This is a genomic window from Psychrosphaera sp., assembly GCF_982872775.1.
Map to the genome: position 1 here is coordinate 1 of NZ_CEYNSH010000015.1, position 57671 is coordinate 57671.

The 57671-nt window shown below is 42.3% G+C and carries 47 protein-coding genes (1 of these 47 running past the window's edge); 33 read left to right on the plus strand and 14 right to left on the minus strand.

Annotation, left to right across the window (positions count from 1 at the left end; genetic code table 11):
* Window positions 1-299 (minus strand): MFS transporter (locus AC4E96_RS06225; protein ID WP_490255222.1); only part of this gene is annotated, 299 nt, incomplete at its 3' end.
* Window positions 300-426: 127 nt separating this feature from the next.
* Between AC4E96_RS06225 and AC4E96_RS06230 the strand changes: the two genes are divergently transcribed.
* Complete coding sequence (locus AC4E96_RS06230; protein WP_490255223.1) at window positions 427-1314, plus strand: LysR family transcriptional regulator; 888 nt, start codon at window positions 427-429, stop codon at window positions 1312-1314.
* A gap of 26 nt (window positions 1315-1340) precedes the next feature.
* Here AC4E96_RS06230 and AC4E96_RS06235 read toward each other — a convergent pair whose 3' ends face one another.
* Both AC4E96_RS06235 and AC4E96_RS06240 read right to left on the minus strand, forming a co-directional pair.
* Complete coding sequence (locus AC4E96_RS06235) at window positions 1341-4391, minus strand: ATP-binding protein (RefSeq protein WP_490255224.1); 3051 nt, start codon at window positions 4389-4391, stop codon at window positions 1341-1343.
* The gene (locus AC4E96_RS06240; RefSeq protein ID WP_490255225.1) at window positions 4384-5580 is read right to left on the minus strand and encodes an ABC transporter substrate-binding protein; all 1197 of its coding nucleotides are present in this window, start codon (window positions 5578-5580) and stop codon (window positions 4384-4386) included. Before AC4E96_RS06240 ends, AC4E96_RS06235 begins: the two co-directional genes overlap by 8 nt.
* 170 nt (window positions 5581-5750) lie before the next feature.
* Here AC4E96_RS06240 and AC4E96_RS06245 point away from each other — a divergent pair, with 170 nt between their 5' ends.
* The 4 genes from AC4E96_RS06245 (at window position 5751) to AC4E96_RS06260 (ending at window position 9226) form a co-directional block, all read left to right on the plus strand.
* Complete coding sequence (locus AC4E96_RS06245; RefSeq protein WP_490255226.1) at window positions 5751-7064, plus strand: ABC1 kinase family protein; 1314 nt, start codon at window positions 5751-5753, stop codon at window positions 7062-7064.
* A 48-nt stretch (window positions 7065-7112) separates the two neighbouring features.
* Window positions 7113-7385 (plus strand): TIGR03643 family protein, encoded by a 273-nt coding sequence (locus tag AC4E96_RS06250; RefSeq protein WP_490255227.1) that lies wholly within the window; start codon window positions 7113-7115, stop codon window positions 7383-7385.
* 189 nt (window positions 7386-7574) lie between these two features.
* Window positions 7575-8501 (plus strand): diguanylate cyclase, encoded by a 927-nt coding sequence (locus AC4E96_RS06255; RefSeq protein WP_490255228.1) that lies wholly within the window; start codon window positions 7575-7577, stop codon window positions 8499-8501.
* Between the two features lie 128 nt (window positions 8502-8629).
* A complete protein-coding gene (locus tag AC4E96_RS06260; RefSeq protein ID WP_488033279.1) occupies window positions 8630-9226 on the plus strand; it encodes an Hpt domain-containing protein in 597 nt (198 codons plus the stop codon).
* Here the strand turns inward: AC4E96_RS06260 and AC4E96_RS06265 are convergent.
* Entirely contained in the window at window positions 9223-9831 is a 609-nt protein-coding gene (locus AC4E96_RS06265) for a hypothetical protein (protein ID WP_490255229.1), read from the minus strand. The two genes, AC4E96_RS06260 and AC4E96_RS06265, sit on opposite strands and share 4 nt — an antisense overlap.
* 285 nt (window positions 9832-10116) lie before the next feature.
* On the opposite strand from AC4E96_RS06265, the gene AC4E96_RS06270 reads away from it, so the two are divergent.
* Complete coding sequence (locus AC4E96_RS06270; protein ID WP_488033277.1) at window positions 10117-11712, plus strand: ABC-F family ATPase; 1596 nt, start codon at window positions 10117-10119, stop codon at window positions 11710-11712.
* Between the two features lie 70 nt (window positions 11713-11782).
* On the opposite strand, the gene AC4E96_RS06275 is transcribed toward AC4E96_RS06270, so the two are convergent.
* The gene (locus AC4E96_RS06275; RefSeq protein WP_490255230.1) at window positions 11783-12223 is read right to left on the minus strand and encodes a hypothetical protein; all 441 of its coding nucleotides are present in this window, start codon (window positions 12221-12223) and stop codon (window positions 11783-11785) included.
* 108 nt (window positions 12224-12331) lie between these two features.
* A complete protein-coding gene (locus AC4E96_RS06280) occupies window positions 12332-14323 on the minus strand; it encodes a DEAD/DEAH box helicase family protein (RefSeq protein WP_490255231.1) in 1992 nt (663 codons plus the stop codon).
* A gap of 225 nt (window positions 14324-14548) precedes the next feature.
* Here AC4E96_RS06280 and AC4E96_RS06285 point away from each other — a divergent pair, with 225 nt between their 5' ends.
* The 3 genes from AC4E96_RS06285 (at window position 14549) to AC4E96_RS06295 (ending at window position 19694) form a co-directional block, all read left to right on the plus strand.
* Complete coding sequence (locus AC4E96_RS06285; protein WP_488033274.1) at window positions 14549-15739, plus strand: efflux RND transporter periplasmic adaptor subunit; 1191 nt, start codon at window positions 14549-14551, stop codon at window positions 15737-15739.
* Window positions 15740-15749: 10 nt separating this feature from the next.
* Complete coding sequence (locus tag AC4E96_RS06290) at window positions 15750-18920, plus strand: efflux RND transporter permease subunit (protein ID WP_490255232.1); 3171 nt, start codon at window positions 15750-15752, stop codon at window positions 18918-18920.
* A 150-nt stretch (window positions 18921-19070) separates the two neighbouring features.
* Window positions 19071-19694 carry a LysE family translocator gene (locus AC4E96_RS06295; protein ID WP_490255233.1) on the plus strand — a complete coding sequence of 208 codons (624 nt, stop codon included), beginning with the start codon at window positions 19071-19073 and terminating at the stop codon, window positions 19692-19694.
* Between the two features lie 137 nt (window positions 19695-19831).
* On the opposite strand, the gene AC4E96_RS06300 is transcribed toward AC4E96_RS06295, so the two are convergent.
* Window positions 19832-20737 carry an alpha/beta fold hydrolase gene (locus tag AC4E96_RS06300; RefSeq protein WP_490255234.1) on the minus strand — a complete coding sequence of 302 codons (906 nt, stop codon included), beginning with the start codon at window positions 20735-20737 and terminating at the stop codon, window positions 19832-19834.
* Between the two features lie 138 nt (window positions 20738-20875).
* On the opposite strand from AC4E96_RS06300, the gene AC4E96_RS06305 reads away from it, so the two are divergent.
* From AC4E96_RS06305 to AC4E96_RS06375, 15 genes are all read left to right on the plus strand, one after another.
* On the plus strand, window positions 20876-21835 hold the full coding sequence (locus AC4E96_RS06305; RefSeq protein WP_488033270.1) for an AAA family ATPase: 960 nt from the start codon (window positions 20876-20878) through the stop codon (window positions 21833-21835).
* Between the two features lie 145 nt (window positions 21836-21980).
* On the plus strand, window positions 21981-22979 hold the full coding sequence (locus AC4E96_RS06310; RefSeq protein ID WP_490255235.1) for a DUF58 domain-containing protein: 999 nt from the start codon (window positions 21981-21983) through the stop codon (window positions 22977-22979).
* Entirely contained in the window at window positions 22969-25371 is a 2403-nt protein-coding gene (locus AC4E96_RS06315; protein ID WP_490255236.1) for a transglutaminase TgpA family protein, read from the plus strand. The genes AC4E96_RS06310 and AC4E96_RS06315 overlap by 11 nt, the downstream gene beginning before the upstream one ends.
* 263 nt (window positions 25372-25634) lie before the next feature.
* On the plus strand, window positions 25635-27221 hold the full coding sequence (locus AC4E96_RS06320; protein WP_490255237.1) for a hypothetical protein: 1587 nt from the start codon (window positions 25635-25637) through the stop codon (window positions 27219-27221).
* Window positions 27222-27309: 88 nt separating this feature from the next.
* A complete protein-coding gene (locus tag AC4E96_RS06325) occupies window positions 27310-29979 on the plus strand; it encodes a TonB-dependent receptor plug domain-containing protein (RefSeq protein WP_490255238.1) in 2670 nt (889 codons plus the stop codon).
* A gap of 286 nt (window positions 29980-30265) precedes the next feature.
* On the plus strand, window positions 30266-31642 hold the full coding sequence (gene dapE, locus AC4E96_RS06330) for a succinyl-diaminopimelate desuccinylase (protein ID WP_490255239.1): 1377 nt from the start codon (window positions 30266-30268) through the stop codon (window positions 31640-31642).
* Between the two features lie 96 nt (window positions 31643-31738).
* Window positions 31739-32560 carry a mechanosensitive ion channel family protein gene (locus tag AC4E96_RS06335; RefSeq protein WP_490255240.1) on the plus strand — a complete coding sequence of 274 codons (822 nt, stop codon included), beginning with the start codon at window positions 31739-31741 and terminating at the stop codon, window positions 32558-32560.
* Window positions 32561-32813: 253 nt separating this feature from the next.
* Window positions 32814-33572, plus strand: coding sequence for a DUF3450 domain-containing protein (locus AC4E96_RS06340; protein ID WP_488033263.1), 759 nt, complete (start codon window positions 32814-32816; stop codon window positions 33570-33572).
* Between the two features lie 46 nt (window positions 33573-33618).
* Window positions 33619-35004: a MotA/TolQ/ExbB proton channel family protein gene (locus AC4E96_RS06345; RefSeq protein ID WP_490255241.1), complete on the plus strand. Its 1386-nt coding sequence runs from the start codon at window positions 33619-33621 to the stop codon at window positions 35002-35004.
* A gap of 47 nt (window positions 35005-35051) precedes the next feature.
* On the plus strand, window positions 35052-35579 hold the full coding sequence (locus AC4E96_RS06350; protein WP_488033261.1) for a MotA/TolQ/ExbB proton channel family protein: 528 nt from the start codon (window positions 35052-35054) through the stop codon (window positions 35577-35579).
* A 21-nt stretch (window positions 35580-35600) separates the two neighbouring features.
* On the plus strand, window positions 35601-36011 hold the full coding sequence (locus AC4E96_RS06355; RefSeq protein ID WP_488033260.1) for an ExbD/TolR family protein: 411 nt from the start codon (window positions 35601-35603) through the stop codon (window positions 36009-36011).
* Between the two features lie 12 nt (window positions 36012-36023).
* A complete protein-coding gene (locus tag AC4E96_RS06360) occupies window positions 36024-36635 on the plus strand; it encodes an energy transducer TonB (RefSeq protein WP_488033259.1) in 612 nt (203 codons plus the stop codon).
* A 23-nt stretch (window positions 36636-36658) separates the two neighbouring features.
* The gene (locus tag AC4E96_RS06365) at window positions 36659-38071 is read left to right on the plus strand and encodes a tetratricopeptide repeat protein (RefSeq protein ID WP_490255242.1); all 1413 of its coding nucleotides are present in this window, start codon (window positions 36659-36661) and stop codon (window positions 38069-38071) included.
* A 92-nt stretch (window positions 38072-38163) separates the two neighbouring features.
* Window positions 38164-38589 carry a BLUF domain-containing protein gene (locus tag AC4E96_RS06370; protein WP_490255243.1) on the plus strand — a complete coding sequence of 142 codons (426 nt, stop codon included), beginning with the start codon at window positions 38164-38166 and terminating at the stop codon, window positions 38587-38589.
* Between the two features lie 12 nt (window positions 38590-38601).
* On the plus strand, window positions 38602-39021 hold the full coding sequence (locus AC4E96_RS06375) for a BLUF domain-containing protein (RefSeq protein ID WP_488033256.1): 420 nt from the start codon (window positions 38602-38604) through the stop codon (window positions 39019-39021).
* A 123-nt stretch (window positions 39022-39144) separates the two neighbouring features.
* Here the strand turns inward: AC4E96_RS06375 and lexA are convergent, their stop codons facing one another.
* Complete coding sequence (gene lexA / locus AC4E96_RS06380; protein WP_490255255.1) at window positions 39145-39762, minus strand: transcriptional repressor LexA; 618 nt, start codon at window positions 39760-39762, stop codon at window positions 39145-39147.
* Window positions 39763-39903: 141 nt separating this feature from the next.
* Between lexA and plsB the strand changes: the two genes are divergently transcribed.
* Complete coding sequence (plsB, locus tag AC4E96_RS06385; protein WP_488033255.1) at window positions 39904-42336, plus strand: glycerol-3-phosphate 1-O-acyltransferase PlsB; 2433 nt, start codon at window positions 39904-39906, stop codon at window positions 42334-42336.
* A gap of 164 nt (window positions 42337-42500) precedes the next feature.
* Here plsB and tesB read toward each other — a convergent pair whose 3' ends face one another.
* Genes tesB through AC4E96_RS06400 form a run of 3 tightly spaced genes read right to left on the minus strand, consistent with a single transcriptional unit; the run spans window position 42501 to window position 46315 of the window.
* Complete coding sequence (gene tesB, locus AC4E96_RS06390) at window positions 42501-43373, minus strand: acyl-CoA thioesterase II (protein WP_490255244.1); 873 nt, start codon at window positions 43371-43373, stop codon at window positions 42501-42503.
* Window positions 43374-43381: 8 nt separating this feature from the next.
* Window positions 43382-44461 carry a potassium channel family protein gene (locus AC4E96_RS06395; RefSeq protein WP_488033292.1) on the minus strand — a complete coding sequence of 360 codons (1080 nt, stop codon included), beginning with the start codon at window positions 44459-44461 and terminating at the stop codon, window positions 43382-43384.
* Window positions 44462-44470: 9 nt separating this feature from the next.
* Window positions 44471-46315 (minus strand): DUF885 domain-containing protein, encoded by a 1845-nt coding sequence (locus AC4E96_RS06400; protein WP_490255245.1) that lies wholly within the window; start codon window positions 46313-46315, stop codon window positions 44471-44473.
* 636 nt (window positions 46316-46951) lie between these two features.
* Between AC4E96_RS06400 and AC4E96_RS06405 the strand changes: the two genes are divergently transcribed.
* A complete protein-coding gene (locus AC4E96_RS06405) occupies window positions 46952-47956 on the plus strand; it encodes a diguanylate cyclase (protein ID WP_490255246.1) in 1005 nt (334 codons plus the stop codon).
* 20 nt (window positions 47957-47976) lie between these two features.
* Here the strand turns inward: AC4E96_RS06405 and AC4E96_RS06410 are convergent, their stop codons facing one another.
* Window positions 47977-49917, minus strand: coding sequence for a bifunctional diguanylate cyclase/phosphodiesterase (locus AC4E96_RS06410; RefSeq protein ID WP_488033251.1), 1941 nt, complete (start codon window positions 49915-49917; stop codon window positions 47977-47979).
* Between the two features lie 16 nt (window positions 49918-49933).
* Complete coding sequence (locus AC4E96_RS06415; protein WP_488033250.1) at window positions 49934-50476, minus strand: hypothetical protein; 543 nt, start codon at window positions 50474-50476, stop codon at window positions 49934-49936.
* Between the two features lie 200 nt (window positions 50477-50676).
* On the opposite strand from AC4E96_RS06415, the gene ubiE reads away from it, so the two are divergent.
* From ubiE to ubiB, 3 genes are read left to right on the plus strand one after another with little or no spacing between them, the layout of a single operon-like run.
* Window positions 50677-51438: a bifunctional demethylmenaquinone methyltransferase/2-methoxy-6-polyprenyl-1,4-benzoquinol methylase UbiE gene (gene ubiE, locus AC4E96_RS06420; RefSeq protein WP_488033249.1), complete on the plus strand. Its 762-nt coding sequence runs from the start codon at window positions 50677-50679 to the stop codon at window positions 51436-51438.
* A 9-nt stretch (window positions 51439-51447) separates the two neighbouring features.
* Window positions 51448-52056, plus strand: coding sequence for a ubiquinone biosynthesis accessory factor UbiJ (locus AC4E96_RS06425; protein ID WP_490255247.1), 609 nt, complete (start codon window positions 51448-51450; stop codon window positions 52054-52056).
* Window positions 52053-53708: a ubiquinone biosynthesis regulatory protein kinase UbiB gene (gene ubiB / locus AC4E96_RS06430; RefSeq protein WP_490255248.1), complete on the plus strand. Its 1656-nt coding sequence runs from the start codon at window positions 52053-52055 to the stop codon at window positions 53706-53708. The genes AC4E96_RS06425 and ubiB overlap by 4 nt, the downstream gene beginning before the upstream one ends.
* 81 nt (window positions 53709-53789) lie before the next feature.
* Here the strand turns inward: ubiB and AC4E96_RS06435 are convergent, their stop codons facing one another.
* The gene (locus tag AC4E96_RS06435) at window positions 53790-54902 is read right to left on the minus strand and encodes a hypothetical protein (RefSeq protein WP_490255249.1); all 1113 of its coding nucleotides are present in this window, start codon (window positions 54900-54902) and stop codon (window positions 53790-53792) included.
* 162 nt (window positions 54903-55064) lie between these two features.
* Between AC4E96_RS06435 and tatA the strand changes: the two genes are divergently transcribed.
* The 4 genes in view from tatA to AC4E96_RS06455 are tightly spaced (at most 7 nt apart) and all read left to right on the plus strand, a layout consistent with a single transcriptional unit that may run on beyond the window.
* Window positions 55065-55310, plus strand: a complete 246-nt coding sequence (tatA, locus tag AC4E96_RS06440) for a Sec-independent protein translocase subunit TatA (RefSeq protein WP_488033245.1) — start codon at window positions 55065-55067, stop codon at window positions 55308-55310.
* A gap of 6 nt (window positions 55311-55316) precedes the next feature.
* Entirely contained in the window at window positions 55317-55688 is a 372-nt protein-coding gene (gene tatB / locus AC4E96_RS06445; protein WP_488033244.1) for a Sec-independent protein translocase protein TatB, read from the plus strand.
* Entirely contained in the window at window positions 55675-56421 is a 747-nt protein-coding gene (tatC, locus tag AC4E96_RS06450) for a twin-arginine translocase subunit TatC (RefSeq protein ID WP_488033243.1), read from the plus strand. The genes tatB and tatC overlap by 14 nt, the downstream gene beginning before the upstream one ends.
* A gap of 7 nt (window positions 56422-56428) precedes the next feature.
* Window positions 56429-57671: the 5' portion of a sensor domain-containing diguanylate cyclase gene (locus tag AC4E96_RS06455; RefSeq protein WP_490255250.1), read on the plus strand. It continues 695 nt past the right edge of the window; only the first 1243 of its 1938 coding nucleotides appear in the window; it begins with the start codon at window positions 56429-56431; its stop codon lies beyond the right edge, outside the window.

Here is a 57671-nt window from a genome sequence, read left to right on the forward strand (position 1 = left end):
AAAATTCGTGCTGCTATCAGCGATTCATAGGTAGGTGCTTGCCATGCAAGCAGGTTCCCTACTACAAATAACAACATTAAACTGAGTAAAACGTATTTTCGATTCCAGCGCCCTGTCATAGCCGTCAACACAGGAGCCCCTATTGCTACACCTACAGCATAGAGGCTAACCAATAGCCCCGCTGATGGTAATGTCACACCCAGATCAACCGCAATGGTTGGTATCAACCCGACAATAACGAACTCAGTAGTTCCTATCGCAAAGGCACTAAGTGTCAATGCTAATAAAGCTAACGGCATTTTTATCCTCTCTCGTTTAATAATTTAATTGAGAGCGGAGTTTGCCCACTTTTATTAATTACAAAAACAGCAAAAGAATTAAAACTATTTTGTCATTATCGATATAATCACTATAAATGGAGGGCACATGAACATAAAATCTAAAACTGAAGATTTATCCATATTTATCGCTGTCATAGAGTGTGGCAGTTTTACGAAAGCCGCCGAGGTTTTGGATTTACAAGTTGCACGAGTGTCGCGTTCAATAGCGAGGCTTGAGAATGAGCTCAACGTCACCCTTGTTAATAGAACAACCAGAAACCTTAAACTCACCGAAGAAGGTCAAGTTTTTTTAAATTACGCCAAGTCGGCGCTTGAAACATTGAGCCTTGGTGAAGAGCAATTAATGGCACTACAGAACAAGCCTTCTGGACGACTTCGAATCGACGCAGCCAGTCCTTTTATCCAACATCAAATAGTGCCTCACATGCAGGAGTTTCACAAAGCTTACCCAGAAATAACGATTGAGTTAATTTCCCATGAAAACATAATCGACTTAATAGAGCACAAAACAGATATCGCTATTAGGGTGGGTTCATTGCAAGATTCCAATTTACACGCAAGACGTTTAGGAAAAAGCCGTCTTCATATGGTGGCAAGCCCAGACTATATCGATGAAAATGGTAATCCTTCTACCATCAGTGACCTAATATCTCATCAATTGTTAGGGTTTACTGATGCGCCAAAGCTCAATAATTGGTATTTACGCCAACCTTTTAAAGTTAGCCCTTTTATGACAGCAAGTAATGGCGAAACCATTAGGGAGCTTGCAGTAAACGGCAACGGCATTGCACTTTTGTCGTATTTTATGATTGGTGAAGATTTGCAAAGTGGGCGGCTTATTGAGGTTTTACCAGATCAAATCGTCAGCCCAAACCCACGAGAGGATATTCACGCGGTCTATTATAAAAACAGTGGATTATCGGCTCGTATTGTTCGCTTTTTAGACTTCTTTGAACCACGCTGGCGGTTATAGAATATAATGTCATTCAGCCTAAGATTTTAATTTTTTAGCTTTTGATGCCAATTATCCAGTAGCGCTTTAAGTACTGCCATGTCAATCGGCTTAGATGTGTAATCATCCATACCGGCTTCAAAACATTTTTCTTTATCGCCCTTCATAGCATTAGCCGTCATGGCGACGATTGGAATGTCAGCCCAGGACTCACCCGCTTCTTTGTTGCGAATGGCTTTGGTCGCGTCATAACCATCCATCACCGGCATGTGGCAATCCATAAAGATAATATCGAACTTGTCTCTAGACTCAGACTGAAGCTTTTCAATAGCTAACTGACCATTGCCTACGACTTCTACCGTCAAGCCACATTCTGTCAGCATTTTTTTGGCAACCATTTGATTGACCATATTGTCCTCAACCAATAACGCTGATAAAGCTACAGTGTGGGCGTCTTGATGTGACACATCAGAGTTATCAGCCACTGAAGGTTTAGTTGGTTCATTGCTCGTTGTACTAATGGTCGATTCAATACTCGATGTAAATGCAGGCTTACTAGAGGACTTAGTAATAGCTTCTTCACCTTTCTCCACAACGATGGTACTTGAGTCAACTTCCTTAGTTGACGTCGTATTTTGAACTGAAGACCTTAGCGCCTGACTTGGTGGTACTACGACATAAAACGTGAACAAGCTACCTTTGCCATATTCACTTGTTACGTCGATATTACCGCCCATAAGCTCACATAACTGTTTGGAAATAGACAGGCCGAGACCTGTACCGCCAAACTCACGAGTGGTAGATGAGTCGGCTTGAGTGAATGCATTAAACACTGATTTAATTCGATTCTTTTGAATACCAACACCGGTATCTTCTACTTGCCATTCGCATTTAATTTTACCGTTGTTTAAGGCCTTAGTAATAACCGAAACAGACACTTTTCCTTTTGATGTAAACTTAAGCGCATTGCCGATGATGTTGTTTAGAACTTGACGGATTCGACTCGCATCACCCAAAACATGAGGGGTTGATACTGCACGGAGGTCTAATTCAAAAGTAATCTGTTTTTCGTCTGCTATTTGTTTAAAGCTACGTGCAACAGACTGAGTTAGCGAAGCAATATCAATGTCGGCCTGCTCAATACTCAGCTTTCCAGCCTCAATTTTTGAGAAGTCCAAAATGTCATTAATTAAAGACAATAGTGACTCAGCGCTGTCTTTAGCTATAAGTGCATACTCCCGATGTTGATCAGGCAGCGGTCCTGCAGACTTATCATTTAGCATCAAGCCTAATGTTCCAATAACACCATTCATTGGGGTACGAATCTCGTGACTCATACTTGCCAAAAACTCTGACTTCATTTTGGCTGACTGCTCAGCGCGTTCCTTAGCTTGTTTTAAATAAGCTGCGGTTCTTTGCTGTTCGGTCACATCATGTTGAAAACCAATGTAGTGAGTCAATTCACCTTTTTCATTTATTATTGGACTTAAAGTCACATTATTAGAAAACGGCCTACCGTCTTTTTTATAGTTAATTAAGGTAACACTGACATCTTCTCGATTTTTGATGGCATCCGCCATGCGTTTTCGCTTTGCTTGATCTGTCTTTTCACCCTGTAACATTCGGCAGTTAAAACCAATCACTTCATCGAGTTGATAACCCGTCATCTCCAAAAACGCTGCATTGGCATACACGACAGGCTGATCCTCTTGTCGCATATCAGAAATGACGATAGCTGTACTTGCTTCATCAATGGCGTGGTTTTTTATAGATAACTCAAACGCCATTTGCTTTTGACTTGTTAAATCAGATGCTACTAGAACAAAACCAATTTCGCGGCCACTACTAATAAACTGATTAAGTCGCCATTGCATAGTAATGCTCGACAGACGACTATTATAACGACCGTAATCAATTTCGATCATTTTGTTTCTTTCAAGATCTTGCCAGCTAGACTCTGGAAATAGAGTTTTAAAATCATCTGGCCACTGCAATCCAAACTCTTCACTTAATTCAAACATACTGTTGTTTTGCAGAATTAGGTTGTATTCACGGTCCAATACTAATAGTGGCTCGGACATTGAATTCATTACGCTTTCAAACCTATCTCTAGACAGTGAAGTGTTGAGGAGATCATGCAATAAATGGTTAAACGCACTTTTAATAGCGACGATTTCACTGGGCTCTTTGCGAGACACAGGTTGGTTAATTGGACTGCGACCTTGTGCCGCTTCAGCGATATTGTCTCTTAACTGGGTAAGCGCACGACTCGCTATTTTTGCCGAAATTCTCGCACTATAATTGGTTGCAAAAATAACAACCATCAACAAAAACAAGACCATGACAAATAACTGAAGTACATCGCGGTAGGCTTCTGTTAACGGCTCAATACTTACCGCTCGCCACCAACGACCTTCGGATTTGACATAAAAAGAGCTCGCCAGTAGCTGGCGGCTGACGGTTGCTCCAACTGGTAAAAACTCTGTATCAGAGCTAAACATGACTTCATATTCACCATTAACTAATACTTGAGCCCCTAGGCTCGAACGGTACGACAAAACATCTTGAATTCGGTTGATGTAAATGACGATCGCCCCTTCTGGCGACTCTCCATATAAAACCGGTGCTGCAATCAGAATTCCGTGCTTAGAGACATCAACATTTACTTTTCCCTGTTCAAACACTTCACTTTTCCAATTAAAGTGCTCTCGATTCATCTCAAATAAGGACCAATTATTGACGACAATTGGTTCACCGCTAAAGTCTAAAAAGCCGATGGAAACATCTTTTGAGTCAGTAATTTTTAAAGATTGAAAGAATACGGATAAGTAATTTTCTCGCTGCTCAAAATCAATAAGACTGTTAATGATTAAATCATTTTTGGCCAAGTTTGTTATTTGAGAGGTGATGTTGTCGATATTGGTAGCGGCAACTTGTTCGATTTGTTCAAGTTGTGCTTTGTGCTTGTTATCTAACTGATCTTGAATAAAAAAGAAAAAACTCAAGAACAAAACAACACTGACCAACAGCGCCATAGCCATGACTTTCGGCATGGCTTGCTTTACTAAAATTTTGTATAGCGGCTTATTTTTAATCATTCCTAATTGGTACCAAATATCCCTGAGAGTTGTATTTAGACATCATGTAATCGTCGGCAAAGAGTGCATCATGGCGGCTCTTGGCAAAGGGCTCATCGTAGTCTTTTACCAAACCTTTAAACCCTTTAAGTTGTTCCAAGCTTTTTTGTATATCAGTACGTGCGGTTGACTTGGCGTTCGTGATTGCAAGTGCCAATGCATGTACTAAATCATAAGCGTGGGCCACCCCCACTGCACCAGCCATACTAGAGGCGGTCGCCTCTAAATCAAAGCGTTTTCGATATTCATTCAACACATAATCGTTGATTACTGGACTATTGGGTTTCGTAAAGCTGTAAGTTTGTAACACCGATAAATCAACTTGCTCTAACTGGCTCATTCCAACACTCTCTACGAATGCACCACCTGCAATACCCCAGTGTGAAATAAACTGTAAATCAGTAAAGTTATGAGCAATGGCTTCTTTGATGATGACGGCACCTTCCGGTGCGTTAGCAACTAACATAACAGCAGTCGCGCCACTTTCCCTAATGCGTTTTAATTCATTAAGCATAGACGGCTGACGCCAATTAAACCAAGCCACTTGAGTGACTTCTAAACCATGACGTTCTGCCGCTTTTTTCATTGATTTTTCATTGGAGCGGCCCCAACCCGTTTGCTCCAATAACAAAGCGACTTTCTTATTACCTTTTTGTTTGGCATGTTGTAAAAGCACCTCAGCGGCCTGCTCATCTCGAACGGAGATTCGAAACACAAAATTGGGTTCATAGCCATTATCAATAATGGGTGTGCCGGCTGCCCATGGCACTAAAAAAGGTAGTTTGTATTGATGAATTAAATCAAGTTCTTGAATAACAACTGGTGTATGTACCCCTCCTACAACGGCAATAACATCTGGGTCTTTGCCGAACTTTTTGATGTTATGTTTGCCTCTCGCAGGATTACCTCTATGATCTCGAACGACTAACTCGAGCGGGTGTCCCAACACTCCCCCCGAAGCATTAATTTGCTCAATTGCAATACTTGCCCCGCGTTTAATCGCCACTCCGCCTTCTGCTGCAACAGCGGACATATCAGCATCCAAGCCAATTTTTAGTGGCTTTTTAGAGGTTGTTTCAGTTGCATCAGCGGACCAACCAGATAAACCCAGACTAGCAATCAATAATATATAAAACAGGGACTTAAACATATGAGGCTCAGTTCGTTTTTAGCCAAGTATAAACAACAAAGCCAATACTTGGGAAGAATATTAGTGTCTCTTTATGATACACATTGATATTCATTCAATGAACGGCTTTTTACATATTATCGTATACAACTATATTCATAGTTAAATTGCACATGGGGAAGTCCGGTAAAATGAGTCAGAGTCCGTCTAGAAAAGTCCCAAGCGGCAAGTTTTCTCGTCTGATGAGTTTAGGCGGTTTAGCCACTAACGTCGCAAAGAACGTCCTTTCCGACCGACTTAAAGATGTCACTTCTGGTCAAAAGCGCAGTTACAACAGTTTGTTGATGCAGCCCAAAAATATTCAGGCTCTTGCCGACAAGCTCTCACATCTTCGTGGCGCAGCCATGAAACTTGGTCAAATGATATCCATGGACGCAGGCGAATTGCTGCCAAACGAATTGAGCATGTTGCTTCAAACGTTACAAAACAATGCGACGCCTATGCCCCACAAGCAGTTGGTGAATGTTCTAGAGAGTGAATTAGGTCAAGACTGGCTCGACCGATTTAGTCATTTTGATTTAAGGCCTTTTGCAGCAGCCTCAATTGGTCAGGTTCACAAAGCAACGCTAGTTGATGGGACGCCTCTAGCGGTAAAAATTCAATACCCTGGTGTTGCCAAGAGTATAGATAGTGATGTGGATAACGTATCGGCACTATTGTCGTATTCATCATTGTTGCCCAGCGATGTCGACCTCAAACCAATTCTTGATGAAGTCAAAGAACAGCTTAAATTAGAAGCCGACTATGAACAAGAAACCAAACATTTGCTCGACTTCAAGGTGGCATTACAGCACCGAAATGAATTTAAAGTTCCCAAGGTCTTTTCAGCTGTTTCAACCAAGCAGATCATCGCGATGGAGTTTGTTGATGGGATAACGATCAACGATACTCTGCGCCTATCACAACCATTAAGAAACAAAATCCTTGCTGACTTACTGGTACTGTTTTTTGAGGAGCTGTTTGAGTTTAGGCAGATGCAGTCAGACCCTAATTTTGCTAACTACTTATACAATCAACACAACGACCAAATCGTATTACTGGACTTTGGTGCTACAAGAACCATTCCCGCTTCCGTATCTAACGGCTATCAGGCGCTTCTGTCAGCAGCCACAAGTAGTCATAAAGACGATATATTCAAAGCCGCAAAAGACATTGGTTTTTTTGCTAATGCAGAGTCACCACAACAAATAGAGACGGTGTTAGAGATGTTTATGCTTGCAACCTCACCGCTTAGGCACGATGGGGCCTTTGATTTTGGCAAGAGTACTCTAGCGCAACAAATTCGAGATATGGGCTTGGAGCTCAGTCTCAAACAAGACTATTGGCACACGCCACCAGTCGATGCGATGTTTATCCATCGAAAACTCGCTGGCTTGTACCTCATGGCTTCTAAACTAGAGGTCCAAATTGACGTTAAAGCCTTATTTAGCCCTTACAATCTGTAATGAATAACGGCGAATAATTTAAATTGATGTAACCCAAAAAGAACGACTATGCCTAAAATAAAACATACTCTCGACCAGGCGTCGCTTTCTCGTGTCATCGAAATGGCGTGGGAGGACAGAACCCCATTTGAAGCTATCTATGATGAATATGGCTTAGATGAGACTCAAACCATTGCGCTAATGCGCCAGCAACTCAAACGCAAAACTTTTAATAACTGGCGTGCACGTGTGTCTGGCAGACAGACCAAACATGCAAAGCTCCGATGCCCCGATATCAACCGTGGTTACTGTCCAACACAATACAAAATCAAGTCAAAATGAGGTCACATCGTCTGTCTTCCTTTTTTAATGGTTGGTGATAAGCGATGTTGCCCTTTTTCAGGGTGACGAAATCCGCGAATTTAATTGCAAAGAATTAAGCACAAACGTATTCTTCTTTTACAACCATACAAAAGTCACAATAAAAATAATAAGTGCTCAAAACGCACACAATATTAGGCAATGCCACTCATGGAAAGATCAGAAAAAGCAAAAGTACTCATCGTTGATGACGACCCTATTCAACTCCATTTGATTGTAAACTTTTTAGCGAGTGAGGATTACGAGCTATACATTGCCAAAAATCGTCGTGATGTCTTTAACATACTTGAGCTAAAAGCCATTGATCTAATTTTGCTTGATATCAATTTACCCGACGGTAACGGTATCGATATTTGCCGTGAAATTCGTTCTATGCGTGAATTTAGTGATGAGCTAAGCATTGTCTTTATGACTGGCGAACACAGTAATGAAAAAGAAGCCGAAGGCCTTTCCGTAGGTGCAAATGATTACATATACAAGCCGGTTAACCACCAAGTATTAAAGGCACGTATCAAACTGCAGCTCAAACAACTTCGACAAACAAAGTTATTGTCGCATTATGCAAAAGTTGATGCACTTACAGAGCTGGGGAATCGCCGCGCGTTTGATGAACAAATAGTAATGGAAATAAAGCGCGGCCAACGAGAGGGACTGCCAGTATCTTTACTCACGTTAGATATCGATTTCTTTAAAGCGTATAACGACAATTATGGTCACCCACAAGGTGACAAGTGCTTAAGAGAAGTCGCTCAATGCATTAAAAATGAGTGTCGTCGCCCGGCTGACTTTGCCTTTCGAATTGGTGGTGAAGAATTTGCCGTTGTCCTATTTAATACGTCTGTTAGTGGTGCTTCTGTTTTTGCAGAAAAAATACGCCGCAGCCTTCAAGAGCGTGCGCTAAAACACGAATTCTCCCCTGTCAGTGAAAACGTCACCGTCAGTATTGGTATCAGTGATACTTTGCTAAGTCAGTACGACGTCACTGAGCTGATTTCAGACTCAGATACTATGTTATATCGAGCCAAAGAAGCGGGTCGTAACCAAGCCGTGTGTCGAGAGTGGTTGGCAGCAGGCTAAATTTTTCTGCACCATTTTCAAACAATCTACTATAGTGATTGCAACTAAAAATTCTGTTCCTAAATAGTAAAAGGGGTGTGAACCTCTTTTAACTTCCCGAGCAGAAATAACAAATTATTTTAATCACTATGACGATACATTTTCCTGAATCACTTAATGTGATGCGACCGGAGTTGGCCACCATCACTCAACAGGGTCAGCCAGATACCTTTTTGGTTGTGCTTGAAATGTTTATTCAACAATATGAGTCATTTGAGCATGACATCGAAAATGCCATTTTGACGAGTAATGGCCCAGAACTCCACATTCTCATCCACACCTTAAAAGGCACATCTGGTGCGTTGGGATTACAAAAACTACATGAAATCAGCACAGAGCTAGATTTACAGCTAACTCAACGAATTGATTTAGAGAATCTAAATGTGACCGACTTAGTTCGGTATACCAAGCTGAGTATTGCCGATAGCCGCGCCATTCTAGATTTTAATTCTGGCCCGCACCAAACTACATCACCCGAGCCAGACCACGATTTAGCGACGCTACTACAACAGCTCAAACACAAACTTAAACACCATGAGCATATCGCTCCGCCTTTTATGGCTATGTTAAAAGCGGTACTCGATGAACGTGATAATGAACGCTACGCTCAGGTTTTACATCTGGTCGATCAGTTCGATTATTCTGCAGCGTACGACTCATTAATAAAAATCGAACAAGACCACTAGCATTTATTTATTTGCTTAAGGTCGACATTGTGTTCATTGGCTTGTTCTATGATGTCGACCTCTTCTAAAAACAAGAAGTATTCGTCGCGACTGGTTGTTTTTACAAATAAATCCACTGGCAAGTATTCAAAACCTACAAGGTTTCCAAAGCATTTACCTTGCATCGCTAGTGCAAAGTGGCCATTTACCTCTGCATCCGCTGCTTTGTACTGTTTTACTAGTGCTTGAGCTTGTTGCATGATTCGAGCATCTTGATCGGTCAGCTTCAAGATAGTCACGGTTTCATTTTTACCTATATCTTCAAACAAAATAGGCGAAAAGCCCGCTTTTAAATCCGGCAAAACCTGTACTTTAAATTCATGATTACGACTCACCGAGGGCAGTGTTTCAGTGCCCGCTGACTCAAACCCAAACTTTACCGTGACTGCACCCTTCTCGATTTTAATTGCCTGATCGGTTCTTATTGCAAGCCTCAACCCGTGAGGCTCAATATCCATCGGCGAAAACTGGCTCATTTTTAACATGGTGCCAATTGGCATACTCATACAGCCGCTTAAAAGAACGAATAGTGACACACACAAAATACGCAACAAACTGATTTTCATCGTTAATCCTTTTTGGTTTTGTATTAACCTACCAAACGCTGTTTAATTAATCGACAGCCTTTTGCTTGAAACCTGATAAATAAAGGCCTTTTTCTTGGTCTGCACTTTGCTTTTGTGGCTAATTTTTGTTTAAATCGCCGCCTTTATTTGAACGGCTCTCAACTAAAGTAAATTCAACAAAATTACTTGTGACAATAAAACCGAGCGCACAGCTGAAAAACAGCCATAGTTCAACGTTCTGCACTATTCTTTGCATCATACTCGCAAAAAGAGGAATTCTTACACGTGATCACAACCGCTAATATAACCATGCAATTTGGCGCCAAGCCATTGTTCGAAAACATCTCTGTTAAGTTCGGTAACGGTAACCGATACGGCTTGATAGGTGCCAACGGATGCGGCAAGTCAACATTCATGAAAATATTGGGTGGTGAATTAACGCCAAGCAGCGGTAACGTGAGTTACGGTGAAGGTGAGCGCTTAGGTAAACTTCGTCAGGACCAGTTTGCGTTTGAAGAGTATACCGTCATCGATACGGTAATCATGGGTCACAGCGAACTTTGGGAAGTAAAACAAGAACGCGACCGTATTTACTCTCTGCCTGAAATGTCAGAAGAAGACGGCATGAAAGTCGCCGATTTAGAAACTCAATTTGCTGAAATGGGTGGATATGAAGCTGAGTCATCTGCCGGTGAATTACTGTTAGGTGTTGGCATTAGTACTGATCAGCATTTTGGTTTGATGAGCGAAGTAGCACCAGGTTTTAAGCTTCGAGTGTTGTTGGCACAAGCACTATTTTCAGATCCAGACTTCTTATTGCTCGACGAACCAACTAACAACTTGGACATCGATACGATTCGCTGGTTAGAAGAAACGTTAAACCAACGTAACTCAACCATGATCATCATTTCGCACGATCGTCACTTCCTAAACTCGGTTTGTACACACATGGCCGACTTAGACTACGGTGAATTACGCGTTTATCCAGGCAACTATGACGAATACATGTTAGCCGCAACGCAAGCACGTGCTCGTATGTTGGCCGACAATGCGAAAAAGAAAGCCCAAATTGATGAACTAAAACAGTTCGTTGCGCGCTTCTCTGCAAACGCATCAAAAGCACGTCAAGCGACGTCTCGTCAAAAGCAAATCGACAAGATCAAACTAGACGAAGTAAAAGCATCGAGCCGTGTGAACCCGTTCATTCGTTTTGAACAAGAGAAGAAGCTATACCGTACTGCACTTGAAATTGAAGGCTTAACCAAAGGCTTTGATGAAGGTCCGTTATTTAAAGACGTTAACCTTATGGTTGATGTAGGCGAGCGCATTGCGATCATCGGTGAAAACGGTGCGGGTAAAACAACCATGTTAAGAACGTTGGTTGGCGACTTAACACCGGATGCGGGTGAAGTTCGTTGGTCTGAAAATGTTAAGTTTGGTTATTACGCACAGGACCATCAGGCTGATTTTGAATCAGACATGAACCTATTTGATTGGATGAGTCAGTGGCGTCGTGAAGGCGATGATGAGCAGTCAATTCGCAGCTTCTTAGGTCGTATGTTGTTCTCGTCAGATGACATCAAAAAGTCAGTAAACGTACTGTCTGGTGGTGAACAGGGTCGTATGTTGTTCGGTAAAATCATGATGGCCACACCAAACGTATTGTTAATGGACGAACCAACTAACCATATGGACATGGAGTCGATTGAATCATTAAACATGGCGCTTGAACAATATGAAGGCACATTGATCTTTGTTTCACACGACCGTCAGTTTGTATCATCACTAGCAAACCGCATTATCGAAATCAAAGACGACGAAGTTGTCGATTTCCGCGGTACTTATGACGAATACCTTAAGAGTAAAGGTATCGAAGACTAATCGAGTCTGACTCTGCACCTGTACCTTCTGTTTCTGTGTACTTAGGTACTAGTCTGTTATATCAATCACCTTAGCCTTTGGGCTGAGGTGATTCCTTCTTCAAAAAAACAAACGCGTACACGTAACCATATAACCCACTAAATACGATGCTCGGTGTCACCGTCAGCCAAAGGTTGGGTGTCTTATTAATTACGTTCACTAAGATCACGAATATCGATTGAATCACCAACGGAATCAGCGGCGCGATTAACATTCCGGACAGGCGATTACGATCAAATTGTCGAATCGACAACTCTAGCCCCAATGTAAAAAATAAAGTCACCAAGCCACTATAGCTACCTTGCACAAATGCGGTTCTCAATGTCACGTCTATCGGAATCGTTGGCGCTAAGTTCGCCCAATAAGCCCAACCAAAATAAAATACAAACGCTATGACGCCCGAAATTAGCATTCGAAGCCGTGCACCCTTTTTATCATTTGATACCGATGTCTTTGATTTGTCAGTCATCATCGTTGATCTTGCTTACCTTGTCATTTAGCTGGTTGCTCGTTTGCTGTTGCTGTTGCTGTTGCTGTTGCTGTTGCTGTTGCTAAGCACTATCTACTCAGTGTCGGACGACTAACGCAACGCATTGGCTGTTCTAAATTTGCCTTCATAATCAAAGATCCGCTCTTGAACCTGCCAATACTTTTTAGACTTCTTTGCGATTACAAAGTCAGGAATTGGAAAGCCAGCTTGTTGTTTTAACACCTGAGACAACGACTTAAACTCAGTTGGCATTTGTGAATTCCGAAAACGTCTACCAAATAAATCATTAAAGGTTTTTTGGTGCTTTTCGGAACTCAAGTCGAAGAACTCTTTTAACTCAGCACCGTCTTCATCGTAATAAACGACTTTGAGACTACCATTGTGTTCCGAAAACGTCATACCGGAACATCGAATAACCATTCTGTCCGTTAATTTCAGGGCTTCTTTGAGTTTGTCATCTGGGTCAACCAGCAGATGTTCACACTGATGACACTGTCTCGCGGCTATGTCATTTTGGGCATTGCACTGCGGACACTCTTTAAACACAAACCGGTAATCACACTCAAAAATTTCATCCGTCTCGTTATTTTTTTGTGCTTGGTTTATTTGAGCTTGCTCGGTCTGACTCGCTTGTCCATCAGCTTCTGACTCGTCCGGCATGCTCAAAATACCTTGGCATTGGCGGCCATAGTGTTCCAGTACATTACCGTCTTTATCTGCGACACCCCAAAACGTATTAGCGAAGCCGCAAGCCGGACAAAACACTTGGACTAGTTCGCTTTTTGAATTGGGTTTAGGCTCACCTACTTCTGGATGAAATATGTTGACGCCATTGCCCGCGTAATCGATGACTAAGCAGTCTGTTTTACCTTCGGCGAGCCGCAACCCTCGGCCCACAATTTGTTGATACAAACTCACCGACTGGGTCGGCCTTAATATCGCAATAAAGTCGACGTGTGGCGCATCAAAGCCTGTCGTTAACACGGAAACATTGACCAAATAGCGGATTTTTTTCGCTTTAAAGTCTCGGATCAATTGCTCGCGCTCGTCGCTGCTCGTTTTGGCCGTAACCAAAGCAACCGATTTGGCGGGCAGAGTATGTTGAAGGTATCCGACAATCTCTTTTGCGTGTTTTACCGTAGCCGCAAAAATCATGATCCCTTTACGAACTTTGTTTGTGTATTCCGACGATTGACCATCAGCAATCCGTTGAATTTGTTCAATAATACCTTGCGTCACGCGCGGGTATTTACCGAGTAGTTCATTGACGTCATTTTCGTTGTACTCACCAAAGGCATTGGTTGGTAATTGTGAAAAATCAAACTGCTCAACGGCTGCATCAACCAAAGTTGGCGGCGTCAAAAAGCCATTTTTAATCATATAACTCAATGGCAGTTCGTAAATGCAATGCTTAAAAGGCTTTTCGGCTTTGCTGCGGACAAAACCATAATAGTGATACTGGTAAATCCAACCCATTCCGAGTCGAAAAGGCGTAGCGGTTAATCCCAATATTTTTAGTTGAGCATTGTGTTCTCGTAATAAAGAGACAATTTGACTGTATTGGTTGGTGTTTTTGGATTCCTGATTACCTGTGGATTCCTGAGCTTGTGTCGATTCTTGAGTAACTGAGGGTTCATGAGTGTCTGCGGATTCGACCGTACCTTTGGACGCTTGAGTAGCTTCCTGATTACTTGCCTCAAAGAAGTTCACTCGATGACATTCATCAATAATAACTAACGAATATTCAGCGGCAAATTTTTCAAGATTTCGCGCCACCGACTGCACACTGGCAAACGTTACTTGATGTTCTGTTTCTTTGCGGTTGAGACCTGCCGCAAAAATACCACTTTTTATCTGTGCTTGTTCGGCGTAGTCATTGAATTTTTGATGGTTTTGTTCGACTAACTCTTTGACGTGGGTCAAAACCAATATCTTGCGTTTAGCTAACCTTGCTAATTCGGCGATAACTAGACTTTTTCCGGCCCCAGTCGGTAGCACAATCACCGCAGGATCACTGCTTTTGCGAAAGTGCTTTAGCGTCGCATCAACCGCCTCTTGCTGATATGGCCGAAGTGTATACATAAGTAGAAAAATCTATGGGTAAGTGGTCTTGATGCGCAATATTAACGTATTCAACGGACACCGCAATCGACAACCTAATATCTAAACCTAGAAGGCAATAAATAAATGTTTTTGTTCAACATATTTTCTTACAATTAGGTTAAGCTTAAGTGTATATAAATTGATGTATTATTATCAATAATCGAACTACATATTTAGTCGCTTCTACAACAAATGGAATCTGTCATGAGCTCAAAAAGGTCTAAAATCCTAATCCCTCTCGCTGTTATCGTTATTGGTGCCGCTTTAATCGGGGGAATCGTTGCCTCCAAACCACCCGAAACGAAAAAGAAAGACATCGATACTCGTCCAGTCGTCAAAGTAGAAAATATTGCTCCGGAATCTCATCAGGTAAGAATAAAAGGCTACGGCGAAGTCCAACCTATCGAAAAAACCATGATCTCGGCGCAAGTATCCGGAGAAGTGATCAAGTGGCATCCAAACTTTACTGAAGGTGGTTTGGTCCAGCGTGGTGAAGTGTTATTTGAAATTGAACCTGACAACTATGAAGTCGCGTTATTACAAGCAGAGTCTCAACTCAAAGCAGCAAAAGCCGCTTTGATTGAAGAGCAAGGTCGTGCCGAAGTCGCCAAGCGCGAAGCCAAAACAATGCCAAACGAGCGCGTGTCAGACTTATACCTTCGCAAGCCACAAGTTATGAGTGCCGAAGCAAGCGTCAAACTTGCCGAAGCCAACGTACGTTTAGCCAAACGTGACTTGGCGAACTGTAAAGTCATCGCGCCATTTGATGCATTAGTAGTACGACGTGATTTAGGTACAGGCCAGTTTGTTAATCGCGGCACAACAGTAGGCGAGCTGTACAATGTTGAACGCGCAGAAGTTGTGTTCCCAATTGCTGGTTTTGATCGTAGTTTCTTACCAAATAATTTGATGGGAATGGAAGCTGAGATTTCGACTCAAGACCGTTTCTCGGTTAGTCGCTCAGGTCGTATCGTCCGCGATACGGGCATAATCGATCAACAAACTCGAATGGGTCACGTTGTTGTTGAGCTTGACGACCCGTATGGTCTAAAACAATCAATGCCACGTATTCTTTTTGGTTCTTATGTAGAAGTCTCTTTTGACGGCCAAAAACTAGATAGCATCGTTAAACTGTCGCAAGACTTAGTCACTAACAATCGAGTTTGGGTATTGGCCGAAGGCAACACGATTAGCCAGCGCCAAGTAGATGTCGTAAAAGAGGAAGGTAAACAGTTTTTAATTGGTGGCGGCTTAAAGCCTGAAGATAAGGTGGTACTTACCATTCCTGAGTATGCTCAAGAAGGCATGGAAGTAAAACTTGAAGGCGAAGTTGATAAAGAAAACGATGCCGAAGCCCCATCAGCAGAAGAAATTAACGTAGCGCCGGCTAATTAAGGAATTGACCATGTCAGATATTAATACGCCTAATCCAGCAGAGCCAGCGCCACAGAAGCCCACTGGGATCATCGCGTTTTTTGCCAATAACTCGGTCGCCGCCAACTTAATGATGATCTTTATCATTATCATGGGTTTGATCAGTTATTTCTCTATCCAGCGTCAAATGTTTCCAAACTTTGATCTTAACTACATTGAAGTAAGCGCAGCGTATCGCGGTGCTTCACCTCAAGAGATTGAAGAAAGCATTCTGATCAAAATGGAAGAAGCGCTGAAAGATGTAACTGAAATTGACGAGATGTACTCACGAGCATTTCGTAACTCAGGACAATTGACTCTAGAAGTTGATCCAGACAAAGACTTACCTGAAGTCCTCGACAAGGTCAAAGCGCGAATAGACTCCATCGCTACATTCCCCGCAGCTATGGAACCCGTCAATATCCGTCAAATCGAAATTCAACAAGACGTGATTGGTATGTCACTCGTTGGTGACTTCCCACTTGAGGAACTCAAGCCCGTCGCTAAAAAGGTTGAAGATGAACTACTTCTTCTGAACAACGTCTCTTTAGTTGAAGTAAACGTGCCGCTTGATGAGATCTCTGTTGAGATCAGACCGGAAGCCTTGCGTAAGTACAATCTAACACTTTCAGATATTTCAAACGCTATCCGTCGTTATTCTGCCAACTATTCAGCCGGTCAATTGCGCACTGATGCGGGCTTGATTGCGGTTCGTATCGAAAATCAGTTTTACAATGGCGAAGAGTTCAAAAACATTCCAGTCAAAATTGGTAACAACGGTGCCCGTGTATTACTTGGCGATGTGGCCAATATAGATGATGGTTTCACAGAAGGCACTCGTTACAACAAATTCTCTGGTCAAAACTCTGTTTATATCAACGTCAAAGCGACCAAAGATCAGAATATGGTGGCGGTATCTAAATCAGTTAAAGACTATCTAGAAATTCGTAACAAAACCTTACCTAAAGGCATGCAATTAAAGCCTTTAGTTGATATGACCTACTACCTAAACGCACGTTTGGACATGATGCTAAGCAACCTGTTCCAAGGTTCAATCTTAGTCGCGCTAATGTTAACAATCTTCCTGCGCTTTAGATTGGCGTTTTGGGTAATGATAGGCTTACCTGTGTGTTTCTTAGGTGCGGTAATGTTGATGCCGACGCTTGGGATCACCGTTAATATTATGTCGTTATTCGCGTTCATTATGGTCTTGGGTATCGTCGTTGATGACGCCATTGTCATAGGAGAAAGCGTATACTCCGAGGTCGAACGAACCGGCGGCGGCGTAGACAACGTCGTCAGAGGTGCTCAGCGCGTTGCAACACCGGCAACATTCGGGGTACTAACCACTATCGCGGTATTTGCACCATTTATGGCAGCAAGTGGTCCACAGGGAACTTTCTTCACCAATATTTCAGGTGTCGTGATCTTGTGTCTTATCTTCAGCTTAATTGAATCTAAGCTAATCCTGCCAGCTCACTTGGCTCACACTAAATTCACGCCGGTCAAACCAAATAGTTGGCGCGCCAAGTTTAATGCTGGCTTTAGTAACTTCATCAACGTTAAATACAAAAACGCATTACAGTCTTGTATCAACTATCGTTGGACGGTGATGTTGGCGTTTACGTTTATTTTGTTTGCTAGTGTTGCCATGATGGCCGTTAACCACGTTCGTTTCATTCCACAACCGAAAGTACCAGACGATTACCCATCTATTCGCATTGAAATGAATGAAACGGTTACGGATGAACAAACTATCGAAGCGATTCAAGCAATCGAAGCTATGGTCATGAGAGTAGAGCGAGAGATTATTGCTGAAACGGGTGGCCCGTTAATGAAGGACATTTTGGCATTTAATTCTGGCCGTAACCAAGGGCAAGTTATTGTGCCGTTGGTAGAAGAAGAGAACCGCCCATTTGATTCATTCGAGCTTGCTCGTCGCTGGCGTGCAAACATGCCAGATATTCCTGGTATGAAGTCGATTACCGTTAAAGACAGTGTCATTGGCGGCGGCGGTGGTCAAGGGGACTTCGGTTACTTGATATATGGCCCAGACCTAGAAGTGCTTAACTTAGCTGGTCGTGAGTTCATCAAAATGCTTTCTCAAGAAAAGGGCATCTTTGATATTAGCTCGACACTTGACCCAAGCAGTAAAGAAATTCAAATGGAGCTTAAACCTGTCGCTTATGATTTAGGCTTGTCATTACAAAGTATTGCCAGTCAAGTGGGGACAAGTTTTTACGGTGGTGAAGCCCAGCGTGTGCTGAGAAACGGTGAAGAAGTTCGTGTTATGGTTCGTTATCCAGAACTAACTCGAGAACAATTCAGCGAACTTAAATACGCAACCATCACAACGCCAAGCGGTAATGAAGTGATGCTAGGTGATGTGGTTAACCTAACTGAAAAACCAGGTATCAGCTACATTCGCCGTGAAAATGGATTTAGAAGTGTTTATGTCTTTGGTTCAATTGATCAATCACTCATCGAACCAAACGAAGCGGTTAAAAACATCAGAGAAAACCTATTGCCTGAGCTGAAAAAGCGTCACCCTTCAATTAAAACAGAATTGGGCGGGGCAATAGAAGAAGAGCAAGATCAGCAAAATGAACAGCTTATGTTCTTCTTTGCAGGTATGTTAATGGTCTTTATCTTGTTAGCCGTACCTCTTAAGAGTTATAGCCAGCCGTTGATCATTATGTCCGTTATTCCATTTGGTTTTGTTGGTGCCGTCTTTGGCCACTACATCATTGGCATTGATATGAGTATGATGTCGACCTTTGGCTTGGTTGCTGCAGCAGGTGTTGTTATCAATGACAGTTTGGTTATGACAGACTATGTGAACCAACTTCGCAAACAAGGCTTTTCAACAATAGAAGCCGTTGTTGAGGCTGGTTGTAAACGCTTTAGAGCGATTACACTGACTTCAATCACGACGTTTGTAGGTGTCCTACCAATCATGTTTGAAACCAGCCTTCAAGCACGATTCGTTATTCCGATGGCCGTAGCGCTTGGTTTTGCCGTTTTGTTTGCGACCGTCGTTACCCTGATTCTTGTGCCTTGTTTGTACATGACATTGGAAGACACTAAAAAGCGTTTTGGTAAAATTAAAAATGGTATTTCAGGGTTGTTTTCTAGCTCAAAGAAAACGGACCGATACGTTTAATTAACAAAGTCTTTAGCGAGCACACAGCGACAAAATGCTGAGACATAGCTAAGACGACAAAACTTATTAAACCCACTTCTTGTAAGTGGGTTTTTTATTCTTTATTTCCTGTGCATAATGACGCCTCTTTAAACTTCGAAGGACAAAAACTTGGTCGACTTTACCTTACTTGCGGTGTTTATCCCGACGTTTTTCATTGTTAGTGTGACACCTGGAATGTGCATGACCCTTGCTATGACATTGGGCATGACCATTGGGGTACGAAGAACACTTTATATGATGTGGGGTGAAGTCATTGGAGTGGCAATCGTCGCCATTGCTGCTGTTATTGGCGTGTCGGCTATTATGCTCCAATACCCGTCTTTGTTTGTCATATTAAAACTCGCTGGTGCCGCATATTTGGCGTGGATTGCTATTCAAATGTGGATGAGCAAAGGTAAACTAGCAATAACTGAGGAAGCGACACCTTCAGTGCATTCGAAATGGGGCTTATTTAATCAAGGCCTAATAACAGCGCTAGCCAATCCTAAAGGGTGGGCATTTCAAATTTCGCTTTTACCGCCTTTTATCAACCCGGATTATTCGTTACCAGTGCAGTTGACCGTCCTTGTGTTGATCATCATGTGCTCTGAATTTGTTTGTATGATGTTATATGCAACGGGTGGAAAAACCATCGGTAAAGCGCTCACTCAAACTAACAATGTGAAGCGCCTAAATAAGATTTCAGGCTCGCTGATGATGATGGTTGCTGTATGGCTAGCGGTTGGTGGTTAAAATACCTAACCTAAGATGTCCCACTAGAGACTTTCGGCCCACAAGTCGGTGCTTAGCCCAAAGCTGACTGCTGTGGGCATTACTTGGCTTGTTCCTTACAGTTTTTAGTAACAGATTAGCTGAGACTAAAATGAAACTTAGCTATGTTTGAGCAAAAACTCCTTCACTTTTGGAAAGTGGTCGTTAACGGCCTCTTTTGCCGTCAAAATATCTATGTGGTCGTAGTCTTTTAAGTTGCCACTTTTTTTCGATAATAGAGAAAACGAAGCGTTTTGGTTTTGACACTCTTGCATAAACAATTGAACATCTTTCGCGTGACCTAGTGAGTAATCACTTACACCCGTAATATGCCAAGTTGGTGGCCACTTCGCTTTGGATGCCGTAGCTAAATAATCAAACCCATCAATTGGATCTATCCATTGGCTTTTCTTAACCCATTGAATGCTTTCGACAATGGCTCTACGAGGTTCGCTATCAGCGCCCACGCCTAACTTTTTGGCATCTAAATAACCCGATGATTTGGTCATCAACGGTGCTGCAAACTTCCAAAATAAGTCTACTTTTAGCAATCGCTCCAAATTCCAAACCGTTACCTGACGTTTTGTACCAAACTTAACCATAGACAACACTTTGTCCTGAAGCTCAGGAAAACGGATAAAGCTACTTCCAAACATCACGCCACCCCAAGAGTGACAGACCACATGCATGGCCTTTTGAGTTCGTTGATAGACTTCTTTGATCAAGAGCGGAATATCTTCTGTAATTACGTCGTAATAACCGTGGTCATTGCGCTCTTTAACACTTGGTGTGCTGAGGCCTCGACCGCGATAATCCGCAACATATACATCAAAACCTTGTTGTGCCAAATAACCTGCTAATCCCTTGCCTGATTCGGTATAAAAAATTCGGCCATTTTCTATCGTGCCATGCAGCATTAAAATGGGCGTAGTCGCGCCTTCTGATGTCAAATGACGTACGTGCAACTGGTGCTCACCACAAGGCACAAAAAATGAGGATTGTTTTATAGTTATTGCTTTTGACACGCTATCTCCGTATTGGCTTGGGAACTGGTCCGATGACAACTAAGCTTAATTCTTTGCCTTTAAAATTCAAGTTAATTGTTCGTTTACTTTTTTCTATCCGTAAGCAACACTAATCAAAAGCAAAGGAAAGAGACCACAATGAGTTTGAATGACGCATCAAATGACCCAGCCGCATTAACCCATCAGCCAATGTTGACCAAAGCACTTCAACAGCTTGATACCGTCGTTCTTGGTAAGTCACCCCAACTCAAACTCGCCGTTACCTGCTTACTCGCCAACGGCCATTTGCTCATAGAAGATTTGCCTGGAATGGGCAAAACAACCCTGTCTCATGCCTTAGCTGATGTATTCGGCTTGGATTATCAGCGCAGTCAGTTTACCTCAGATATGCTCCCTGCCGATGTATTAGGTGTTTCGATTTTTGACCAAACAAAACAGGAGTTTAGGTTTCACAAAGGGCCTATTTTTTCTGAGGTGCTGCTGGCAGACGAAATCAACCGTGCAAACCCCAAAACTCAAAGTGCGCTTTTAGAAGCGATGGAAGAGAAGCAAGTTAGTATTGATGGCACCACGTACGAACTGCCAACACCGCAATTTGTTATCGCCACCCAAAACCCGGTTCATCAGAGTGGAACATATCCGCTACCTGAATCGCAACTTGATCGGTTTTTAATGCGTTTACAACTTGGTTATCCACCAGCCGATGCCGAATTTCAATTGTTATTAGACACAGGTTCAAAGCAAGCCTCTCGTCGTGCAACTCGAGTCATGACGCCAGAGCAATTATTAGCCGCACAACATGAAGTTCGCCAAATTCATAAGTCAGATGTCATTATCAAATATGTCATGCGATTACTTAATTTCACCCGTATTGATGGTAAGTTTCCAAATCCGCTATCGCCCAGAGCCGGGATTGCACTTATTAAGGCCGCGCAAGCCTACGCTTATTTATCCGCCAAATCTTATATTGATGCCGATGATATTCGCGCCGTCTTTCCTGCCGTTGCAGAACATAGACTGAGAGCCGATCACAATGCCGGTCTTAGCACAAGTTATAGCAAGTTAGTCCTGGACAACGTCAATGTATTGGAGTCCTGAACTTGGTTCAGCCAATAAGGTTGCGTAACGTGAACAGGTGACTCTGATGCTATCAAATGGATTAAGAAATCGAGCAAAGCACTGGATAATAAAACGTTTTCCAACAGCGAAGCGTTTTCACGTACGCCATCAAAGTTTATTTATAATGCCAACCAAATTTGGCGCGCTTTACCTTTTGGCCACACTGATCATCTTTATTCTGGGGACTAACTACCAGAACAACCCTATTCTGCTACTGAGCTATTTTTTGTTTTTCATGTTCATGTGGTCGTTACACGCCTGTTTTATTAATCTAAACAATACTCAATTTGAAATCAGTTCTGTTACTAATGGCTTTGCTGGTGAATATATTCATCTCAATGCCTCGTTTTCCAAAGATCAGCAGACGTTGTGGCCTCATCAGCTCACATTTTGGCATGAGTCAACTCAGCTTCATTGCGAGATATTGGAAGCAGAGTCATCGAGAACGGAAGGTACGTCCTTTCAGGTAACATTGCCTGCTGTGCGTCGTGGCTACCACGACTTACCTATGTTAAAAGTCAAAACCGAATACCCATTTGGCTTAATTAAGGCTTGGTCGTTTTTACATTTTGATGAGTCTTATTGGGTGTATCCCAAACCCAAACCAACTGCGTGGCAATTTAGCGACATCACGATTCAAGCAAACGACATTGATGTTAACGATTTAGACTTATTAGACGGCGACGAGCAATTAGCCAAAAACAACGAAGGTGAAGAACGCCAATTTGATGGCCTCAAATCCTACTCTCCAGGTGCACCTATGTCACAAGTCGCGTGGAAGCAATTTGCTAAACAGGTAGGAGATGATTTACTTCTTAAAGACTTTGTTGAAGAACACAAACGTCCTATCGCACTTACGCTTCAATCTATTCAAACGGATGGCCTGGAAAAGAAATTAAGTGGTTTAACTCACGCGATTTTGCAACTTAAAAATGACCAACACCCTTTTGTCTTGACCTTAAGTGGCTATAAACAACCTGTAACAACAAATGTTTTTAATGGCAGTGCCAGTTCTCCCTCTCAACAAGACGCTCAAATAGAGTCGTGTCTTCAACAGTTAGCTACTTTTGCGCAATCGCGCCCCTCTAAAAGTAAGCACGCGGAGCGAAGTCATGACAACTAAACCTAAACAAAAGCATGGACAAGAGCCAACAATGAGCCGAGCTACAAGCGACTTAGCTACGACAGCATATTCGAATCCATCTAATTCGATGGCATCGCCTAATCTTAGCCAGGTTCGTCTGAGTGCTGCCGCATTTGGTTTGCTGTTGTTATGTTCGATTGTATTGTTATTTGAAGCCCTCACCGCTTTTGTGATCACTTTGAGTAGCTTACTGTTGGTTGCACAGTCTTTTATGCTTTATAAAACCTCTTGGCTTATGCACTCAGTCAAACACGTGAATTGGGTCAAAAACCTAGGCGCATTAGCTTTCAGCGTGCTTATTATGATGAATGCTAAACAATTGGGTCTACTTAATGCCATGGTGAACCTTTTGTTTTCTGGTGCGTTATTGTGGTTGGTCACGGCTGATCTCAATTCACCTAAGTGGGCAAGACAAGTTTTTGCGGTACAGGCTATCTTGGTGTCTGTGTCTTTTATTTACCAGCAAGATTTGCACTGGACCTTGATGGCCTTGCTCATTGTTTTAGGGTTATTTGTTGCTCTTTATTGGTGTCAGAGCGCTTACTTTTCGAATCAAGCTATATCGTCGTCAAAAGCGACGTCACCGCCACCCAAATTTGCGCCAATGGTACTCACTTGCTTAATTTTGTCTGCCTTGGCGTTTGTTGTGCTGCCCGGCTTAAAGCCATTTTGGAAACTCCCTGATCAAAAACAAAACACCACAGGGTTAGATGATAAAATGACACCTGGCGATGTGGCCGATTTAGCGCAATCGAATCGATTGGCGTTTAGGGTCGAATTGTCAGGAAATCAAAGACTAGGTCAATGGTTGATAACAGATCACGCGTCTCGGTATTGGCGAGTATTAACCCTTGAGGATTTTGACGGAAAAACCTGGCAACAACATCCTTTAAGAAAACCTAATCCAAGATCTCGTCGTTTTTCCTCATCAGAGTCGCACCTAGTGCCACAAGAGCGAGTTCGTGAGCTTAGTTCATTAGCAGAAAGTAACCCTCAAAACACCGTTTTCATGAACATAATTGCAGAGCCAACCCACCAGCCATGGCTATTATCCTTTGGTACTGCTTTAGCGAAAACGCCGCGTATTGATCTGACTCTAGATTCATTGTTACAAGCCAATCAAAAGGTGACAAAACGAATAAAATACGAGGCTCTGATGGTGAGCCCCAACAACATCCTCGAACCGAGCTCTCGAGCAATCAGCCTAAATCGCAAACTTCCCGCTGCCGGTTTAAACCAAACAAAAGCCCTCGCTCAGCGTTTATTAAAAGAAGCCACGTCGTCTGAACCGTCAACTTTGTCCGCCAATAGCTCTGAAATGGTAAAACACAGCAACAGCACAAATAATGAGGATTTAGTCACGCTTAGTGATGGAACGATCGCTCGATTTAACGCTTTGTTTTTTCAATACCTACGCAATGAAAACTTTGAGTACACTTTACAGCCACCAACATTAAGTGGCGATCACCTCGATGACTTCTTATTTAACACCAAACAAGGTTTTTGTGCTCACTATGCCAGTGCCCATGCGGTATTATTGCGCTCAATCGGTGTTCCGGCTCGTATCGTCACTGGCTATCACGGCGGTGAACTCAACCCAAACGGCAACTACCTGAACATTTATGACAGTAGTGCTCATGCGTGGGTGGAATACCTAGACAGTACCAATCGTTGGCGCCGAATTGATCCGACTTCAGCGGTCTCACCAAGTCGCATATCTGATGGTTTAGAAGCCTCTATTCCCGATGAGGCTGCGATTGGCAACAATGCCATTAACTTCGTAAAACAAACACCGTGGCTCAATGAATTGCGACAACAGCTTCAATCTCTCGATTATTATTGGACTGTGTGGGTTCTGGACTTTGACAACGACAAACGCCAAAACACGCTGAGTCAATTCATAACATTAGCCTCACTGTGGTATTTAGGGTTGGGTTTATTGGTTTTGATAAGCCTATTAATTGCCGTTTATTGGCTTAAAGCCAAGCTACAACGCCCAGCAATGTCATTAGAGGTGTTTGTTCTCGTTCAACTTTATAAAAAAGCCAAAGCACTTAACCCTCAAGGTTATCAACAGTGGCTTTCGAAACCACAAAGCTCAACGTTACAGTCTCCGTCTCCAAAGCTTCAACACACAACTCACCCATCAACAGGCATCTTGGACAATATTGATTTATCTCTGTCATTGTCAGAACATCAAGCGCTATTGATTTCTTTAATGCCAAGCCACGAAGCAACGATCACTTCAGTGATTGGTGCGCTTAACAAACACCTTTACGCCCCTACATCTGCCACAACATCAACCAAACAAGCCGCACTGGTTAAAAAACAAAAAAGACAATTCCGTCATCTAATTGAAACAATCAATTAACTTTTTATCCAACTACATGAGGTAGCGCCACCTCAACCTAAGAGCCGCAAGGCATTGGCGCCTGTAACACGATTGTCATAATCATTTACTGCACACCCCAAACACATCATTTTTCCCCGTAACCCACTGTTCACATTCACTTTCATTGTCACCCAAGCGTCATCTACAGGTTATAAAACTGTCATTTTTGTGCCGTAGATTGACCCGCAGATTTGTTCAATCTAACGACTTCTTTAAGACAAGTTTCGACATCGGAGACCAAAATGGAACTTAAAAACATCTTTCGCATTTCTTTAGTAGCAGCGGCTGTTTCTTTAACGGCTTGTGGTGGTGACATCAATATCACTCCTACTGTAAACGACAACAGCACATCGACAGTTGACAACAGTGTGGGTGACAATTCACCGACTTATAACGGTGGCGCAAACCCAGCTGATAACAACCCGTGTGCTTCTTATGGCGATAAACAAGGAACGTACGACGGCACAGACTGTATGTATGACTCGGTTTTTGCGAGTAAAAATATCGAAATCACTGAAAACATCACATTTAATGACTTAGAAAACGACGGTGTTCACGTTTTTGATGCCGCTTTACAAATTGGTCAAGATTGTAAAACGACGACAGGCTGTACGGTTGATTCAAATGGTCCAGTAATGACGGTTCAAGCCGGTGCAACGTTAGCATTCAAATCAGGCGAAGCAATTTTACGTATTGCTCGTGGCGCTAAAATCAACGCAATTGGTACTTTCGAAAAACCAATCACATTTACTTCAGCAAAAGCGTTTGACCGCTTAAACGTGGAAGGTACTTTACCGCTTTACGCTGACTGGGGTGGCATCATCATCAATGGTTTTGGTGTAACGGACCAATGTACGCCAACAGAGCGCACAGACGGCACGTGTAACGCAGAATCTGAAGGTATCCTGTCTCACTTCGGCGGCGACAACAATGCTGACTCAAGCGGTACACTTCGTTATGCAAAAATTTACTATGCCGGTTCGGGTCCACGAGTGGGTGGTGAAGGTGATGACCTTAACTCACTGACACTAAATGCTGTGGGTTCAAACTCAGAATTTTCTTACATTCACATTCACCAAGGCTTTGACGATGGCGTTGAAATCTTCGGTGGTGCAGCAGACCTTTACAACATTGTTGTAACTGATACTCAAGATGACTCGTTTGACTTAGATGCAGGCTGGCAAGGTAACGCGTCTCACTTATTCGTAATGCACGGCTCTGTAACCTTAGATGACGGTTCAGTGGTTTACATGGGTAACAACGGTTTTGAAACAGACGGCCTAAAAGGCGACGCTGCAGATGACCCACGTGCTGACGTTCCAAAAATCTCTAACGTGACCATTATCACACAAGACCAAAACTCTGTGCGCGATGACGACCCTTCACAAGCATTCAAATTTGATGACCGCATTAACACGGCTTACCACAACGTATTAATGGTTAAAGAGCAAACAGCAAATGGCACCGAATGTATCGAATTCAAAACAGATGGTGAAAAAGAGGCAGACATGATTTCTTTTGCAGGCTCTACGATGGCTTGTATTGCTGAATTCAAGGGTGATGCAACGTTCTCTGCAGATGCACCAGCGGCATTAGTTGGTACAGCAAAAACAGACTGGTTTGATAACAGCGGTGCAAACGTGCGCCTAGGTACAGCATCAGACGTACTAGCAGCAAACGGCTTTGCAACTAATACATCTTCAACCAACCTAGCGGCACCATCTGCTGATGCAACAGACTCTTACATTGGTGCGGTTTCAGACCAAGACACAGCGTCTAACTGGTACAAGTGGGTAGAAATGGCAGTAACAGCAGCAAAAGCTGACTAGTTATTGTTTTAACCTCAGTGAGCGCGCGCCTAAAAAGCCATCATCGCGCTCACTTCTTTGACCCTCTTTTACTTATTAGGATTCAAAAATGAGAAATCAACGAAAGCTCAACACTATCAGCATTGCGGTGTCGATAGGGTTGTTAGCACAGGCCAATCAAGTGATGGCTGCGGATGATGAAATCGAAGAGGTGGTTGCTGTCGGTACGCGCCTACAAGGCAGCGCAGCAGCCGTCATTGAAGAACGTCGTAGCCAAGCGTTTGTTGCTGATATTTTAGGTGCTGAGCAGCTATCTAGAACTGGTGACAGTGACGCTGCCTCAGCATTGCGCCGTGTAACAGGCCTTACCTTGGTCGATGGTAAGTTTATTTATGTTCGCGGTTTGGGTGAGCGCTACTCTTCTGCCAGGCTTAATGGTGCTAGCATTCCAAGCCCAGACTTAACCAGAAATGTCGTACCGCTTGATATATTCCCATCGAGCATTATCGAAAGCTTGTCGGTACAAAAAGCCTATTCTCCTTCTATGCCAGCCGCATTTGGTGGCGGTGCTATCGATATTCGAACTAAATCAGTACCTTCGGAGTTCACGGCAGGAATAGAAGTAGGTATTGGCTATGACACATCAGCGTCTGAAGGCTATACCTACTCTCGCAATGATTCAGGCATTAATTCACAGCTTTTAGAGGCGAATGTCTTCTATCGCGGTGACTTTAGTCCAGCTTCAATTGCTGAGCGAAATGGTTTTGTTAGCGACGAAAACGGCTCTGCCGGCGCCAAAGCTATTTTGGTTAACAAGGAATTATTAAAAGCCCTACCTAGAAATTTTGACGTGGAAGATTCGTCTTTAGATCCTTCCTACAATCTCAAAGGCCATATTGGTCACAGTATGGAAGTGTATGGCGGTGACTTGGGCTTCTTAGCTTCCGTTGCCTATGACACAAGCTGGGATGCGTCAGAGAAAATGACTGGCGTGATTTCGTCGGAAGTCCCTGAAAATTGTACAACGTCATTAGACTCAGCGGCCGATATTAGCAGCTCTTGTTATGAAACCAAAAAAGACGCTTTTGTAACCACTGAAAACGAACGCTTAAATGCCGTTTTCAATATTGGTTATAACAAAGACAACCACAAAGTCACTTGGTCCAATATCTTATTAAAAGATAACGAAGACGAGTCTGAGATTGCGATTCAACAGTCACCCGCTGGTAGCTCGACTTTCACAATTGCAGGGGATGACCAAGCCAACCGAAACCACTTGTTCAATTACGAAGAACGTGAACTTCAAGTCTCACAATTCTTGGGACAACACACCTTTTTAGAGCTAAAAGGGTTGGGTTTTGACTGGCAATACACGGAATCAGAAGCGACTACTGATATTCCACTTAACGTGGATTTTGAATTTCGTGACAAATACGACAATGGTGAATACGCATCATCAGAGATCACCGGTGATGATAACCGTGTAATGTATTCTTTCACTGAAATGGAAGACAACGTTAAGTCTTACGGTGGTAACTTTACGCTGCCAGTATTCACTTCTCAGTTTGAAATCGAGTTTACTGCAGGTTACGACTTCAGTGACCGTGCGCGTGTTTATCAAACAAGCTCATTTGCGGTTAACTCGGGTGCGTCAGGTGTTGTCATCGATAACAATGGTAAGCCGATCAACAATTCGGACTACCTAACTGACGGCTTCATTGATGACAACAATGTCACTGTGAGCTTTAATGAACCGACCGCACCGGATGCTGATGACTATTATGCTGCACAAAAAGTTGATGCCGCGTACGGTGCGTTCGATGTTATTTTTGATGCCTCGTGGCGTGTAAGCGGTGGTATTCGTTACGAAGAGTTCAAACAAGTATCGATTGGTTCTTCTAGCCTTATTTTTACGCCAGAAGATCTCGCGATTTACTACTCTGAAGATCGAATCCAAGACGGTTCAATTCAAGAAGACGACACGTACAGTGCCCTGTCATTGACTTACATGAGCGGTGAAAACTACCAAATTCGTTTGGGTTACGGTGAAACCGTGGTACGCCCAGACTTACGAGAAGTATCACCGGTTGCCTACTTCGATCCACTTACTGATATTCGCACTATCGGTGTTGTGGGCCTTAAAAGTAGCCCAATCAAAAACGTCGACGTCCGTTACGAGTATTACGGCGCGGCAGGAAACAACTTCTCTGTTGCCGCATTCTACAAAGACATTGAAGCACCAATCGAGACGATTTTACGCGTCGGTGATTCGGATTATTCAGCGTCATTTGTTAACGGTGAAACAGCCGAAGTCATGGGTGTTGAAGCAGAATGGTTATACGACCTAACGTTTTTAAATGACGGTCTATTTACGTCAGGTAACGTCACCTTGTCAGACTCTGAAGCGGTCATTGACCCAGGCTTGTCTGCCAACTTGACCAATCCAACGAAGCGCATGACAGGTCATTCTGAGTATGTCGTCAACTTACAACTAAACTATGACTCAGCCGATGGTAATCACTCGAGCTCATTAGTTTATAACGTATTTGGTGAGCGTATTCTTGCCGCTGGTGTCGGTGGCCGTGAAGATGCGTACGAGCAACCGTTCCACTCTCTTGATTTAGTCTACACCTACTACCCTGACTTTAACTCTAAGATAAAGTTCAAGGTAAAAAATGTCCTAAACGAAGATCAAGAAGTGACCCAATCAGACGTGGTAGTTAGAGCGCGTGAAAAGGGTATGGCCTTTAGCGTAAGCTACACCTATGAGTTCGATTAATCGAACTTAAACAATGACGAGTGCACCTTTTAACTGAGAAACGTGCACTCTCTTTATTAAGCCACTTATGTGAATTGTTACCAAAAGCGATAAAAAACGGGATGTAGCCTAGTGTTGCGTTTCTAGCGGTAACAATACACAACTAAGTGGCTTTTTTATTTAACTTGTAAAAATGTCACAAAAATTACAGATGTCATATTTTCTTCACGCAGTTGTAACCTTGTAAGCCTATAACTAATAACTAATCAAAGAAAATGCCTTATCGACATGAGCGGGACGGAAACCTATGCATAGCACTTTGCCAAACAGTTCGTTAACCAACACCACTTCATCTAGAAAAGATATGGTGACGACATTATCATCAGCCAAAGACATCGCTTTTGGTTCTGAAGACCTAGTTTCTGCGCACGCAAGTCAGCCCAACGTCGACACGTCATCAGACTACATCAATTCTGATACGCTCAAGCAGACGCTTGCGCATTTGGTACAGTTAGTACATCGACCGTCCGTCACACCAAACGATGCCGGTTGTCAGCAGTACTTGAGTCGTGTTCTTAGTCAACTTGGTTTTGATATCGATTGTTTTGAAGTGGAAGGCGTCTCTAACCTCATCGCCAAAATTGGTAATGGCGATACTCGAATTGCGTTTGCTGGACACACGGATGTAGTGCCTGCCACGAACCCAGAACAGTGGCAATCCGACCCATTTACCGTCACCATTGATGAAGAAAAAGTGATTGGTCGTGGTGTCGCGGATATGAAAGGTGGCATTGCGGCTATGTTAACGGCATTTGAAAATGTCATCGAGCAAATCGATCTTCAAACATTTACCTTTTACTTTTTGATCACCAGTGATGAAGAAGGCGAAGCCGAATTTGGCACCCAAGCCATCATGGAACGCCTTGAGTTAGACAATCAAGTTCCCCACTATTGCTTGATTGGCGAACCGACGAGTCAGCATCAAATTGGAGACGTCATTAAAATTGGTCGCAGAGGTTCTATTTCAGGAGAAATCACTGTACTTGGTCATCAAGGTCACGTGGCGTACCCACAGGATGCCAACAATGCCGCTCATCGTGCGGTCATGTTAGCAAGGTGGCTCGGAGATTTGTCTTGGGATGAGGGGACAACTGACTTTCCTGGCAGCCAATTGCAAATAACCGGCATTAACTCTGGAACCTGGACTGATAATATTATTCCGGGAACTTGCAAAGTTCAGTTTAATATTCGTTATAGTCACAAACAAACCCAAGCTCAAATCGTTCAACGTATTAGCGACGGCTTGATGCAGCTAAAGCAATTAACGACAGACATTAAAATCGCCTGGTCTCGTCCATGCACTCCTTATTTCACTGCGTCTCAACAGTCACTTGACCAACAGCAACAACGAACAAAACGTGACAACACACTCTCCATTAAAGAGTTTGACTTAATCAACGAAATTGAAAAAGCGGTGTTTGACGAATTGAAAATATTCCCTCGATTGTCAGTTTCCGGCGGCACCTCTGATGGGCGTTTTATTGCCGAAAAAGGCGCTCAGGTCGTCGAACTCGGGCTTCCGAACCACAGTATTCATCAAACCAATGAGCACGTTTCTCAAAAAGATTTATACGAATTAACTAAAGTGTATCAATCCGTTTTGTTACATTTGATGGAAAAATAAGAGTTTCTTTTTAAAAAACAGACATCTTTGCTAGCATGAATATTGGTGGCACATCGTCATCAGAGGATCTTATTCTTACAAGTTTGGAGAGCGCCAATGCAAATAAATACAGAAACAATCGAAAAACTAACAGACATGGCGTTGCAATATGCCCCTAAATTAGGTTCAGCGATTCTCGTTTTAATCGTTGGTTTGATTGTCGTTAAAGTTTTGACTAAAGGCTTTGAAACCGTTTTAAATAAAAGTAATTTAGATGTCTCTCTCAAGCCGTTTTTGATCGGTATTGTTAATGCCTTATTAAAAGTACTTCTGTTTGTTTCAGTCTTAGGCATGGTTGGAATTGAGATGACCTCGTTCATTGCGATACTCGGTGCGGCTGGCTTGGCCGTTGGTATGGCATTGTCGGGCACGCTGCAAAACTTTGCTGGCGGTGTGATGATATTAACCTTCAAGCCTTATCGAGTCGGCGACTTTATTGAAGCACAAGGGTTTTCTGGTACGGTGTCACAAATCCAGATCTTTAATACCATTTTGCGCACTGGTGATAACAAAACCATCATTATCCCAAACAGCAGTTTAAATAACTCTTCCATGATCAACTATTCTGCAGAACCACGCCGTCGAGTCGATTGGACGTTTGGTATTGGTTATGGTGATGACGTTGATGTTGCTCGTGCAGTATTAAAAGAACTGTGCGACGAAGACGAACGAATTTTAAAAGACCCTGAAGTTTTCATTGCTGTTGCCGCATTAGCCGATAGCTCTGTAAATTTCACCGTTCGAGCATGGGTGGATAGTTCAAATTACTGGCCGGTATTTTGGGCAATGAATGAAAAGGTATATAAGGCCTTTCCAAAACATGGTCTCAACATTCCATTCCCGCAAATGGACGTTCACCTTCACAAAGAAAGTGAATAAAAACCGAATACACTTGAATTAAGCGACGTCTCTACGTCGCTTTTTTATTACCTTACTTTTATGCCCACTCTTGGTTTATTTACCCTTTTATTTCACTTTTGTGACATTGTCATATTACGTGTCATCTAGTTTTAACCCTGCTGTCGTTTTTCTGACATTTTCTGCACATACACTCATCGCACCTAAAACAAAATCGTTTCACTTGATGTGGAAGCACAGGTAGACGCTTTCTCACTCTGTAAAAGGTATTTAAATGAAACCGTTCCGATTCACACTGCTCTGTGCATTGACGTTTGCAACTTCAGCAACCAGTGCCACCACCAACAACTTAACCCCGGTCATCAAAGCAGGCAAAGAGATCACTTCATCAGCCTCTCAGTCTCAAAAAAAGATCGATGAAATAACCGATCAGACCCAGACTAAGCTTCAGCAGTTTCAAACTGTGAATAAAGAAATAGATGGCCTTAACGTCTACAACGCACAGCTGCAAAAGCAATTGCAAAGTCAGTATGACGAAATGGCTTCACTCAATGTTGATATAGACAGAGTTTCTGTGATCGAACGCCAAATCACACCATTGATGATCCGAATGATAGATGGCCTAGAACAGTTTGTAGCCCTAGATGTGCCTTTTTTACCAGAAGAGCGAACACGCCGTATTGCGGACTTAAAAGAAACCATGGATAGAGCCGATGTCGCCGTATCGGAAAAATTCCGTCGAGTTTTAGAAGCCTTCCAAGTAGAAATGGGTTATGGCCGAAGCATCGAAGCATATCAAGGATTGATAGAAATAAATGGTCAACAACGTGATGTTGATTTCCTAAGAATTGGTCGCGTTGCGCTTGTGTACTTAACTCGTGACGGCAGTTACGCCGGTCGTTGGGACCAAGAGAGTAAATCTTGGCAAAAAGCCGATGACGAATTCCGTATGCACATCACCAAAGGATTGCGCATGGCGAAAAAACAACTCGCCCCGGATTTATTAGTGATGCCAATTAAAGCGGCTCCTTAACACTCCACTCGCGCTAACGACACATAATAGGAAAAGGTTTCGAACCATGATTAACTTATTTAAACCGGCTTTAATAGCAGTACTTAGTGTAGGAATCGTTTGTACAGCTAACGCAAAACCATCAACTGCACTAAACCTAGATGAATTATTACAGCAGCTCGAACAAGGCAAGCTCGCTCAGTCTCAACAAAATCAATCTCGCGAACAACGCTTTTTGGCACAAAAAAACGAGCAAGACCGTTTGTTACGAGAAGCCAACCAGCAAAAGGCGCAAGCCCTTTCAAAGTCGGAAAAGTTAGAGACCGAATTTGAAGAAAATGAAATAAAACTTGCCGATTTGTCTGAGGCACTAAACAAGCGAATGGGCTCTCTAAAAGAGCTATTTGGTGTGTTACAACAAGTCTCTGGCGATGCCGCAGGTAAGCTTGCCTCTTCTAATGTTTCTGCCGAATTCCCTGGTCGCGATGTATTTTTCGAAGAGTTGGCTCAAAGCATGGGTGGCTCATCAAAACTTGCTTCAATCGAGCAAATTGAGCGAGTTTGGTTCGAAATTCAAAAAGAAATGACAGAACAAGGCAAAGTCACTCGTTTTAACGCCGATGTCGTTGAAGCTAATGGTGAGATGGTAAACAAAGAAGTGGTTCGAGTGGGTGCATTTTCTTTGGTAGCCGACGGGAAGTACCTAAACCTTTCACCAACTACCGGCACACTTGCTGAACTTGTTCGACAACCATCGTCTCGTTTCACCGATACCGCTGAAGAAATTCAATCAGCCAATAATTCTGTTGTGCCATTTGCGTTAGACCCAACAGGCGGTTCAATTTTAGGATTATTAGTTCAAGCACCAAGTCACAAAGAGCGCATTAATCAAGGTGGAACGGTAGGTTACATCATCATTGGTATTGGTCTTATCGCCTTTTTGATTGCCCTTGAACGTTTTGTTGCACTGAGCATTATGAACAGCAAAATCAAACGCCAAATGAAAAACGACACACCAAAAGATGACAACCCGCTAGGTCGAGTCTTAATGGTTAAAGATCAATATCCTCACGTCGCGTTTGACACGCTAGAGCTCAAACTTAGTGAAGCTATTTTACGTGAAATGCCAAAAATCACGCGTAACCTAACGCTCATCAAAATTGTATCCGTCATCGCTCCTTTATTAGGTCTTCTTGGTACGGTTACCGGCATGATCATCACGTTCCAAGCCATCACCCTATTTGGTACCGGTGATCCGAAACTCATGGCCGGCGGCATCTCTACGGCATTGATGACAACAGTACTTGGTTTGGTCGTTGCGATTCCGACCGTTGTGTTATCGACACTGTTAAACACCCGAAGCAAAAACATCTTGTTCATTTTACAAGAGCAAAGTGCAGGCATTATCGCCGAGCGCTCAGAACAAAACGTCTTTGCTCAGAAGGCTGCATAAGCGCAGTCTTTTAACGGAATTTAGATAACAGCAAGAAAGGAGAGACTGTGATGTTTTTCACAGAAACCCTAGAAGCCATACGCGAGTTTTTAGACACAGGTGGCATTGTTCTCAGTGCCATCGCCATCATGATTTTCGTGATGTGGATGCTTATCCTAGAGCGCACTATTTATGCGCTCAAAGGCTACAAGCAATTCCAGCAACAACTAGTTAATAAATGGCTAAACCGCAACGAACGCCGCTCTTGGAATGCCGAGCAAATAAGACAAGCGTATATCGCTCGTGCCAAGCAAAAGCTGCAACTCAATTTGCCATTGATCGCCTCACTCGTCGCACTATGCCCACTTATGGGTCTATTAGGCACAGTGACGGGCATGATTGAAGTATTTGATGTTATGGCCATTAGCGGCAGTGGAAACGCACGTTCTATGGCCAGCGGTGTATCCAAAGCCACGATTCCAACAATGGCCGGAATGGTTGGAGCCTTGTCAGGTGTTTTCGCCAATACCTGGATACAACGCAAAGCCAAACGAGAAATTGAATTATTAGAGGACCACTTGCCGTTAGATCACTAACGGTAAGTCAAGGAGAAAGAAATGAGAGCGCCACTTGCCAATCTAATGCAAGAAGAAGAACAAGAAAACATCGATTTGACCCCAATGCTTGATGTCGTATTTATCATGTTGATCTTTTTCATCGTCACTGCGTCATTCGTTAAAGAAGCGGGTATAGATGTCAACCGCCCTGAAGCAGCAACCGCTGTCAAAAAAGAGCGTGCCAGTATTTTGGTCGCCATATCAGACAAAGGCGAAGTGTGGATCAATAAGCGCCGTGTAGATATTCGAGCAGTTCAAGCCAATATCGAGCGCTTAAAAGCAGAAAACCCACAAGGCTCGGTCGTCATTCAAGCAGATAAAAAAGCGACGACCGACACGTTAATCAAAGTCATGGATGCGTCTCGCGCAGCCGGTGCATTTGATGTGTCCATCGCGGCTCAAGAACAATAGGACAACGTGCTTATGTTTTTACGATTACTATCGGCATTAACGTTAGCGGCGGTGATAACCGTCGGCCTTTTGTATGGTATGCAAGCGTTAATTAAATCTGGTGATACCGCAATGACGGAACCCGTTCAGGGTAGTGTGCTTGATTTTATTCGCTTAAAACAAGATGAAACGGTGCAGAAAAAAGAACGTAAGCCCAAGAAGCCACCTAAGCCACAAGAGCCGCCACCACCGATGGAGCAGCCTCAATTAGCACAAGACTCACTTACCAGTGACGACTCGGGCTTTGATTTTAGTGCGGATGTCTCAGCTGACGTTGCACTTGAAGGTGGTTTAGCACTTGAGTCCGGTGACGGTGAATACCTTCCGATTGTTAAAGTTCAGCCAGTATATCCGCGCCGCGCCCTTCAGCGTGGAATCGAAGGATACGTTATCGTCGAATTTACAGTGGATAAAACAGGCGCAGTTCGCAACCCTGTTGTAATCAAAGCTGAACCTGAAGGCTTGTTCGACCGAGCGGCCATGGATGCGGCAAAAAAGTTTAAGTACAAGCCTCGGGTCGTGAATGGCGAACCGACAGAAGTCTCCGGTGTTCAAAACCGAATCTCTTTTGAACTTAATAGCTAACACAACGATTAATAGGCCAAATCATGAAACCAATTATACTTTCTCAAACTGCGTCTTATATCGGACTCTCTAGATTAAAGCCGTTGTCTTCACTATTGCGCGCACCGGAAGTGTTGCGATCTATCTTTAAAACCAGTGTTATTGCGAGTGCGGTTTTATTTGGCTCATCCTTGATATCAGTCTCACCATTACTTGATGGTAGTGTCGCTGTTGCTGCTGAAGCCAATTCAAACGCAAAAGTAACAGAAAAAAAGAAACGCCGCCGCACACCCGCTATGGGTTCAAGAGTATATAGTCAACTTGCGCGAGCTCAAGAGCTCGCCGATGCAGGTCAAATTGAACAAGGCCTGAAAGTCTTAGACGGTGTTCAAGAAAAAGCCGATAGCTTAAACAGCTATGAACGCGCGATGATGTATAATTTTTATGGCTTTATTTACTACAATGCCGAGCGTGTTAGTGATGCTATGAAGGCTTTTGAGCAAGTAGTAAACCAATCGCCAATCCCTGAATCTTTAGAGAAAAGTACGTTATTTTCTTTGTCTCAATTGGCGATGGCCAATGGTCAATATCAAAAAACGTTGGATTACCTCGCTCGTTGGGAATCCGTAAACGACGGTGAGATTCCGATCAACAATCATGTCCTCAAGGCACAAGCCTCCTATCAAGCCAAAAACTTTGAAGTTGCGGCTCGTTATATTGACAAAGCACTGAACCAAGCTGCAGTAGAGAACGTGGAAGCTAAAGAAAATTGGTACGTCTTACAACGCGCCATCTATTTCGAGCTAAAACAGCCGAAAAAAGTCGTGTCGGTATTGGAAACCATGGTACGCAAATTCAATAAACCAGAATACTGGGTACAACTGGGCGGGATGTATGGCGAGATAGGTGCTGAAGACAAACAGTTGGCTGTTCTAGAAGCTGCTTATTTACAAGGGTACATCACTAAGCCCACGCAACTTAGAAATCTCGCTCAACTGTATTACTTTAACGGCATTCCTTTTAAAGCGGGTGAAGTGATGACAAGCGCGTTTGAGAGCGGGAAACTCACCAAAACTGAAAAAAACCTCACTTTTACCGCTCAGGCCTGGTTAGCCGCCAAAGAATACGATTTTGCAGTTGACGCGTTTGAGTCACTTTCACAAATCACGGATAAAGGTGATGCGTTGCAACAAATCGCGGAAATTCGGTTGCAACAAGGTCTATACGAACAAACCATTACGGCAGCAACCCAAGCACTTGAAAAGGGCGAGCTAACCAACCCAGGTAATTTGTATTTGGCATTGGGAATGGCGTATTTCAACTTAAAGCAATTTGAATCATCAATTGAAGCATTGAGCGAAGCCAAAAAGCATAAGTCGGTTCAACGCATGGCCAAACAGTGGCTTAAGTTTGTTGAACGAGAAAAGACAAGCTATCAGGAACTCGCAATGCTTTAGTATTCTAACTTCCAAGCTTTAGTTAAGCCGTGGTAAAACCACGGCTTTTTATTTCTGAGCTATACTCTCAGCAATAATAAATGAGAGTCCCCATGAACCTGTATCAACTAGTATATGTGAGTAAGTTTCCTCAGCCTTTAGTACCTAAAGCGTTTAAGCAGCTATTAGAGCATGCCAAACTCAACAATATGCACAAGGATATTACCGGTATCATGCTTAAATATAATGAGCATATTTTACAAGTCTTAGAGGGAAACAGGCATACCATCCAAGAACTTTTTGACACCATTGAAAATGATAATAGACACATCAATGTCCGAAAGTGTCTTTTTGAACCATTAGACGAGAGGCGTTTTGGTAAGTGGTCAATGGCTTTTCTAAACTTAGACAATAGTAAACACGAACAAAAAGAACTACTGAAAAACCTCATGACTCAATTAATCTCAAAAAAAGGAGAAGAAGCAGAAGTTACAACTAAGCTTCTGCTTAAAGAGTTTGATCAGAATTTATCTAAATAGACACTGTTAATCATGAACTTGTATCAATTGATATATAAAAGTTACGCAACAGAACGTTTAACGCCCGAAGGGTTTGCGGATATTTTGGTTGAAGCGAGGGTAAACAATGAGAAAAAACACATCACGGGCAGTTTATTGTACAGAGATGGTGCATTTTTACAGATTCTTGAAGGCGATAAAAAAGACTTATTAGCGGTATTTGAAAAAATAGAGCGAGATGCTCGACATACACAAGTAGAATTGTTGCATTTTGAGCCGGCTACTCAACGCCTTTTCCAACGCTGGTCTATGCAGATGTTTAATTTAAGTTTTGGGGATACTCCGGCGTTTCCAGAGCTAAAGCAAATATTTACAGCAGTAAAAAACAAAGAAAAAATTGATGGAGTGCCTGGAATAAAAAAACTGCTCAACTTCTTTAAAACAAAGATTTGAGCGATAAAAGCTGAACTAAAATTGCAGACAGTCGAGTGCAACAGCCAAAGCGTGTTTAGGCAATTACACTCAAGTCCACTATTGTTGAAGTAACAATTGTTGAAGTAAGAATGCTCGTCCTGGTTACATCAACGATGAATTTCGGATCACGCCGACCGCTAACCCTTCGATGGCAAACTCTTGGTAATTCAAATCTACTTCTATTGGCGAAAACTCTTCGTTTTCAGCGTGAAGAATTACTTGGCTGCCTTTTCTTTCTAGACGTTTCACCGTCACATCATCTTCAACTCGAGCAACGACAACTTGACCATCACGTGCTGTTTGCGTTTTGTGTACTGCAAGTAAGTCACCATCAAGAATGCCGATATCTTTCATACTCTCACCTTCTACTCTAAGTAAAAAGTCAGCATTTGGAGAAAACATTAAAGGATCAACGTTAACATGGCGATCAACATGTTCCATTGCCAAAATTGGAGAACCTGCTGCAACTTTACCTACTAGCGGTAACCCTGAGTCCTGTTCATCTAACTCTTCCGTTAGGCGGATACCACGAGAGGTGCCAGGCAACATTTCGATGAAGCCTTTCTTGGCTAACGCCTTAAGGTGATCTTCTGCAGCATTTGCTGAACGAAAACCCAATTGCTTGGCAATTTCAGCTCGCGTTGGTGGCATGCCAGTAGACAAAATGGTGTCTCGAATTAACTCTAATATTTCTGCTTGTCTAGCCGTTAATGGTCGCATCATCTGTTTTTCCATACAGTAACATAACTGTCAGTATATACAGGCGTTTACATTGTGCAACATAAAATTGTGGTTAAAGATGGGTTTTTGTCCGTTCTTTGTTAAAATTGACGGTCGCAGTTATGTTTTTTCAGGGAATTTATGTCTTTTATAAACGCAATTATGTACTGGTTAACTCGTCCTTTTATCCGCACTCAATTGGTCGCAGACGAGCAAAACAGCAGTGGTTTGGATTCAAACAAACCAATCTCTTATGTATTGGTTACCGACTCTTACACGGATAAGCTCGCCATGGAGCAAGCCGCAAAAACGCTTAACCTTCCGTCGCCGTTTTCAACGATTGAACTCGGTGAACATAAACTCAAGCGTACACTCGGTGTAAAGCCTGTAGACTCGATGTTTTTAAATGAAGAAAGTCACATTGCTAAAACCACCAAACTCGGTGAAAACTTGCTTAAAATCGTTGAAGAAACCGGTGAAGACATCCAGTTCGTCCCAGTGATGATCCGATGGGGAAGAGCACCAGGGGTCGAAAAAGACAAGAGCCGCAAGCCAAGTATAAAAGATCTGATCACCCAAAAACTGCAAGCCTCACCTCTTCGCAAGTTCTTTATTGTGTTGTTTTATGGTCGGGATAGTTTTGTTCGAATTAGCAAGCCCGTATCACTTCAGAAGATGGTTGCAGATTTTGGTGCCTCTGAAGAGACGTCTCACAAACTACTTCGTGTCGCACGAATTCACTTTGAACGCCAACGTATCGTCGCTACCGGTCCTAAAATCATGGAACGACAAGCCTTTTTTAATAGTATGTTGGCTAGCCCTGCTTTAAAGAAAGCACTCCAAGAAGAGATGGACAGTAAGAACATTTCACTTGCAGAAGCCAAAGAGAACGCCAAAAAATTATTGGATGAGATCGCAGGAGACTACAACGAGTCTTATGTGCGCTTAGGGTCACGTATTTTAACTTGGGTTTGGAATAAAATTTATAATGGCATTCGTGTCCACAATGCAGACAAGCTCCGTGATTTGGCACAAAAAGGCCATGAGATTGTTTATGTCCCTTGTCACCGCAGCCACATGGACTATTTATTAGTCACCTACGTGATTTATCACGAAGGCCTGGTTCCACCTCACATCGCAGCAGGCATCAACCTAAACTTCTGGCCAGCGGGTCCGCTATTCAGAAAAGCTGGTGCGTTTTTCCTTCGTCGTAGCTTCAAAGGCAACAAACTTTACTCAGCGGTATTCAGAGAATATTTATCTACGTTATTTGCCAAAGGCTACCCAGTTAAATATTACACCGAAGGTGGCCGCTCCAGAACCGGTCGATTGTTAGCACCTAAAACCGGCATGTTAGCGATGACAATTCAGTCTATGTTACGTGGTATTGATCGCCCTATTACCTTAGTACCGGTTTATATTGGCTATGAGCACGTAATGGAAGTAAACACCTACCTCAAAGAACTAAAAGGTAAAAACAAAGAGAAAGAGTCTGTTTTTGGGGTCTTTAAGGCTATTAAAAACTTGAAAAACTATGGGCATGGTGATGTTAACTTTGGCGAGCCAATCAACCTTAATGAAATCTTAAATGAGCAAGCACCTGAGTGGCGCTCACAGATCAGTGCAACGGATGTGGTTAAGCCGTCTTGGTTAACGCCAGTGGTTAATCACACAGCGAACAAGGTGATGGGCTCCATCAACAATGCAGCGGTACTCAATACCGTCAACCTATCAGCTTTAGCGTTGCTTACTTCTGAAAGCCATGCGTTACCTCGGGTAGAAATGGAGTCTTTGATTGAGTTTTATATCGGTTTACAAAGACAAGTGCCTTATTCAAAACTGATCAAGTTACCAGAAGAAACACCGTCACAAATAATAGATGAAGCCATTCTACTTGAAAAAGTCGACTCAGATAGCGATGAATATGGGACTATCATTAAGCTTGACAACAAAAATGCGATCCTGATGAGTTACTATCGCAATAATGTTGTTCATTTATTTGCTATTCCAGCAATTATTGCAGCAGAGTTGACTCACGCCACCAGCACGTCAGTAGAAACGATTAGCCAGAAAGTAAAACAAATTCTGCCGTTACTTAAAAACGAAATGTTCATCACCATTGATGACATCGATGACTATGTCTCTCAAACCTTAGAGTATTTTATTGAACAAGATATGGTTGTTTCGGAGCAAGACGTGCTGACTATTAAGGATCGCAGTAGTATGGGAGGCTTACAGCTCAATCTGTTAGCTCGCATCATGAAAGACACGTTACAACGTTATGCTCTGGCATTTAACCGCATTCAGCAAGTCCATGGGATTCAACGTGCTGAATTGGAAGGAGACTGTCTCAAGCTGGCTAAACGCCTTTTAACGCTTCATGACATTAAAGCACCTGAGTACTTCGACAAGAAGCTTATTTCTGGCTTTGTCACCACCATTAAAGAGCAAGATTATGTCTCTAGTGACGAAGCTGGCTTAATGCATCTCACTGATGAAGGAAAGTTAACTGGCGAACACGTTAATTCATTGCTCGATTCAGATATATTGCAGTCATTACATTCTCTAGGCTAAAGGTAATGGAGAAGTAGGTTGGCATTGAATAGTGTTAACTTTGACTGCATGATGAATAGTAAGCAATGGCTATTCGCAACCAATAAAAAAGGCGCTTAAGCGCCTTTTTGGTATTTTAGCTCAGTTCACAAGTATAGGTGATTTGAGTAGTACAATGTTTGCTATCAGCTTCTTGGAAACGCGTTGTGATCTCTGATCACACCTTCTTGCATTGCAGAAGCGACCAATTCGCCTTTTTGATTAAAGAATTGGCCTCTAACTAAGCCTCGTCCACCACTTGCACTAGTGCTTTCCATATCAAACAGGATCCATTCATCCATTCTAAATGGGCGATGGAACCACATAGAGTGATCGAGCGTTGCCACCTGCATATCACGTTGGATATGACTGCGACCATGCGGGAATAACGCAGTCGGCAAAAAGTTAAAGTCCGATGCGTACGCGAGCAAGTATCGATGAATACGGCCATCGTCTGGTAAGGTGCCATTCGCTCGAATCCAAACCTGACGCTTAGCAGGCATTTTTACCGGCTCAAATGGGTTATTCACCTGTACGTGTCGAATTTCAATTGGCTTTTCACCCGCGATGATAGTGCGTAGAAACTCTGGAATGCGATCTAGGTTTTGTTGAAAGAACTCGTGCTCAGAAATAAGTCCATCTGGACCTGGAACTTGAGGCATATCAGGCTGATGTTCATACCCTTCTTCAGCCGTTTGGAATGAAGCAGTCAAATAAAATATCGGCTTACCATGTTGTAGCGCGCGCACCCTACGAGTGCTAAATGAGCGGCCGTCACGAATATTTTCAACATCATAAACGATAGGCTTCTTATCATCCCCTTCACGTAAAAAGTAGCTATGAAAAGAATGAACGTATCTGTCCTCTAAGGTTTCTTTAGCGGCACTTAGCGCTTGACCAATAACTTGGCCGCCAAACACACGCCCAAAACCTAAGTTTTGACTTTGGCCTCTAAATAGACCTTCTTCTATTTTCTCTAATGATAACAACCCTAGAAGGTCGTCGAGTACTTTACTCATTCTTTACCTTATTTTATGTCTTGTTGACTGGCTTGTTGCCAATCAATTTCCTGCGTCATAATGCGCTGTTTAGCAACGTAGTGAAGCACAAAACCAGCCTGAACAATATGATCATCATCAGGGTTCAGTTTCATTTCCATACCAACACGGTCTTGAGCAACCGCGAGTAAAATTGCATTATGGTGTTTCTTTAAATAATAGAATAACTGGCCAAAAGTGGTAGTCGGTGCATCCGGTGCGACTTCAGTTGAAAACTGTGTATCACCTTTTAACGTCGACATCAGCTCCTCTTGCAGACGGCTACTACCTGGGTCTTGCATCGAGCGAACCAGCACTTCAGCGGCTTTTGACGAGTTTGCTTCCACGTTATGGGTATACTTGTTTAGCATTTCAACTTTTTCTTCTTCATCGAAATACGCAGTAATATGACAGCCTTCTTCAACCATAGGGCTCAGTTTAAGTGCTGTGGTGAACGTCATGTCATCGTTGATACAGTCGACAATTACGCGATCTGCTTCATGGGCTGCAACACGCTTTAGTTCTTGATCGTCGGTAAAGGATTTTAATTTGGCAAACTCGACCATGCTGTTGTCATAGAACGGATGCTCCATATCCTCAACGACACAAAGTAAAATTTTGCGTTGCATGCGTTTATTGTCACCAAGAATGTGCTCGATAATTTTGCCCGTTCGACGCTCATGCCAACCAAAAATCAAAATGTGCGTATCTAAATAACTAAAGTCTTTTTCGCCTGTCATAACTTTTCTTAACCTCTTACTGACCGATTGTCCTAACTTCCCTAAAAACGCACCAAAAATGGCCAAGCCTAGAGGAATTTGAACAATCGCTACAATGTATTTTCCTGCTTCTGTTGTTGGACTTAAGTCACCATAACCAACGGTACTTGTTGTCACGACGTAATAATATAAATACTGGTAAACACTCAGTAATTCGTGTTCACCTGCATACCAAAGTAACACCCAACTGGCACTGGCATGAGCCAGCAACAAAGCAATCAAAGATGGCCAGGTTACTTGGCTAAACTGTTTCCAGAGATAGCGGGTAAATTTATTAAAAACCAACTCTATTCCCTTCTATTACTTTTTCTTTTGCTCGATATATTCATTAATTTGGCGCTCTAACTGAGCAAGTGGCACTGCACCATTTTTCAAAACTTGGTGATGAAATTCTCTTACATCAAAGTCATTTCCTAAGGCTGTTTCAGCATGACGACGAAGTGCTTTAATCTTTATTTCACCAATTTTGTAAGACAGGGCTTGCGCGGGCCATGAAATATATCTGTCGACTTCAGTGTTAATATTGTGCGCTGATAGCGCACTGTTTTCCATCATAAAGTTAACCGCTTTTTCACGACTCCATCCCATTACGTGCATGCCGGTATCAACCACAAGTCGAGTCGCTCGCCACATTTCATAGGTCAATCGGCCAAAGTTGGAATAAGGGTTTTGATAAAAACCGACCTCCAAACCGAGCCACTCTGCGTATAAGCCCCAACCTTCTCCGAAAGCGGAAATATAGTAGCCAGTTCGATATTCAGGTAGTCCAGTTAGTTCTTTTGCGAGAGATATCTGTAAGTGATGGCCTGGTACCGCTTCGTGCAGGGTTAACGCCTCAAGCTCATACAAAGGACGACGTTCGAGCGCATAGGTGTTTACCCAATAGTAACCAGGATCCGTGTCTTTTGATGGTGAAACATATCGCCCAGTTGTGTATTTAGGCGCAATATGAGCAGGTACTTCTTGAATACCATATGGAGTGCGAGGTAACGTCTCAAACAGCTTAGGAAGTTGTGCATCCATCTTTTTGGCAATAAAACTCGCTTCTATTAAAAGCTCCTCACCCGTTGTTGCATAAAACTGTGGATCGGTTCTTAAAAACGTTAAGAAATCACTAAAGCGGCCCTCAAAACCAACTTCATCGATGATTTTTTGCATTTCATTTCGAATTCGCGCGACCTCTTCTAAACCTAATTGATGTATTTCCTCAGGTTTCATCGTGGTCGTCGTATAAAACTCTGCTTGAGTCTGATAATAAGCTCTTCCGTGAGGGACTTCACTGATGCCGATCGTCTCTCTGGCATTTGGAATGTATTCATTCACCATAAAGTCGTAATAAGCCTGATAGCTTGGCGTCACAGATTGAGAAATGATGCTAGCCGCTTTCTGGCGATAATCATCACGTTGCTCGGGAGTTAAAAATGGCAAAGCTTGCTTAAACGGCGCATAAAAAACACTTTCTTGTGGAGTTTTAGAAATCAGCGCTGAAATACTTTGCTCATAGCCTTTGAGCACCGCTTTAGGTTGCGTAAAGCCAATTTCAATACCCTTTTTCATCCAAGCAATATTTTGTGAAAAGAAAGTATCAAAAGCCTCTAGCCTAGCAAGGTAATTGTCGATATCGACGGTTGTTTTAAAATTGGCGCTACGAGGTAAAAAGGCCAACGAGCTGTGAAAACCACCTTCAGAAGTCAACGGCATCAGATACGACTTGTAGCGATAACCCATTAACTCACCATTCAAGCGGTGAAACAAAATTGAATGATTAATCTGATTTTGCTCTGAAAGTTCAAGGACATTAATGCTATTTAAAGCTTTAACCCACGCGTTTAACTTTGTTTGTTTTTGTTGAATTGCGTCAGCTGACACATCTTTGAGTTTGTCTGCACCAAAGTCACGACCATAATAGTTTGCGGTCATAGGACTCAATGCTAAATAAGACTCCCAAATATCACCGGAAACACGCTCAAACTCCTGATCGACGCTGACAGAGTGAGAAGGGTTCAGCACAGTGGAAGGTTCGCCATTCTGCTCATTAAAAGTGGCGAATCGCTCTGAACCGGCCACTACAGTTTGAGAAGCTAATGTCGTACTTAACAACACCGCGAGTAAGGAAATAGTAAGGCGTTTTTGACGTTTTATCATGCGCAAACTCTTTAATTTAATTCATTTAAAATAAGGCGCTTAGACCTATAAGCCATTAAGACTATATCAATGCGGATCAGGATGCCATGTTGAAAATACAGAGTGACAACTAAACGCTATCAAATTCAGTATGCCGACTTTTACGACAACTTTGATGCGCGGCTGCCAACCCATTAAATAAAACAGGGTGATTTTTGTTCACCCTTCCAAAAAACTTTTATCATCTGACTGATTTTTACACACTTAATTGCAAAAAATGGAACTCTCACCACGTATTAACATCAAAGTTCGCAAAATCATCAATATTGACAAGGTTCAATTCATTGGTGACTTAGTTAAAGCCGCTAATAAAAGGCTTAGTCTGCCATTTATAGCATTGAGTTAGAGAGTAATAAAAATACAACAAAGAACCCAATAAAGCAGTCTTAGTTTTGAATTGTGGTTATTCGATTTTAGGTTAAGTATTATTTTTGGATTTTATATCACTATAATTGCACTAAAACCTTGACCTTAAAACTAAACAATTTTAGTTTAGCTACTAAGCGTTTTTATTTTCTTTGTGATGTTTGGTTCCACACCTTTTTAAACCAAAATCACCGTTGAAGTTTTTAGTCATTGTTTCGGAGTTTTTACGCAATGAAATATCAGGATACGATTGAGCAAGCTGATCAGAAGTTGCAGAAAACCCTCGGGTTTTTAAAGCAATATAGATTGCCGGCCAGTCCAATTAATTATGCCGTTGTGTATGAATACATGACGGCTAATAACCCTGATTTAAATGCTGAACTTGGGAATGATATCCAGTCCGGTCAAACCATTGACTCATTTTTATTAGAAAGCTTATATCGACGCCATTTGCTGGTCTCTGATGATCAACAAAATGCGTTAGTAAAAGATATCAATGCCGTTGTCGATGCGACTCACAAGCACGCAACCAAAGCACAACGTGACTCATCAAACTACCTTACCATGCTAGATGAAGGACTGATGTTGCTCGACAAGTCTGATCTTCAGACCTCTCAACAAGTGATCGAACGTTTGTTGAAAGTAACTTCATCAATGAAGAGCGCGCAAAAAGTTTTAGTCAAAGCACTCAAGCAAGCACAGCAAAAAACGGCCGAACTCCAACAGCAACTCAATGAAGTTGAAGAAAGTAAAAAGCTCGATCAGTTGACTGGACTATTCGATCGCTCCGTAATGAATCAGACCGTCGACTTGTGGTTAAAGGAAGATGTAAAACAAATTGCTGCAATAGCGATTAACCTGGACCACTTCAAGCAGTTTAATGACAGTTATGGTATCACCATAGGCAATGTCATCCTGTCTAAAGTCGCTCAAAAAGTTAAAAGCTATGTGTCGGACTCAGGCTTACCTATTCGCTCTGGCGGTGAAGAGTTCCTTATATTGATACCAGAAGCATCCAAACAATCGGCGCATGAAGTAGCAGAGAAGGTTCGGCAAGGTGTCGAAAAATTACAATTTATTAACGCCAAGAGCAAAGAAAAGCTACCGAAAGTGACAGTATCAATCGGCGTTACAGACTACACAGAGAAGTCCGGCTTAGAAGGTACAATCGAACGCGCTCATTCAGCACTTAGAATGGCAAAAGCGACAGGGCGTAATCGCGTTTTTGTCGACTAACCCTTAGCTTTTAAAACCGATTAAATCTGCTCAAATATCGATTTAGGCTTGGCAATCATAAAGCCTTGAATTCCAGAACAACCAACGTCTTCTGCAAGTTTTAACTGTTCTTCGGTTTCGATGTTAGGCACGATAGCTTTAACACCTAACTTCTCTACAAGCTCAGAGATCATTTTTAAGTAGTCGCGATTAGTATTAGTGTTATCACGTTGAATGTAACGACTGTCGATTTTGAGCCAATGTAACTTCATATCAGAGAAGCGAGACAAACTACTTGAGCCTCGACCAAAATGGTCAATCGCCACTTCAACACCATTGTTGGCCAATTTAAAACTGATTTCTCTGGCTTTTGGTGTATGAGCCAAATCGACTTCATCGAACTCCATAATTAGGTTATTCGCCAATGTGCCAGAATTATCTAACCAATTGAATAACCAAGTTTGGAATGCTTCATCGTGAAAAGAAAACGCTGAGACATTAATTGAGAGCTTGCCCTTGACTGCGCCTAATACATAATGCTTTTGAAGTTCGGTTAGGATCTTTTTGTCGAGCTCTGTGGTGACTTCGTATTTCTCTGCTAAAACCAGTACAGACGGCAACGACAACTCTTCGTCATTGATCGCTAGTTTTGTGTAGAGCTCGGTAAAAAGAGGCGTTTGATCGACAGGACTCACTACAGGCTGCATATAAAACTCAACTCGTGACCGCTCGATAGCTTCTAATAGTTGTTTTTTAGATTTGAAAAGCGCATCACCATTAACCAAACCTTGTGACTTATCCATGTAAAAGTGTTTATCGTGGTCGATTGCGTAACGAAGTGCTTCATCTGCACGCTTTTTAAGAGACTCCGGTGTATCAGCTTCGATAATTTCACTTGCACCAATAAATGCGCCACCGTGTTTTTGTAACAGATCACAGTCGTCCATCTGACGTCCAATCATCTTACTGTACTCAAGGATTTCTGAGGTACCTTGATGTAACAATAGTAACGCAAAGTCTTGTTCATTTAATTGGAATAATGAGCTGTTTTTGCCGATTCCGGAAACACGTTCGACACTCTTAACCAGTTCTTCAACAACATCTTGATAGGCTGAAAAGCCTTCTTCATGTCTTAGTTTAGCTGCATTATAGAGGTGGATAATAACGAGACCACCAACCAGTTTTTCGTTTTTCCTATTGAGTAAATCAGCAATAGTAATTTGAAAATACTCGCGATTTGGCAAGCCTGAGCTCGTCTCGTGATACAAATCGTGTTTTAACTCATCGAGGTGTTGTTGCTGTTGAGAAAATAATACTTTGACCTGTTGAGTCATTGCATTGTGAACTTCAATTAATTGCTCAAATTCGGCAATACCTGAGTGAGTCGTAATTTGTGGAAAGTGTTTGTTCGTTACTGCAGACGCCTGTCGTTTTACTGCCATTATTGGTTGTAAAACAATGTTGATTAGAGCAAAACCTAACGCCCACGCCACTAATCCAACAAAGATCGTTACAGACAGCATATCGACAAACTGCCGCCACACAAATTGATAAAAAGCAAAAGGATGAATCTGCACTTCTAACAACGCCACTTTATCTAGGCCTTGATAGATTTCTTTTTGGCCAATGATAGGCTCGACCGGAAAAAGGCTAATAAACCAGCCAGGGACTTGCGCTGTGTGCTCTAAGTTACTGCGTTCGTACAGAACGGGTTTGAAATTTTCAGCACCATAAAGTGAAATTCTAGAATAATTGCCCGAATCATAATAGGTGTCTATTTTTGTTTGATACGTAATGTAATCTTTCTGAATTACAGCTTTTTGAAGCGGCTCAATGAGATATTGCACGGCTGTATTGGACTGATTAATTAACTCTTGAACCGTTAATTGACGAATATTAAGAAGCGATAGCCAAGCATATCCAATAACTAATAAGGCGATGATTACACTATGAATGACCAGTAATTGCCGAGATAACTTCATAAGCTCCTGCTTTTATTTATAAAAACACAGCATCCTGGTCGTTTAGACTTGCGGTTCTCGTCGCATTCCTGCTTTTCAATACCGCACTCGGATCCAATACCGACAGTACCTCTATGCCAGAGTTAGCACCAGAAATACGAGGTGATGTAGAATCGAGGATATCTGTACTCGTTATGATTTTTGTTTGTTGCGTTTGATACCAAGCCAACCAGACTTGATTGGCATTTTCTTTAGCGTTTTTGACATAGACCAGCCGAAATTCATCAGCTGAAAAACCCAATTCTTTAAGCATGTACCATTTAGCAAAGGCCAGCTCAGCCTGGGTAGCAATACCATCTTGAAAAATCTGATTAGGGGTTTTAGCGACTTGTGACGCAGATGAGGATTCAATATCAATTAATGAGGTAATAGCCTGAACTTTTTGAACCTTCTCATTGAGACTTAACACACTATTTTGTAACGCTAATTGTTGCCATTGCACGCGCAACAATACCTGCTGATTGGCATCAGCAAGGTTGATACTAAATAGTAACGATACAATGAGTGCGAGCGTTCGCATGCTTTCTTCTTATTTTTAGTCTAGATAAAATTAATCACTTTGAGTCTAGCAAACATAAATTGATTAATTAATAACTATTTATTATTTGTTACACAATTTTAATTAAGTATTTTAAGTAAACTTTATTTGTTGGTAATTGGTATTGAGACCACAATTAAGTAAACTATCGTCAACTTATTCCACAATGGCTCGAAGATCAAATGAAAACTGAACAAGATCACACAGGTAAGACCCACTTTGGCTACCAAACCATAGAAAAACAAGACAAAGAAAAAATGGTCGCTAGCGTGTTTCATTCAGTCGCCGCTAAATATGACATCATGAATGATTTAATGTCGTTTGGTGTTCATCGACTTTGGAAACGCTTTACGATTGATGCTAGTGCAGTACGTCCTGGAAACAAGGTTCTTGATTTGGCGGGTGGTACCGGCGATCTAACTCGCAAGTTTAGTGAAATTGTGGGTGAAAAAGGTCAGGTAGTGTTAGCTGATATTAATGATTCAATGATCAAAGTGGGCCGTGAAAAACTTCATAACCAAGGTTATGTTGGCAACATTGAATACGTTCAAGCCAATGCTGAAGCGTTACCATTTGCAGACAATACTTTTGATTTGGTCACTATCGCTTTTGGTCTTCGTAATGTAACGAATAAAGAAAACGCCTTAGCTTCTATATTTCGAGTGTTAAAGCCTGGTGGTCGTTTATTAGTTTTAGAGTTTTCTAAACCACAACAAGAGTGGCTCAACAAAGCATACGACTTTTATTCTTTTAATATCTTGCCAACAATGGGCCAAGTTATTGCGAACGACAAAGACAGTTATCAGTACCTTTCTGAATCAATTCGCATGCACCCTGATCAAGATACATTGAAGGGAATGATGGAAGAAGTCGGCTTTGATCAAGTCACTTACACAAACATGACTGGTGGTATTGTTGCCTTGCATAAAGGCTTTAAGTTTTAGGAACGCATCGTGTTATTGCTTCAACAAGCTGTTTTATCAATTGCCCAACCAATGCTTAATCAAGCATTGGTTTATGACGGTTCGGCGAAGCACAAGCTCAAGAGACTCCAAAACAAAACATTAGCCGTCGAATTAACGGATTTTTCACTGTTTGTTACACTTAAAGTGTTTGATCAAAAAGTGTTTGTATCAAGTCAGCTCGAAGACGCGGACTGTACGATCAAAACGACTGTCAATGGTCTGCAGAAGCTAAGTGACGCTGCACAGATCACAGCGTTAATAAAAAATGATGAACTAGAGCTAGATGGCGACCTTCATGTTGCGCAATCTTTCTCAGCGCTGTTCATGGACAATGACATCGACTGGCAAGAGTGGTTATCTGAGTACCTTGGTGACGCCGCAGCTCACAAACTTGGTCGCCTTGTCTCCAAACAGCACACTTATCTAAATCGCAAAAAGCGCGACTTGGAATATACCTTACATTCCGCTTTAATAGACGAATTAAGACTCACGCCAGATCAATCTGAAGTCACGGCATTCTCTCAAAATGTTGATCGCCTCAACGCACAATCTGAAAGGCTCTCAGCTGAGATTAACAAGCTAAAGGCACTACTTTGAAACTCAACCGATACACTCGACTCTTTCAAATCATTCACACCTTTTTATATTATCGATTGTACGATTTAGTACCCGAACGCCACCAAACTTGGTATCTCAACTTATTTCATAGAACAATGTTTTGGTACCCGAAGGTGCCAAAAAGCAACAGCAAAAGCGTCAATTTAAGATTGGCTCTTGAGTCGCTTGGTCCGGTCTGGATTAAATTTGGCCAGATGTTAAGTACCCGCAAAGACCTGTTATCCGAATCTTTAAGTATTGAGCTGACGAAGCTACAAGACCAAGTGCCGCCATTTGAGTCGGCAACGGCAATTAAAAGAATTACCAGAGAGTTAAAACTAAACCAAATTGAAGATTTGTTTATTGATTTTGACGCTACTCCACTCGCGTCGGCCTCTATTGCGCAAGTCCATAGTGCTGCTATGCAACTTGAAGATGGGTCTACCCAAGAAGTTGTCATAAAAGTGATTCGTCCAGGCATCAAAAGGCAAATTAACGCCGATGTAGAGCTCATGATGGTAATGGCCCACATCTTAAATCGAGTCTTGTTTGAAGCGAACCGCCTACGTCCTGTGGAAGTCGTTGAGGAATACAAAAAAACCATTATTGCCGAGCTTAATCTTGTACAAGAGGCAGCGAACGGAATCCAGCTCCGCCGTAATTTTGAAGACAGCGATGATTTATATATTCCAGAGATATATAGCCAGTACTCCACGCAGAAAGTATTGGTGATGGAGCGCATTTACGGCATTCCAGTGTCCGATATCCACCAGCTTCAAGCGCAAGGCTCAGACTTAAAAAAACTGGCAGAACGCGGCGTTCGTGTTTTTTTCACTCAAGTATTTCGAGACAGCTTTTTTCACGCTGATATGCACCCTGGCAACATTTTTATTAGCAAAGAGAACCCATCAGATCCGAAGTATATTGGTATAGATTTTGGCATTATTGGTACTTTAAACTCTGAAGATAAACGTTATCTCGCAGAAAACTTTGTGGCTTTTTTCAATCGCGATTACTTAAAAGTTGCTGAGTTACACGTTCAATCGGGTTGGGTACCTAGTCATATTAACGTCGAACAATTTGAAATGGCCATTCGCACAGTATGTGAGCCGATTTTCAATAAGCCGCTTGCAGAAATATCCTTTGCACAAGTTTTAATTGGCTTGTTTGACACGGCTCGTCAATTCGAGATGCAAGTTCAACCCCAGTTAGTATTGCTGCAGAAAACACTATTATATGTAGAAGGGCTTGGTCGCCAGCTTTACCCTCAATTAGATTTGTGGGAAACCGCAAAACCATTTTTAGAAGATTGGGTAAATGAACAAATGGGTATAAAAGCCCTTTACCGAACGACTAAGCAAAACCTTCCTTATTGGCTCGAAAAAGCACCTCAAGTGCCTGAGTATCTTTACGGCAGTTTGCAAAGTATTAGCCGCTTACCGAATATGAAAAAAGAGTTAGTAGAGGACTATAAAGCTTTGCAGGTAAAGCAGCAGCGCTTCTTCAAACGATTAACCATGTTTAGCTTAAGTGCGTTATCAGTCCTTATGATTACCCTTTTTGTCGATGTGCAAAACCAGCCTAATTGGCTTGCAGCAGATGTCATTCTCGCGGTCATTGCTTTGGTAAACGCTTGGAAACTGAGAAGCTAAGCGACAGATAGTTAAAGTTGCTTTAAAGACAATACACTCATCAAAAAGCAGTAGATCACAACTCAAGCTTCAGGGTTGTGATTATAAGAACCCATAATGCGCCTCAAAGCGAAGCGCTATTCCGACATCTCGCTCAAAGTCGCCGTAGACGTGACCGTCATTGAAATTTTCTACTGTACGCTCACGTTTAAATTCAACAAATGGTTCAGCTTCAATAAAAATCCAACTTCGAAACGCCTTCTTTCGAAATCGAAGACTGGCTTTGTAAAACTCTGGGCGATAATCTGGTGTCACGACACCAGCGGCCGTCAGACCCATTATTATTGCTGACTGTTCACTTAGTGCTGATACCGAGTAGATACCATTACGCCACTCAGGTGCATCAAAGTCTTCACGGTCGCGAAGTGAATAACTAAACCTCAATTCGTTATTCGGATTTATCGCATAAACCGTATCAAATAAGAAGCGCGCTCCAAGGCCGTCTGAAATGTAATACTCGAGTGCAGGCTGAACATTTAACGTTACCTTGTTTTCAAAGAACTTCTTTCGGTATAACAATGAGGTTCGCAAATACAACTGCCCATCTCCCCAGCCAATTCGAGAAGAACGGTCCAAGTCTGCAGATGCCTTGTGCATAAACTTTACTGCCGCCCCTAACGAGCGCTGAGATGACTTGAGCGCTTCTGGACGTACCGTTTCGTAGGGTAAGGTATTGAGGTCTTCTTGTTCGTTATCTGAGAGGATAAGTTCCGCTTTGTTTTTTAAATTGGGTAATTTGGCTCTGACTCTAAATTTGACAGGAAAGTTAGCCCATTCACCATCTCGTGGTTCCCAGCCAATCATCACATGTCCCCATGCTTTGGCTTTGTTAAGTTGGTCACCGTGATCGGCAAACTGACTATCAATCCAGTTCGCCGTCCAATCCATTGAGCTACCCAAGGTTTCCATAACGGTATTCACATCAACAAAACCAACCTTTAAGCGCTCTTCTTGTTTAATACGAGCAAGCTCCCGGCCAACTTCGTTAATCGCTTGTTGATCACCAAACAGCGCGGCTTGGTCACCCTTTTTTAGCTTGAGTTTGCAATATTCGTTAAAGGCTTGGCTTTTTGTGGCGGGTGAAGTTAGGCATTCGTCGATTTCATTCGACTTCTTTTTGCCCATTGTTGCAGCAAAAGTTGAGGTACCTTGCAAACACAGGCTGCAAAGTATGAGTTTGACTCCTAAATTTAAATAAAAATTTCTCAACTTAATCATTAGCATCCGTTGCATATCAAGAGTAAAGTAAATCATAAATATATGATTTGATTTAATATCACTTTATAATAGCAGTTATCTTATTAAAAGGGGTGAGTTATGGGCTTCGGTGGAATTAGCATCTGGCAGTTGTTGATTATATTAGCAATTATCGTTTTATTATTTGGCACAAAACGCTTAAAGAATATTGGCTCTGACTTAGGTTCAGCGGTAAAAGGCTTCAAAAATTCAGTGTCTGATGATCAAGAAGATAGCCAAAAAGACGCAAAAACAGTAGAAGACAAAGCAACTAAAGAGCAAGCTGACGCGGATTTTAAACCTGAACAAAAGTCCAAATCGGAATAATAGATCATGGGTTTTTGGGAGTTTGTCGTCATCGCTATTGTTGGCACCATTGTATTGGGTCCCGACAAGCTTCCTGGCGCACTGCGAAAAATAGTTGAGTACAAGCGAAAACTCTCCCAAATGACACAAGGGATAAGCGCAGAGGTGAATGAACAACTGCGCATTCACGAGTTGCACACCAACTTAAAGGAAGCGGAAAAAAAAGGCTTCGAAAACCTATCTCCAGAGCTTCAACGTTCCGTAAGCGAATTGCAACAAGCAGCACAAAGTGTCAATTCACAAACCGAGTCAAACAAGCCATTGCAAGACCAAGCGTTAGAAGACGCGGACTCATCTAACTCTAAGCCAGCGAGCAAATCTACTAATGACTCACTCTGATTCGCCGCCATTTATTCAACATTTAATAGAGATAAGACAACGCCTTATACGCTCAGTTATTGCGGTTTTGGCATGTTTTATGGTGTTGGCTTTTTTTGCAAATGACTTGTATACACAAGTTGCCCAACCATTACTTGATGTAATGCCTGAAGGCGCTAACATGATTGCAACGGACGTTGCTGCGCCATTCTTCACCCCATTTAAAATGGCCTTCATGTTTTCACTGATGTTAGCGTTTCCAATCATTTTGCATCAAATGTGGGGATTCGTCGCACCTGGTTTGTATAGTCATGAAAAGCGTCTAATGGCACCCATTTTAGCTTCGTCAGTGTTGCTTTTTTATGGCGGTATCGCCTTTGCGTACTTTATTGTTTTTCCATTGGCGTTTGGCTTTTTTACCAGTGTCGCACCAGAGGGGATTACCATCGCGACCGATATCAGCAGTTACTTGGACTTTATACTAAAATTATTTTTTGCTTTTGGATTGGCCTTTGAAGTACCTATCATCGTGTTTGTAGCCTGCTGGGCCGGAGTCACTTCGGTTGCAAAGCTCAAAGAAAAGCGTCCTTATGTTGTCGTTGGTGCTTTTATTCTAGGTATGTTGTTAACGCCACCTGATGTAATCAGTCAGACTCTTTTAGCGTTACCAATGTGGTTATTGTTTGAGTTCGGTTTGATCATGGCAACGCTAGTTGCGCCTAGGGGTTCAAAAGAAAACTCAACGAGTAAGTAGGTCCATTATGTTCCTCAAAACTGATCGTCTCGGCAACTTATTAATCGCTTTATCGATTCTGCTTTCCCAGTTAATTAGTTTTTCAACTTGGGCAGGCTCTTACGAAATTGATCTTAACCGTGGTAAAGTAAATCTTGTTCCACTCCTCGAATATAATATTTCTACAACCACGCCCTTGGAAGCACCGCCAATTGAAGGCTGGAGTCACTTCCAACAAGATTATGTAAAACTAGGTTTTGCCAAAGATACCCATTGGTTTCGAACGACAATAAGTAACTCAACTCAATACCCAACTTCAATGTTTATAGAAGTCGGTAACCCTCTGTTGGACTCGCTGTCTTTTTATACCTTAAAAAATGGAAAAGTAAGAAACGTTCAACATTTAGGTGACACTCAACCTTTCTTTCAACGACCAGTGCAACATGAAACCTATGTGATTCCCGTTTCGTTTTTGCCTGGTGAATCATTAGAAATATACTTTGCCGTGAAAACAAATGGTACGGTCAACTTTCCTGTTGTCCTATGGCAAAAAGAAACCTTTCAACAACATCAAAACTACCAACGCTTACTCATTGGCATGTTCATAGGTATCATGCTGGCAACCACATTCGGTTATTTGTTTACTGGTATCGCGGGGCGTTCAAAAATCGCTCTATTAGACGCAATGCTTTTGTTTAGTTTGTTAATGATGGTTATAACATTGAGTGGTTTGGGCTTTCACTACATTTGGCCGGAGTCCCCTTTAGTTCAAGCACATGCGACGTTAATCCTGGCGAGTTTGGCCATTGCTTCCTCGGCACTTTTAGCCAAAGCAAAAATAGACGCCGTAAAACCCAACTTGAACGTTAGTAAAAGCTTTCTAATTACCGGTATTGCAGCACTAGGCCTCATTCCTCTATGCCTTTGGCTAACTTACGAGACCGGGATTTACCTTGTTACATCTGTCGCTATTATAATTTGTGGGTGTCACTTATATTCCGGTCTTTGGATGACACAAAAAGGCTATCACGAAGAACAGGACTTAAATGTAAGTGTCGGTATTTTATTGTGTGCCCTAGTATTCATTGCGCTAAATAACTTTACTACGACGCCATTCCCATTTTCTAACTTGTCTCTTCTGCAAATCGCCATGTTATTAATGGTCTCTATCTTCTCGGTCACGTCGATTCGGAATCAATTTAAAACGAACAAGGCCAACACTTTTTCAAATAACAAGTTAAATGAATTAGAAGACCTTGAGAACCTCAGTA

Coding starts and splice junctions, on each gene's coding strand:
- AC4E96_RS06230 (WP_490255223.1), top strand. CDS start 427: ATGAACATAAAATCTAAAACTGAAGATTTATCCATATTTATCGCTGTC.
- AC4E96_RS06235 (WP_490255224.1), bottom strand. CDS start 4,391: ATGATTAAAAATAAGCCGCTATACAAAATTTTAGTAAAGCAAGCCATG.
- AC4E96_RS06240 (WP_490255225.1), bottom strand. CDS start 5,580: ATGTTTAAGTCCCTGTTTTATATATTATTGATTGCTAGTCTGGGTTTA.
- AC4E96_RS06245 (WP_490255226.1), top strand. CDS start 5,751: ATGAGTCAGAGTCCGTCTAGAAAAGTCCCAAGCGGCAAGTTTTCTCGT.
- AC4E96_RS06250 (WP_490255227.1), top strand. CDS start 7,113: ATGCCTAAAATAAAACATACTCTCGACCAGGCGTCGCTTTCTCGTGTC.
- AC4E96_RS06255 (WP_490255228.1), top strand. CDS start 7,575: ATGGAAAGATCAGAAAAAGCAAAAGTACTCATCGTTGATGACGACCCT.
- AC4E96_RS06260 (WP_488033279.1), top strand. CDS start 8,630: ATGACGATACATTTTCCTGAATCACTTAATGTGATGCGACCGGAGTTG.
- AC4E96_RS06265 (WP_490255229.1), bottom strand. CDS start 9,831: ATGAAAATCAGTTTGTTGCGTATTTTGTGTGTGTCACTATTCGTTCTT.
- AC4E96_RS06275 (WP_490255230.1), bottom strand. CDS start 12,223: ATGATGACTGACAAATCAAAGACATCGGTATCAAATGATAAAAAGGGT.
- AC4E96_RS06280 (WP_490255231.1), bottom strand. CDS start 14,323: ATGTATACACTTCGGCCATATCAGCAAGAGGCGGTTGATGCGACGCTA.
- AC4E96_RS06285 (WP_488033274.1), top strand. CDS start 14,549: ATGAGCTCAAAAAGGTCTAAAATCCTAATCCCTCTCGCTGTTATCGTT.
- AC4E96_RS06290 (WP_490255232.1), top strand. CDS start 15,750: ATGTCAGATATTAATACGCCTAATCCAGCAGAGCCAGCGCCACAGAAG.
- AC4E96_RS06305 (WP_488033270.1), top strand. CDS start 20,876: ATGAGTTTGAATGACGCATCAAATGACCCAGCCGCATTAACCCATCAG.
- AC4E96_RS06310 (WP_490255235.1), top strand. CDS start 21,981: ATGCCAACCAAATTTGGCGCGCTTTACCTTTTGGCCACACTGATCATC.
- AC4E96_RS06315 (WP_490255236.1), top strand. CDS start 22,969: ATGACAACTAAACCTAAACAAAAGCATGGACAAGAGCCAACAATGAGC.
- AC4E96_RS06320 (WP_490255237.1), top strand. CDS start 25,635: ATGGAACTTAAAAACATCTTTCGCATTTCTTTAGTAGCAGCGGCTGTT.
- AC4E96_RS06325 (WP_490255238.1), top strand. CDS start 27,310: ATGAGAAATCAACGAAAGCTCAACACTATCAGCATTGCGGTGTCGATA.
- dapE (WP_490255239.1), top strand. CDS start 30,266: ATGCATAGCACTTTGCCAAACAGTTCGTTAACCAACACCACTTCATCT.
- AC4E96_RS06335 (WP_490255240.1), top strand. CDS start 31,739: ATGCAAATAAATACAGAAACAATCGAAAAACTAACAGACATGGCGTTG.
- AC4E96_RS06340 (WP_488033263.1), top strand. CDS start 32,814: ATGAAACCGTTCCGATTCACACTGCTCTGTGCATTGACGTTTGCAACT.
- AC4E96_RS06345 (WP_490255241.1), top strand. CDS start 33,619: ATGATTAACTTATTTAAACCGGCTTTAATAGCAGTACTTAGTGTAGGA.
- AC4E96_RS06355 (WP_488033260.1), top strand. CDS start 35,601: ATGAGAGCGCCACTTGCCAATCTAATGCAAGAAGAAGAACAAGAAAAC.
- AC4E96_RS06360 (WP_488033259.1), top strand. CDS start 36,024: ATGTTTTTACGATTACTATCGGCATTAACGTTAGCGGCGGTGATAACC.
- AC4E96_RS06365 (WP_490255242.1), top strand. CDS start 36,659: ATGAAACCAATTATACTTTCTCAAACTGCGTCTTATATCGGACTCTCT.
- AC4E96_RS06370 (WP_490255243.1), top strand. CDS start 38,164: ATGAACCTGTATCAACTAGTATATGTGAGTAAGTTTCCTCAGCCTTTA.
- AC4E96_RS06375 (WP_488033256.1), top strand. CDS start 38,602: ATGAACTTGTATCAATTGATATATAAAAGTTACGCAACAGAACGTTTA.
- lexA (WP_490255255.1), bottom strand. CDS start 39,762: ATGCGACCATTAACGGCTAGACAAGCAGAAATATTAGAGTTAATTCGA.
- plsB (WP_488033255.1), top strand. CDS start 39,904: ATGTCTTTTATAAACGCAATTATGTACTGGTTAACTCGTCCTTTTATC.
- tesB (WP_490255244.1), bottom strand. CDS start 43,373: ATGAGTAAAGTACTCGACGACCTTCTAGGGTTGTTATCATTAGAGAAA.
- AC4E96_RS06400 (WP_490255245.1), bottom strand. CDS start 46,315: ATGATAAAACGTCAAAAACGCCTTACTATTTCCTTACTCGCGGTGTTG.
- AC4E96_RS06405 (WP_490255246.1), top strand. CDS start 46,952: ATGAAATATCAGGATACGATTGAGCAAGCTGATCAGAAGTTGCAGAAA.
- AC4E96_RS06410 (WP_488033251.1), bottom strand. CDS start 49,917: ATGAAGTTATCTCGGCAATTACTGGTCATTCATAGTGTAATCATCGCC.
- AC4E96_RS06415 (WP_488033250.1), bottom strand. CDS start 50,476: ATGCGAACGCTCGCACTCATTGTATCGTTACTATTTAGTATCAACCTT.
- ubiE (WP_488033249.1), top strand. CDS start 50,677: ATGAAAACTGAACAAGATCACACAGGTAAGACCCACTTTGGCTACCAA.
- tatA (WP_488033245.1), top strand. CDS start 55,065: ATGGGCTTCGGTGGAATTAGCATCTGGCAGTTGTTGATTATATTAGCA.
- tatB (WP_488033244.1), top strand. CDS start 55,317: ATGGGTTTTTGGGAGTTTGTCGTCATCGCTATTGTTGGCACCATTGTA.
- tatC (WP_488033243.1), top strand. CDS start 55,675: ATGACTCACTCTGATTCGCCGCCATTTATTCAACATTTAATAGAGATA.